The following is a 57,671-nucleotide window of genomic DNA, read 5'->3' as shown; positions in this document are numbered from 1 at the left end:
CAAGTTTTCACTTGCAAGTATTTTATCAAGTGCGGGTGACATTTTATTTTATTTAGCATTAGTGACCTATGCCAGTAAATTAAAAAATTATTCATTGGCATTGTCGTTAATCGCAATTTCTGAGTCTGTTCCTAAATTATTTGCAAGTGTTGGTGGATATTTAGCCGATCAAACTCGCAATAAATTTCAAAAAATAGTTTGGTTGGCTGCGTTTAGGGGTGTGCTATATCTCTTAGTGGGTGTTCTTTTTAGTTTAAACATTGCTGGTTGGAATTTGGTTATGATGGTAATCATTATTAATTTTTTCTCTGATACAGCAGGAATTTATTCGACCGGATTAATGACGCCTATAATTGTTAATTTGGTTAAAGAAGATCAAGTTGCGGAAGCAGAGGGTTTTACTGCAGGTGTTTCACAGATTATTACAATGGTAGCACAATTTGTAGGCTCTGGCATGCTACTATTTATGTCGTATTCAATGCTAGCAATTGTTAACAGTGCAACATTTATTATTGCAGGGATAATTTATTGGAGCGTAGAGCGAGGACAAATAAGTAGCACTATTCAGAATGAAATAGAGAAACGTAGTTTCTTCTCAGTAGTAACAAAATCATTTGGGCAAGTAAAAACAGCTTCAGGCTTGTTGAGTACGGTTTTGGTACTTGCTTTATTAAATGGAGTTCTTAGTACGATTGAGCCCTTAATAGCAATTGTCGTTGCCGGTAATCGTCAGAAAATGATAATTGGTACCTATAGTTTTACAATTGCTTTGGTTGGTGGCGCAGCGGCTGTTGGAATATCTTTAGGTAGTATTTGGGGTGTAAAAATTTTTAAGAAAGTGTCTTTATATAAAATTATCTTGTTAGCAACTATTGCTGCAATAGTTGTTACTAGTGCATTGATTATTAAACAGATATTTTGGGGATTAGCAGCGTATAGTTTATTAGGCTTTTTTGCTGGAATTGCAAGCCCCAAGCTAACTCAGTGGATGGTATCATCAGTTGAGCGCCAAATTTTGGCATCAACGGTTGGACTATTAAATACAATTTTGTTACTTATCAGTCCCATGATGACAACTGTGTTTACCACAATATCCGCTGTTTCAAGGGTAAACTATTCTTTAGGACTACTATTAATAGTAAATGGTATGGTTTTGATTATTACACTCGTTTTAATGAAAAAAGAAGTTAATAAGTGATAAGAGAGTGTAGAAAAAAGAAATTTTTTATCTAAAGATATTTAAATAAAAAACCTCCAAACTGAATTATGATATGAGCCCCGAAGTTAGGACAACTTCGGGGCTCATATCATTTGATCCAATTTAGAAGGTTAATCTCAAGTATTATTGGCTTTTGGTTTATTTTTAGTTTTTCCTAGACTCTATTTAATTCTTTTCTTTTTTTAAGCTAAAGAAAATGATCAAAATAAAGTTAATCGCTAGCATCAATCCTGTTGTCCAAAAGACAGTTGCATAATTGAATACACCGGAAATTGCGGAACCCATTAATGAGCCAAAAACAGAACCGACGGCTTGAAAAGATTGATTATAGCTAAAAATGCGACCAAAGCTCTCAGGTGGCGTATTTAGAGTTAAGACTGTTTGTGCAGCGGGAAGCATTGCTGCACTGGCAATTCCAAGAAGAAAACGCAGTCCTGCTAATATCCACGGTGAGTGCGTGAGCGCCATTGGTACAAAAAGAATGGCACCAACGCTCAAACCAACGCGTAAAATCTTGAGTGGACCAATTTCATCCATCTTGTGTCCGATCTTAGAAGCAGCAAGCAAGGTTCCAAGTCCTGGCGTGGCAGCAACCACACCAGCAACAAAAGCAATATTTTTACTATTAGGCATCATGGACTTAACATACAGCGATACGATTGGATCGATTGACATATTAGCTGCTTGAACCAATAACGTCGTCAGAAACATTGCTACAATTAACTTTACGTGAGGAAGTGTATGCATGATTTCTTTCATCGGTTTCATTGCTTCACGTGAAATTGGTGTAAATTCTTCGTTAACCAGGAATGTAGAACTTAAGAAGACTAGCAACATCAAAAAACCGGTAATAAAAAAGGGAATGCGATAACCCCAAGCTCCACCAAGCCAATTACCAAAAAAGTTGGATAAAAGGCCACCTAAAAGCGGGCCAACTAAGTTGCCAGCAGTACCGGCGGTCATCATCTGACTCATAACCCAACCACTTTTTTGATGTGGGGTTTCTCCCGCAATCAGTGCCGTTGCATTATTGATATAACCTGAAAAGGCACCTTGAATGAATCGCATAACGATGATATAAATTGCATTAGGTGCAAATCCGGTGGCGGTAATCGTTAGAGCCATTACCCCAGAAGCTCGCATACACATTAATTTGCGTCCCTTGCGGTCAGCTAAATTTCCCCAATAAGGTGAAACTATTGCCTGGGCAATAAAAGTCATTGCAAAAGCCAGTCCGGAATAAAGACTAACCTGCAATTGAGAGTAATGCCCAAGGTCTGCAATAAATAATGAAATAAATGGCATCGTCATTGAATAACCCATGCCTGTAATAAAACAACCTAACCATAAAGTATAAAAAGCTTTGTGCCAGCCAGCTGGCAGTGTATTAGAACGTGCCAAAATGTCCTCATCTTTCTTTTTGATTTTCTTAAAAAAACTATCTTTTTTATTTTAGCACAATAAAATTACTAAGAATTTGCTAAAGACAAGAAATTTGCTCAAAAAAAGTGATAGGATAATATTTCTGAAAGAAAGAGGTGTCTTTAAATGGAGCATTCGCACATGACGCGGCGTGAATATCGTAAACAGTATCAGAAGAATACAGCTAGGATAGAAAAAGTATCTGGAACATCTTCTTCACCAGAAATACCTGCTTCACGTAGTAATTATCGACACCTTAAATTGAATTTTTGGGAAATTTTTTCCGATCGACCATACTTAGCCGTAGCAGTTGTTGTTCTTGGAATCTTTTTTATTATGGCTAAACTATGGTGGCTTTTAGGAGTATTACTTGTCCTTGTTATTATTGGCATTTTAGTAATTGGGCGCAGTCATCATCCCAACCGTGTATTAAGTCTTGAATTTAAATTAAAGGCTCAGAGAAAATTAAGTATGCTGCGAGCTCTGCAATTCGGTGGCTCAATTGTTATGTTTTTGGCAACATACATGAAAAAGGTAGTCACCGTTAATTTTTCTACAGCGGGTTCAACCGATGGCTTGCAGATTGTTCAAGGTATCTTATCCAATCGTGGCGGCGTTTATGGGCAACAAGGTTCGTATTTTTTAAGTTTATTAAATACTTTAACCGGTGGCCAATTGTGGGGCAAATACCGTTATGCAACAAATAGTGCCCAAATGATGAGTAGCCATGCGGGACGATTAATTATTATGTGGATACTACTTTTAATGCTAGCACCAGCATTCTGTGTTTTAGCCCAGTTTTTCCGTGAACCTTATGCGAGAAATACTGCTTTGACGGCATCAATTATTGCCACTTTTAGTTTTATATTAACTCCTCATTTAATGCGCAAGTGGATTACTGAATACGCGATGGAAAATCAACTAGCTCATGATCAAGCACGGGCTGCAATCAGTATTGGACCAATGGCATATGTTGCGATATTATGTGCAGTATTAGTTTTAGTAATTTCAATCTATCGCATCGTTAAACAAGATAAATTTAATTGATATTAACCGTTTCTACTATGGATGCGGTTTTATTTTTTTGATACTTAAATATTAATTAAATAAGTTTGTTGAAATCGTTTGCTAATTTGAATATTAAGAAGTATAATATGCAATGTCTAATAATTTACATAAAAGGAAAAAACAAATGAAAAAAGCAAAAATAATTACTTTAATTACGGCCTTGGGGCTGTCCTTAGCAGGAGTAGCTACGGTTGCTGTGCACCCTGAACAAACTATTCAAGCGGCCGCAAAAGGTAATAAATACGGGCTTGTCAAACGCTATACCTTACCGCAAAGTTTACGCGGGACATGGTATACCCAAGTTTCAAATATGTCACCAATGAAGATCACTAAGCATTCTTTTTCAAGACCTGGGACTAATGGAAAAAAGCTTTACGCAGTTGTCTATGTTGTTGGTAAAGTTAAGGGAACAAATAAATATCCTTGGCAAATGCCAGGTAAGTTCGACAAGTATTATGAAAAAGCGATGAGAATTGAAAAAACACGCAAGATGCGGGGATTAAAATGGACCGTGATTGGACCAGTGGATGACCATGCTCCCAAGATGGCAACAGCTTATACCATGCATGAAGAAAACATAGATGGGCAAACCGTTAAAGTCGTCTTTGAAGCAGATTATACAGGTAAAGTAGTAAATCAGTACTTTACAACGCCAGAATTAGCTCAAAAATATAGTAAGCAAAAGTTCACTGATATGACTTATTTTAATTTAGGCGACTTATTGCAATAATAATTCTTAAATAAAAAGTCTAAGTTCTCGAATTTGAGAACTTAGACTTTTTTAGTATATTATTTTTTAGCGCGATAAAAGAGAATTTCACGTGCAGCAACCATTGCACCAGATGAATGATAGATAGTTAGGCGAATTGCTTTAGCCCGAACGTCTCGTAAGCCAATCACTTTATTTTTACTATCGGCTTTCCATTTTAAATGGTCAGCGTAAATAGTATAATTTGCACCATCGGTTGATATAGCAAGGCTAAGATCAGTAGGATCGCCGTCATGATCAATGTTACGAGGTACAAATACCATTCGGCTCAATTTTTCTATTTCTTTAAAAGTAAAAGTTAGTTGTAGTGGGTTATCTTCTAAAACTGATTGATTGCTTTGCCATTCACTGGCTAATTTCAAATCAGTTAAGTAAGCCAACGGATGTTGTGAATTGCTTTCAAAATTACATGTTGTTTGAATATCATGAATAGCGTAAGAAATTGCGGCTGGTTTAGTAATTACACCAAAAAGATCTGACCATTCTGAAACTTTACTACCAGAAACATAACGCATTCTAATAATGTATCGTGTGTTGGGTGAAAGCTCATGGAAAGTAAAACTTTTACCAGTAATTCCTTCGTAAATCAAATGATTAATTTCAACTTGAACACTACTTTGTTGAGACCAAGCTAATTCAAATGAGTGCGCGGTTATTTTACTTGAATCAACTGCTGGTAATTTGGGCGAGGATAAGAGCCCACTGGTAATTGCATGAACCAAAACATGGTCGCCATATATCAAATTCTGGACAATAATTTCAATTTTAGTATTAGAAAGCTCACGACTAGCTAACTTAATTTGTAATGCCGTTTGTCTTTGTTTTTGATATGAAGAAAATTCCGGTAAGACATAATTGGTATTATAGAAAATTCCTTCGTTAGCATGGTTAAAAGCTTCGATAGTTCCATATTCTTGTATGGGAACTATTTGGTCGTTGATTTTAACTGTTACTTGATCAGGATAAGCATCACACATAATTGTTAACTTGGTTTCTTGATTGCTATTGAATCCGGGGTAGTTACCTTTAATAGGGTCAAGTGTCACAATCAGCTTTTCGTCATTATAGGTACTTTGAATATGGGTTTCACAATGATTATGTTTAAAGTCCGTTAGATCAGAATCTGCATAAATTGTTGTTTCGCTACTTCCCTGAGGATAGATAACAAAATCACGTTGTCCTAAATCCAGAATGCTACCGCCGCGAACAAAAACTGGTAAATGCCATAATGGATATGAGAGATTATTGTAAACTCGTCCGCCAGCATATTTTTGGCCAGTAAAAAAATCAATCCATATGGTGCGAGGGCCTGGCAAGTAAAGATTATCCTTGCGAGTATTGCCACGATCATCTTCGCGGCCATTAGTTACTGGGGCAATTAAGAAATTATCGCCGAGCATGAATTCGCTATCAAACTGATCGGTATAGTTAGATCGTTGTTCAGGAAAAGCTAAGAATAAGGGGCGCATAATAGCAAACCCAAACTGTGCTTGTGCGTTTAAAGTATATAAATAATTCTTTAATTTAGCATGTAGCTTTAGATATGACTGATTAATTTCAGTTATTTTTTTATTATAAGTGAATGGAATTTTGCTAAAATTTCCTTGATCATCCAAGTTAAATAGTAGGGGAGTAAAGGTCTTCCATTCGAAGTCACGAACATATATTTGAGCATTGCCTCCACCTTGCGCACCATCAACGGCAGCTCCAACTAACGGCTGGCCCGAAAGATTTGCCCCGAGCATTCCTGCAACCTGTGTGGCAATATTTTCCCAATTACCGCCTATTCCAGCAAAAATTAAAGCAGCTTTTTTTTGCATTCCCATAAAGCCATTATCACTCAAAATTAGTGGACGTTTGCGTTTTAAATGAGTTGCCAATTGTTCATTATCTGAGTTTATTAGTTCGACGTGATTAGTGAAAGTAAAAGTCGTTTTTTCTGGTAGTGCAAGAGGTTCTTTATGCCAGAATCCGGGATGAACATCTTGTCTAAGTGCATAGTCATTAAAGAAGTCTAGCGCTTGGTGATTAGGCATTGGTGCTTCATAGTTGGGAACTAACCAGTTTAAATGAAAGTTAGCCATTTGGTAACGATCAATTAAGCCGCGCGCAGAAAACTGGTAATCTTCTTCTCCATTAAGAGATGCTTTGCCAGCCGCATTTGCATCTGTATTGGTACGAGTATAATAATTGCTTCCAAAACGAGTAGCATTGCGATCCTTGGCTTTGCTTGGTTCCCATAAAGTTGTGCAAAAATTGCCAATATGCCCTAAGCCTAATGCATATTTGGGTAATAATAGTGGTTGTCCTGTCAAAGTATAGTATTTTGCAATAATTTTTTGGGGAGTTTCGCCAAGTAGATAAAAGCTGTCGAAAATCTGGTCATGATGCATAATAGTAGTTAAATTTTGCACATTTTGTCCAAAGTCATATGTTCCTGTTTGAGTGGTATTGCGCAATTCGCCGTAACCAGCGTTTGACCAGAAAAAAGGTACTTGCAAAGGGATGCCACCTTGCCCCGTAATTTGATTACGGCTAATTTCAATTTTGTGGCCCTTATGACTAAAATAGCCATTCTGCAGGCCACCACCAAAGTAAAATTCGCTTTTCTTTTGAACTAAAAGTTCACTTGTTGCATTATTTGCCAATTCAAGTGGCTGGGCTTGAGCCATGCGAGTGCGGTGAATTGTTTCATCGAAAATACTCATTACAGCTGGTTTTTGTCCAAAAATAATTTGATAATTACCTGATTGAATAATTAGCGAATCATTCGTAGCACGAACTTGTGAATTCTCGAAAGCTGTATTATCAAATTGTTCGAGTTCGCCAAGTGGACTCCGTTTTTCATTAAAAGTTTGTTCAGGATCAAGTAAAAAGCGGAAAATACCATCAGCCAGAATGTAAAAATGTGCTACTTCACCAGTATTAAAGTGCAGTTCATAATAGTTTTCACATTTGCTGGCGCCAGTTAATGCTCCTAATTGATGTTTATTTGTTTGATTATTTTGTATCATGATTTTTGCTTTCTTCTTCAATCTTTCTACTACTACATATTATAACTAAAAAACAAAAACTTTCCGTAGTATTTGTGATTGAACTGGTAAAGACCAATTGATTAAGCTAAAATGAAGTCAGAAAATACCAGATTAACTTTTAATGGAAAGGCAAAAAAGATGACCTATTATATTCATGCAGATAAATTTTTTCTTGAAAATGTAACCGAAGATGGTGGTTACTTGGAAGTTCAAGATAATGGTAAGTTTGGCTTCTATTATTCAGAAAATGAAAAACCAGCGGGAAAAATACTTGATTACGGTGGTAAATGGATTGCTCCTGGCTTAGTTGACACTCATGTGCATGGTTCACTGAATGAAGATGTCATGAGAAGTGATTGGGATGGAGTCAATCGGTTGGCAGAAGGATTTTTGCGATCTGGGGTGACTAGTTGGCTGCCAACAACTTATACGGCAGGTGCTGATACTTTAACTAGAATTTGTCAAATGTTTGGAGCACATAAAGGAGAAGAAACTGGTGCCAAGATTCAAGGCCTTCATTTTGAAGGACCGTATTTTACAGCTGAACATGCCGGGGCTGAAAATCCTAAATACTTGCTTGATCCCGATATTAACCAATTTAACCAATGGCGGGACGATTCTCAAGGATTACTCAATAAAATTTCGCTTGCACCGGAAAGAAAAGGAAGTAAGGAATTTATTAGGGCTGCTGTGCAAGAAGGCGTTGTTGTTTCATTGGGACATTCAAGTGCTGACTATACTCAGGCTAAGGCTGGAATTGAAGCGGGTGCTTCAATGTTTACACATACTTTTAACGGTATGCCAGATCCATCACATCATGCCACCTCAATTTCTAATGCAGCTATGGCGTTAAATAATGTAACTGCCGAATTAATTTGTGATGGTCACCATGTGAATAAGGAAATGGTGCGCGCACTGGTTAAGGCAAAGGGATCTGAACATATTTGTCTGATAACGGATTGTATGGAAGCCGGGATGATGCCAGATGGTGATTACATGTTAGGTGAATTACCGGTCTACGTTAAGGATGGCATGGCTCGGTTAAAGGATGGTGACAATCTTGCTGGGAGCATTTTGCAACTTAATACCGCTTTGAAGAATGTAGTTGATTGGAATGTGGCTACTCCAGAAGAAGCTGTGATGATGGCTTCTTATGTGCCAGCCAAAAGTGCCCATATCTTAAATAAATGTGGTTCTATTGCTCCAGATAAAGATGCAGACTTCATAGTGCTGAATCAGGACATGACGTTAAGTGAAACTTACTTAAACGGTGAATCACGTTACAAGGCATAATTTAAAATATAATATTGCGGCCTCACGTATTACAAATTAAATATGTGAGGCTATTTTTATTTAAAAAAGCAAGTCATATATGGTTTGGATTGTACCAAGCCTTAAATGTTGTTGATCTGATGTGAAATTTATTAACGAACTATTGGGGGCTAAACGATGATTATTAATGTGTTGCAACATACTCCTAACGAAAAACCTGGTTTGATTGAAGAAAATATAACTAATTCTCGAATATTTTAGGTCTAAAAAACCGCTTCACAGTTATAGAAGCGGTTTTTGCTAATGGTAATTTTTTAATAAACGCCACCATCGTAGAAATTATAGCGAGGCTTGTTAAAATCAAAGTCTTTTAACTCACTAATTTTAATTGCATTATCGCAAACGCCCCAGCTCATTAAATTAATAGATTTACCAAAGTCTTCGTCGGGAATAACTAAGATAATGAACTTACCTTGAGACATTGCATATCCTAATTCCATACCCAAGCCAACATCTTCTTCATCTGGAAGGTAAACCCCAATCATGATATCACTGCCTTTAATTCCGGTTAAATCACCACGGTAGGTAGCAGTAGCCCATTCGCGATCATGTAAATATTCTGGATGTTCGGCAACATTAATTCCTTTGTATTGGTGGTCTAAAGGAACGTAACTGTTTTCAAGATCAATCGTTGGATTGGCTTTTAAAGCGGTCATTGCATCTTGATAAGCTTTGTTTTGCTTATCATTAAACCATCCGGCACCAAAATAGACAGTTTTTGTTTTACTCATTACTCTACTCCTTCATTTACTCAAGATAATTACGTTGCAACTGATCAATTTCATCATCAGTCAATTTCATTATATTATGTAAGTAGTTATCAACGCTACCATAATTTTTATTTATGGTTTCTATTACGTAGTTAAAATATTCTGGACAAACGGTTTGCAGGTCATGCAAGACGCTTAAAGTAACGTCATTAGCGCCTTCAGCTTTAGCTTTTTGCAGAAATTCAGTGACAAAGTTTTTAGTAGCGATATTAGTAAAGAGATAATCTTCTTTGATTGTTTCAAGAGGTACACCTAAAACAGTCAATATGAGAATTGCAGCAACACCCGTACGATCCTTGCCAGCAGTACAATGAAAAATCACGCTTTTGCCTGGTTCGGTATTTGCAAGCAGAATATCAAAAAATTGGCGGTACGATTTTTGAGCTGCCTCACTCTTAATCATGTCATCGTAAGCAAGAAACATATGATTAAATCCGGCTTTATGGTCATCATTTTTCTGGCTAATGATGTCGTCAATTCCTTTTGAAGCATTAGTTAAGTCTTCACTAAAAACGGGATCGAAATTGTACGTTGCTTCATTAGGCACACGATCTGGTTCGTTTTCGACTTCATCTTTACTTCTGAAGTCAACGATATATTTAACACCATATTCTTGTAGAAGTTTAAGGTCAGCTTCATTAAGTGTTGCTAAGTTTGCTGTTCGCAATAGCTTATGCATTTTAATGGTTCTACCGTCCTTAGTTGTGTAGCCGCCAAGTTCACGGAAGTTTCGACCGCTAGAGATTGGGAGTAAATGTTTTTTTAAATTTTCAGTCATAAATTGTTCCACCTTTTACCGTCTGACATTTAATACTTATTCTAGCAATAATTTATCGTGCAAACAATTATAAAAAAATTACTGTTACCAAAATTGTGTTAAAATGAATGAAACTAAGTGCAAAGTAAGAATGAGGACATGAGTATGAACAAAGTAAAAATTTTAGTTCCGGTTGATGGCTCTGAAGCAGCTGAAAGATCTTTTGATAAAGCAGTAAAAATTGCTATGACAGAAAATGCTCACATTGATATTTTAAATGTAATTGACACCAGACAATTTCTAGGTGAAATGCAGGATACGTTAATTACCGGTGATACGGTCTATCAGATGACACAGGATGCTGAAAAATATATGCAGAGCCTAAAAAAATGGGCACATGATAACTTGAACTTTGATGATATTGACTACCATATTCGCTATGGGAGTCCCAAAGCAGTTATTTCTTATGATTTTATTCAGGATCATCATAATAATTTGATTATCATGGGTGCAACAGGTCTCAATGCGGTTGAAAGAATGTTGATGGGTTCGGTTACGTCTTATGTTAATCAACATGCGTTAGCTGATGTTTTAATTGTCAGAACGGATATTGCTAATAAGCCACTTAAGTAAAGTTTACAAATATAGGTAATAAAAAGGACATGCAAAAAGTTGTATGCCCTTTTTATTATCTAAAACTTATTGTTCGCTTTTTTGCTAATATATATTTATATATATAAAAAATATTATTTATTTGATTGTTTTTGACGAACGATAATGATATTATTTATATAAAATAAACGTAAAACAACTTAAGGCTGCTAATACTTTAAAACTGAATTTTGTTTAAAGTTAGCTTTTAAATTAATTTCTAAATTGTACGTTTATTTTCTAGCAGTTAATCGCATAAGCTAAAACGGATCTGATTTTGCTGGTGTTTTTAAGTCTTTAAAAAGGAGAATGTGATAGATCAAAAAGTATTTAAATTTACGGGCGCTGCCAAGAATGAACTGGTATAAAATCGAGCATGGCAGTTGGTTAATTTTAAAAAATAATTCTATATAGGAGCATAAATAAAATGACTAAAATCAAAAAGTTTATATTAGCTTTTTTGGTACTATTACTGGCAGTGGGTGCAACTGCTTGTTCAAACAAAAAAACAGCTTCAAGTAGTTCGGAACCTAAATCACTTAATGTGCAATTTGTTCCTAGTGTTGGTGCAAATAAGTTGCAAGCACGCGCAAAGCCAATGGAAAAGTTGCTATCAAAGCGCTTAGGCATTCCTGTTCATGTTTCAATGTCGACTGACTATAATGGCTTAGTTGAAGCTATGAAATCCAAAAAAGTTGATGTTGGTTTCTTACCATCCGATGCTTATATTATGGCGCATAAGCAAGGTGCAGCTAATCTGCTTTTAAAAGCAGAACGCTATGGTATTAGGCAGCCAGGTGGAGTAGCAACTAAAGAATTAGTTACGTTTTATCGCGGAGAAATTCTGGTTAAGAAGGGCTCTAAGATTAAGACTTGGAAAGACTTAAAAGGAAAATCAATTTCAGTTCAAGACGTTACCTCGGATTCAGGCTATGTTTTCCCTGTTGCAGAATTAAAACAAAAAGGTCTTGATGTCACTAAGAGTTGTAAAATCGTATCTGTAAAAGGTGCTGATCAAGGTGTTTTAAACGTTTTAAATGGTGATACAGATGCAGCATTCGTTTTTGAAGATGCTCGAAATGTTGTAAAAAACGATGAACCAAAAATTATGGACAAAGTGATTCCAATTTACTTCACTAAGGCGATTCCTAACGATACAATTTCGGTTGTTCCTAATATGCCGAAAGATTTTCAGAAGAAACTTGCCCAAGCCTTTATTGATATTAGTAAGACTGAGCAAGGAAAACACATTATTGAAAGTGTCTATAGTCATGAGGGTTATGTTCATGCCCAAGACAGCGACTACAACATTATTCGTAAATATAATAAAATCATTGCGGCTAATAAGAAATAAGATTGCTACTCCAGAGTAGACGGGCATATAAAGTAAGCTAGACAGCTTAAAGCAAAAAGTTTCCAGCAAATTTACTTTGCTAAATAAGATATTTCTGTTATTATTTGATACGAATAATAATAAGGCAATGAAAGGAGACGTAGACTATGCAGAAGTGTGAACGATTCGCATCATTCACTATCCTTCCTGTAAGAAGGTCTCTTCGTTGCTTTCAAAATGTAGGTATTGTTCGTTTTTTGATTAAAGTTGTCATTGAAAGACTTAGTATAATTCACATTTGTGTTTTTAGCTAAAGTCTTTTTTTATGTCTAGGAGGACATGATGAAAAAATTTAGAAAATTATTAGCTGGTGTTGCTGTTTTGATTGCGGCTACAATGGCAACTGCCTGCTCAAATGGCTCAAGTAAGAAGAGTGCAGGTAGCGATGAACCTAAGTCTTTAAATGTTCAATTTGTACCTAGTCAGGCTGCAACTAAGTTGGAGTCACGGGCTAAGCCATTAGAAAAAATGTTGTCTGATCGGTTAGGTATTCCTGTTCATGTTTCAATGTCAACGGATTACAACACAGTGGTTGAGGCAATGAAATCTAAGAAAGTTGATGTTGGCTTTTTGCCACCAAATGGTTATGTGTTAGCACATAACCAAGGTGCAGCGGATGTCCTTTTACAAGCCCAAAGATATGGTGTAAAGCAACCGGATGGACGCCCAACGAAGAATTTGGTTAATTTCTACCGTTCTGAAATTGTAGTTAAAAAAGGCTCTAATATTAAGTCATGGAAAGATTTAAAGGGTAAGTCAATATCAGTCCAAAGTCCAACTTCTTCAGCTGGCTATGTTTATCCAATTGCCGAATTAAAAGAGAAAGGTTTAGATGTACCTAAGAAATGTAAGCTAGTAACAGTTACCGGTCAAGACCAAGCTGTCTTGAATGTCTTAAATGGTGATACTGATGCTGCATTCGTCTTTGAAGATGCACGAACAATTGTTAAGGATGATAATCCAAAAATTATGCAGCAAGTTGTTCCAATTTACTTCACTAAGCCAATACCAAATGACACAATTTCAGTTGTACCTAGCATGTCTAAGTCATTTCGTAAAAAGCTAGCTACTGCGTTTATAGACATTGGTAAATCTAAGAAGGGTAAAAAGATTATCGAAAGTATTTATACACATGAAGGCTATGTAACTTCTAAGGACAGCGACTTCAATACTGTTCGTAAATATGAAAAAATCATCGAATCAACAAAAAAATAAAGGAAGTATATAATGGCAGATTCTGCAGCTAAACCAATAATTGAGTTGAAAAATGTTAAAAAAGTTTATGGTAAAGATGTTGTTGGTTTAAAAGACGTCAATCTAACTATTAATCAAGGTGAATTTATAGTTATTGTAGGATTATCTGGCGCTGGTAAGTCAACACTGTTGCGTTCTATTAATCGCTTAATTGATATTAGTGCAGGCGATATTTTAATTAATGGTGAATCGATTACAAAAGCCAAGGGGAAAGAACTGCGGACTTTGCGGCGCAACATCGGAATGATTTTCCAAAGCTTTAACTTAGTTAAGCGCTCGAGCGTCTTACGTAATGTGTTAACTGGTCGAGTAGGCTATTATCCAACTTGGAAGAGTACCTTGAATCTCTTTAGTAAAGAAGACAAGCAACGTGCTTATGATGCCTTACAACAAGTTGATTTAGCTGACAAAGTTTATTCACGTGCAGATGAGTTGTCTGGTGGGCAACAACAACGAGTTGCGATTGCTCGTGTATTAACACAAAATCCAGATATTATTTTGGCTGATGAGCCCACTGCTTCTCTTGATCCCCAAACATCACGGCGGGTGATGCAGGATTTGAAAATGCTGAATGAAAAGCATGGAATGACAGTAATAATTAACCTGCATAGCGTTGAGCTTGCCCGCGAATTTGGTAAACGAGTCATTGGTGTCCGAGCTGGCGAGATTATCTATGATGGTAAGATGAGTGAAACTCCAGAGTCAACTTTTGCGCAAATTTATAGTGGTGGTGACCAAGATGACTAATGCTGACGAAGAAAAATTGCTGACATTACCTCGCAAAAAATTTAATTTTTGGAATTTGGTTTGGTTCATTATCTTTATTGGTGGCTTGTTTGTTTCAACTGGTGTTACCAAAACTAGTTTAAATGCTTTTTTTACCAATTTTGATCAATTTTCTGACATTTTTGTTCAAATGTTGCACCCTAATTGGGCATACATGGAGACGGTAATTCCACTATTACTAGAAACAATTAAAATGGCGGTTTTGGGAACAGTCATTGGCTCTGTTCTTGCTTTTGTTTATTCACTGCTAATTGCACGTAACATTGTAAAAAATAAGGCCATAACTGGTATTTTACGGGTCATTATGAATATTATTCGAACAGTTCCTGATTTGTTGCTCGGTGCGGTTTTTGTAGCTATTGTTGGAATAGGTCCTGTTGCAGGTATATTGGCCTTAGCAATTTGTACTTTCGGAATTGTTGTTAAATTATTTTATGAAGCAATTGAAACAATTGACCCTGGTCCCATTGAAGCCCTAACAGCAGTTGGCGCAAATAAATTGCAAATTATTGTTTTTGCTGTGTTGCCACAAGTCATTACTTATTTCATTTCATACTGTCTGTATGCTTTTGAAATTAATGTCAGAGCATCAACTGTGTTAGGTTACATTGGAGCTGGTGGTATTGGGTTATATTTGCAACAAACACTACAGGTCTTTGATTATGCCAAAACAGGAACGATTATTATTGTAATCATATTGGTTGTTGTTTTAATTGACTATGTTTCATCTAAATCACGGGAGGCGTTAATGAAATAATGGATATTACAATGAAAAAATTACCTCCTAAACCAGTTGATTTAAAGAAAAGAATAGTGCACTGGGCATTATCACTAATTACAATTGGAATAATTGTTTGGTCATGTACTGGAATAGATTTTGGTGGTATTAAAGAAACTGCTGGGCAAATTGCGGGTGCGATTTTCTCTGGAATTTTCCATCCCGATTGGTCTTATATCTATAACGGTACCGGTGAAGACCTTGTTTCCCAGTTATGGGAAACCATTTGTATTGCTTTTCTGGGGACTTTCATTTCGGCAATTATTTCCATACCATTTGCCTTTTGGGCTGCACATACTAAACATAAAAGATGGTATGTCTCGCGTGTAGGTAAAGTTGTCTTGGCAATTATCCGTTCTTTTCCAGAGATTGTTTTGGCGTTAATGTTTATTAAAGCAGTAGGACCTGGATCAGCTGCGGGGGTTTTAGCTTTAGGCTTTCATTCTGTTGGAATGTTAGCAAAATTATTTTCAGAAGCAATCGAAAACTTGGATGACGGTCCAAATGAGGCTGTAGTTGCTGCTGGTGGTTCAAAAACAAATGTTGTAATGTTTTCAATTTTACCAAATTTAATGCCTGCCCTAATTTCGAATACGCTCTATCGCTTTGATGTTTCAATTCGTTCAGCGTCCATCCTCGGATTAGTTGGAGCGGGTGGTATTGGTTACCCGTTAATCATTGCATTACAGTACCGGCAATGGAATCGAGTAGGAGTTATTTTACTTGGAATCATCGTAATGGTAATTGTGATTGATGGCATCTCAGGTTGGATTCGTAAAAAGCTAGTATAAATATAATTTAGAAGAGTGAATCACGCTGCGTTGCGCGGTTCATTTTTTGTTAGCCATGATATTTAAATGGACAATTTTCAAGATGATCATTAACTAAGCCGATTCCTTGTAAGTAAGAATAAATAGTAATTGGCCCCACAAAAGTGAAACCGTCTTTTTTCATTTGTTTTGATAATTTGATCGCAAGTGCACTCGTTGTTGGTACTTCGCTAGCTGTCTGCGGATGATGAATGATGGGTGTTTTAATAAAATTTTGTAAGTAATGAGCAAAACTGCCATTTTGGGTTTCAATAGTTAAAATGGCCTTAGCATTTTGAATTGCTGCTGAAATTTTTAGGCGATTGCGAATGATTGACTGATCTTGCATCAGCATTGCAATATCAGTTTCTGTCAGTTGGGCAACATCTTCTAAAACAAAATTCTTAAAAGCACGATGAAAATTCTCCCGTTTGTGCAAAACAATAGCCCAATTGAGGCCAGATTGAAATAATTCAAGTACAAGCATTTCATATAAATATTGCTCATTTAAATTCAATTTACCCCATTCATGATCATGATACTGTTGCATCATGGAATCATTGCTGCATCCCCAGGGGCAACGTAAATTTTGGTACATAATAAATTTCCCTTTCTAAAACACAATTTTTATTACAATTAAATACGAAAAAAAGGTATTATTCATTTAAATAAATAATAAATTTTAATATTTATCATTCTTTTATAAAAAATCGCCTTCAAAAAGTGCATTAGTAGTTTTTTTGGTATAATATAGAATGAACTTTAGGAGGATATCATGGAGAAGTTAGCTATAATGACTTTGGCCGATGATTTGGCCGCAAATCAAGAGAGTATTTTAAATAAAGAGACAGATTTTGATGCAGAGGCTGTTTATCAGGCGATTGATAGTCTGCAAGTATTACATAAGCCAATCAAAGAATACCTTAAAATGACGCAGGAAGAGTATTACGAGACTGAAAGTGATCATAAACTGACTTTGATTAACTTATCTGAACAATTGACTGATTTGCATGATCGTATTTTAACAAATCATGTTGACGGTTTTATTGATCAAAATGAAATCAATTTGACATATAATCATGAAAATCCTTATGAAGATGATTTTTATAATAATATAGTTGATTTTCACGTTGTTACATATAGCTTGAAAGTAATTGGTGCAGTTCAAGCAATTGCGGCTAAGGAATTACAAGCAGTTTTGTCTAAGGATGCGCTTGTGTCAATTGGGTTGGCAACTTATGCTTTGGCAAATGACAAATAGTTTTTGAAGCTGCGGCATAATGCCCAGCTTTTTTCTTTAGTCTGAGGCGAAAAATGAATGTATTTAAATATGTTAGAGGATTGGCTGATCAATTAAGCGGAATAAAAGACCATGCGCTATTTAATAAAAAAAATATTCCACTTGATCCAATGCAGGATTATTTGACAGTGGGCGAGTATCATATTGGTGCTGAGCAGCAAACGCCTCATGGTCAACCGTATACTCTGATCGTATATAAAGATGAAAATGATATTCTGCATCAAGCACTTAGCTCAGAAAGTTCAGATAAATTGGAACCAGAGTATGTGCGAGAATTTAATCCTGAGTTGGAACGCTATCGTGCATTTGTTAATACTAAAACGGGCCGACGGTATATTGTAGAGGACTATCTTGATCAATTTTTGCAGCGCACTCGAAGACATATTCGCCAAGGTAAAAATTCCGTTAATGTGAGCGTAATAACTGATACTCATTTTAAAGATTCTAATAGTATGGACTTCTATGGCTGGAATGGACTAACGCATGTCAAAGAGTTTTCTTATCTTGATCAATCAGGCATACTTGATTTAAAGCTTCATTTAGGCGATTGGATTGATGGCTCTGATACCGGCTTTTTGGGTGAAAGTGAGTTAATTAAGCTGCGAGATTCCTTTAAATCGACAGACGTGCCATATATGATGATCAAGGGTAATCATGACGAAAATGATAAATATGATGAGCACCATGACCTAAAGGCTTCTTTTCCAGAGAATGAATTTGAAAAAATTATGTGGCCGCAGATGTATGCTCAAAAAGATGTGCATTATATTTCTCGCCAACATGGTGTCTGTTATTATGATGTAGACGATGTGCGCTTTATTTGCGTTAATACTTCGGATCTTCCATATCATTTAGATCTTCAAGGACATAAAAAGTATGATGCGAAAATCACTTTAGCAGTTAGAGAAGATCAGATTGAAGAAATTATTGAAATCTTACAGCAATCATCAAATAAACGCATCGTTTTGATGAGTCATGCTAATCCGATTAATCGTAAGGGATCAAATGCGTTAAAGTATAATGGTCGATCGCTGCATGAGTTGCTGGTTGCCTTTAATCAAAGAGAAAAAGGACAAATGCATTCTAGTCGTGGAATTCCGCCCGAGTTTCGTTTGGCAAATGATTTTGATTTTACAAATATAAAAAATGCCCACATCATTGCTTATTTTTGTGGTCATCGCCATACTGAAGACCAGTACCGCATTAATGGTATTCAATATATTCTCTTTAATTGTTCAGCCTTGATGGGTTCTAACCATGTTCTGACTACTAAGTACAACAAGAATTGGAAGCGGCAAATTGATCACGCTACTGAGTTTGCTGGATACGTGGTAAATATTGACTTACGTCGACATTGTATTCAAGTATTTGGTTATGGCGCGGCTAGCAAGAGAAGAATTTTTTATATTTAGTAAAGAAAGTTGGGCAATTTGGTAATTGGCTGCCTTTTAGCCTATAATAGTAAAGTTAGACTAAGGAAAATAGATGTTTGAAATAATTTAAGGAAGATAAACTATGTGCGGAATTGTTGCATTTTATAATCCAGAAATAAACGATAAGCAAGCCGCCATCGGTAAAATGATGGCAACAATTAAGCACCGTGGTCCTAATTCAGATGGGCTTTACACTAACGATAAAGTCGCACTGGGTTTTAGACGGTTATCGATTATTGATTTGCGTGGCGGTAGCCAACCAATTTTTAACGAAGACAAAACGCGGGCAATTATTTTTAACGGAGAAATTTATAATTTTAAGCCGCTAAGAGAAGAGCTAATTGTGGCTGGACATACCTTTACAACTAAATCAGATACTGATGTTTTACTACATGGATATGAAGAATGGGGCATGGATGGTCTTCTCAAGCGGGTTCGGGGAATGTTTGCCTTTATTATTTGGGATGATAATACCCAAACAATGTATGGTGCTCGCGACTTCTTTGGTATCAAGCCATTATATTACAGCAATGACAATGGTCATCTTATTATGGGCTCTGAAATCAAGAGTTTTCTTGCTTTCCCTGGTTTTAAACGTAGACTCAATACTGAGGCAGTTAAGCCATATTTAATGAATCAATACAATGACTTAAGTGAAACGTTCTTCAAAGGGATTCACCGTTTTCCGGCAGGGCATTGGTTCGAATATAAAGCTGGCGAGATGAAAATTCATCAATATTGGGATGCCGAATACAAGGCTAATAGTCTTAGCTTTGAAGAAACGGTTAAGAAAATTGATGAGGATTTGAAAGAAACAGTTGAACTGTACCACAATGCTGATGTTCCGGTAGGGGCCTTTTTATCTGAGGGTGTTGATTCAAGCTACATTACTAGTATTTTAAATCCTGATGATGTGTTCTCAATTTCCTTTGATGATGCCACTTATGATGAGGCGTCTAAAGCAAAAGACTTAGCCGATATTAAGGGGTGGAAGTTTTACTCAGATAAAGTAAATGCTGATGAAGCAATGCATGATTTTGCAGAAATGCAATACCATATGGATGAACCAGATGCTAATCCGTCAATTATCCCTTTATGGTATCTATGTAAAATGGCACGTAAGCACGTCACAGTGGCATTATCTGGTGAAGGTGCTGATGAATTATTTGCCGGCTATGTTAATTATGGCATGCACACCCATAACAGTGTAATTAAGGCTTTTACTTCTCAATGTGTAAAACTACCTAAAAACACCAAAATAAAATTGGCGCGCAAGATAAAGAAAATGCCAAACTTTCCAGGGAAAGTGCATTTATATACTAATTTGGCGCAACCAAGTGAATTTTATGTAGGGCAGTCCGTCATCTATGACATGGATTATCCAACTATTTTTACTTCTAAAGATGCCAATAGTATTTTGCGACCATCTTATCGCAATCAGTTAACGGTTAATGGCATTTATCAAAGTGACTTTAAGAAAGTTAAAGATTTGGATAATGTTCGCCAAATGCAATATATCGATTTGCATCACTTTATGCTAAACGATATTGAACAAAAAGCTGATAAGATTTCAATGGCGCACTCGTTAGAACTACGAGTTCCTTACCTAGATAAGAAAATGGCAGAACGTGCTAATTCAATTCCGACAGATTATTTGGTTAATAGCCATGACACCAAGTATGCTTTACGTAAGGCCTCTGAAAAAGTATTGCCAGATGAATGGGCTAAACGTCCGAAACTAGGTTTTCCAACACCAATTAAACAATGGTTACAGGAACCACGCTTTTATAAGCAAGTAAGGGAATTATTTAGCGAAGACTTTGTCCAAGATATTTTTGAGCAAGATAAGATATTGCAATTATTAGATGATAATTATAAGGGCGATGGGACGCACCGGCGTCAAATTTGGACGATATATACTTTTTTAGTATGGTATAAGTTATTCTTTGTTGATTATGAGGGAACAGTATCCAAGTATCAGCACGTGCAACCAGAAGTAGCTAGCTTGATTGAGCAAGGAAAGTTAGTCTGATAGGAGCAGATTTTTAAAATGAAACAATTTACACCCATCTTACTTGGTAGTGATATTAATGTTTATGGTATGGCTCGTTCATTTAATGAAGCCTATGGCATTAAAGTTAAGGCATTAGCTGATACCCAATTGGCACCAACGCGTTATTCTAAAATTGTAAACGTTGAATTACACCATGGCTTTAGTACAGATCCGACCTTTATGGATGTCATGTATGAACAAATGAAAATTTATCAAGACCACAAGGAACCAGTGATTTTGATTGCTTGTGGGGATGGTTATGCAGAACTGCTTTCTAAGCATAAGACTGAGTTAAGCGATGTTTTTATTGTTCCGTATATTGACTATGATCTTTTAGCAAAATTGATTTCTAAAGAAGGCTTTTATCAAATTGCGGAAGAATATGGCTTACCTTATCCAAAGACAAAAATTGTAACATTGGCTGACTATCAGGAAGAAAATTATTTAGAGCTTCCTTTTGGTTATCCACTGGAATTAAAGCCTGAAGATCCAGTTTCTTGGCTTGATGTTCAATTTGAAGGTCGTAAAAAGGCGTTTACCATTCATAATGAAGCTGAATTAAAAGATATTATCGGCAAGATTTATGGTAATGGCTATAAAGAAGACCTGATTTTGCAGGACTTTATTCCCGGGGATGATTCTAACATGCGTGTTTTAAACGCTTATGTTGACAAGGATCATCACGTCAAGATGATGTGCATGGGGCATCCGCTATTAGAAGATCCGACTCCGCAGTCAATTGGTAATTATATGGCGATTCTACCTGAATATGATGAAAAGCTATATGAGCAAGTTGAAGCATTCTTAGAAAAATTAAATTATACTGGAATGGCTAACTTTGATATTAAATATGATACCCGTGATGGCAAGTATAAGTTCTTTGAAATCAACTTGCGTCAAGGTCGCTCTAGCTTTTATGTCACTTTGAATGATTATAATCTCGCTAAGTGGTACGTAGAAGATTATGTTGAAGATAGTTTAAAAGATAAAGAAACTGTTTATGGGAATAAACTAAAGTCTAAGCATGTTTTGTGGCTGGGGCTACCAGTTAAAGTTTTCCAACGATATGCAGTAGATAATGATGCCAAGCAATTGGCTGAAGAATTAATTCATGAGGGTCGCTATGGTACGACAGTGTTTTATGACAAGGATCGTAACTTTAAGCGCTGGCTGTTAATGAAATATATGTTCCATAATTATAATGGTCGTTATCAAAAGTATTATCAGGAAAATAAAGGACAATTTTTTAATAAATAATATTAGTTAAAAAAGCAGATCAGTTAAAATTAGTTAAAGGCCGTATGTCGATATTCAATCGAGATACGGCCTTTATGTTGGCTTACTTTTTAAAATTATGTTAGTTTCGGCTCACGTTAATATTGTGAACAATTTGATATAAGTAAAATAAAATTTATATCTATTGAGTCTGCTTTTAGTGCCAAAGCTTGATTAACCAGGATCAAATAAAAAACAGCTATTTTATTACATGATTTTTACTTGAAATTTTTTTCACAATAGCTTATATTTAGAAAGTGAAACGTTGTTCCATTTATTTAAAGGAGAATTACATGAATGAATTAAAAAAATATAAATTTAGTGACTTTTGTAATAAAATAATGTCTGCTGTAGCAATGGCTATAGTGGTTGCTGTGACACCAGGAGCGATCATTGCACCATTTATAAGTGGGTTGGCTAACACAAATTCATTTTGGAACACAGTAATCACAGCTACTAACATGGGAATGTATATTGTTCCCGTTGCAGCTGGCATTTTGGCAGCTAATCAATTTGGTTTTAATATGATTGAAAAAGCTAGTGTTTCGATAGCTAGCCTAGTGGGCAGTGGAGCAGTTATATATTTAAAAGGCGAGTGGAAATTAGTTGGAATGGGAGACTTAATTAATACCATTTTGATTATTGCTATTTCTATAGTTGCCATATTTTTAATTAGAAATTATGTTGGAAGTTTTTCAATTATATGGGATCCTATTGTCTGTGGGACAATAGTAGGATCTTTTGGTATGTGGAGCTATACTTACGTTCATTTGATTTCAACGACTGTTGGTTCAATATTAAATTCGTTTACAAGGCTTCAACCGACTTTAATGTGTACATTAATAGCCATGTCTTTTGCAGTTATTATAGCTACTCCACTTTCAACAGTGGGATTGGCTTATGCGATTGGAATTAGTGGATTAGCAGGTGGTGCAGCATCTGTTGGTGTGACATCTTGCTTTATGATAGTTGCCATCGCTACGTATAAAGTTAATGGAAAAGGAGTTTCTTTTGCAATGTTTTGGGGATCTGTGAAAATGATGTTAGCAAACTTTGTTAAGCATCCACGCATGTTACTTCCAATAGCGATAGTCGGGGCAATAATTGGTTTTGTAGATTCATTTTTAGGAATAAAAAATGGTTCAGCTTATGCCGGCTTTGGTCAGCCTGTTGGTCCAATTAATTCATATACGTATATGAATGGACCTGATTTATTAAAGATAGCTATTTTGATATTTATATATTTTGTATTGCCGATCGTTGTGTCAATAATTGTGGTTCACTTTATGGAAAAATTCCCAAAATTGTATAAAAAAAGTGATTGGGTAGTCAACATTGACGAAAAGTAAGAGGAGAAGAAAATGAAAATTATTTGTTATGGAGTTATTGAATTAGAAAAACCATATATTAATAAATGGGCTAAAGAAAATAATGTTGAAATAAAGCTTGTGAAAGAAGAACTAAACGATGATAACGTTGGTTTAGCTGAGGGTTATTCAGGTGTTTCTTCAGAAGGGATTACTCCTGTAAACGAAGTGGTTTATTCTAAACTTGAGAGTTTTGGAATAAAACAATTGGCAATTCGTCAAGTTGGAGTAGATAATCAAGATTTAAATGCTGCCAAACGACATGGTATAAGAATAACTAATGTTGCTGCTTATTCTCCTCGTGCAATTGCTGAAATGGGAGTAACGCAGGCAATGTATCTATTACGTAAAATTGGTATTTATCAAGAACGTATGGAAAAGGGAAATTTCACTTATGATCAATCTACTATTAGTACAGAAATTTTTAATTGTACCGTTGGATTAATTGGTGCTGGCCATATTGGAAGTGCAACTGCTCAAATTTATAATATGCTAGGGGCTAAAGTTATTACCTATGATCCATATTATGATGCATCACTTGAACCATTTACAACTTATGTTGACTTAGATACCATTTATAAGGAATCAGATATTATTTCATTGCATGTACCATTGTTGCCTAACACAAAAAAGATAATTAATGAAAATTCAATTAATAAAATGAAGAAAAAACCAATTTTGCTTAATATGGCTAGGGGTGGACTTGTTGATACCCAAGCATTAATTAAAGCACTTAAAAATGGAAAAATTTCAGCAGCTGGATTAGACACTCTAGAAGATGAAATAGACTTTTTTGGTAAGCAATTAGATGAAGAGTCTTTACCTAAGGACTACCAGATATTGCATAAAATGCCTAATGTTTTGATTACGCCACATATTGCGTTCTTTACAGAATTAGCAATTAAAAATAGTATGGAAATTGCTTTAAATGATGCTAAGACTATAATTAATGGAGGAACTACTAGAAGTATCGTAAATCCATAAAAAGAGGTTACTTTTTTGAACGATGAATTAAATAAAACCGTCATTAACACTTTTAAGATTATTGATGTGATAGCAAATGCAAAAGATAGTGTGGGAATTAGTAATTTAAGTGTAGCTGTATCCTTACCAAAAACTACAGTATTTAGATTAATTAGTACACTAAAATATTTAAATATAATTTTTGAGGATAAAGATAAAAAATATAGCTTAGGTTCAACCTTTTTAAAATATGTTAATAGGGTTAAAAGTAAGAATTCTCTTGTTGAAATTGCACTACCTTTTATGAATCAATTTTCAAAAAAAATAAAAGAAACAATAAATTTGGGAATATTATATAATTCACAGGTAGTCTATCTAAAAAGTATTGAGGGAGAGAACTTTTCTCTTCAAGTTAAATTAATGCCAGTAGCTCCCTTATATTGTAGTAGTATGGGAAAAATATTTTTAGCTACTTTTTCAGAAAAACAGTTAACTCATTACTTCGCTACTTGTAACCTAGATAAAAAAACAGTGAATACAATTAATAATGAGACAGTGTTAAGAAAAGAAGTTTTAGCAATAAAAAAAGAAAAAGTTGCCTATGATAATGAAGAAGCTGAGTATGGATTAAGTTGTATTGCTGTTCCAATAATTAAATGTAATAAAGTGGTAGCTGCAATTAGCGTTTCGGGTCCAACATCTCGAATGCAAGTACGTGGTTTAAAACAAATTAAGATGGAATTAGAAAACACTGCACAAAAAATAATTAAAAGCTTACATGAAGAAAATATTGATGATTTATACATCAATGAAGCAGATTTTTAGTGTTTAACAGTTAATATTATTTTGATTTGCTAAGGTCGTATGTCGATAAAATATCGGTATACGATCTTTTTATATTTATTATAAGTCTTGGGTGCAAGGGTAGTTTATTGAAATAAAATAGAATCAAAATTGTGATATGTATCTGCATTAAGTATGCGTATATTTATTTTTTGCTTTATTATTTTTTTACTTAACTTACAAAAATAAAAACAGCGCAATAATTATATTGGCTTAATTTTTTGCTGATTATGAAGCTGAACTTTTAATTTATTCTATCAATTATTATCTTTTATATATATTTAGTTATACAATTGATTATAAGATACAATTTATTATTTTATAAGAAATAATTGTATTATTAGCTGTAAGTTTTACGGAAGAAGTAAATATGAAAAAACGTAAAAGTTTTAATCAAAAGAATAAAAAGATAATGGTTAGTAGTCTTGCCGCCAGCACGTTATTGATATTAGGAATTACTGAAAATAACACCGTTAAAGCGGCTGACTTGCGACCTGAAGTTTCTGAGCATTTAACTACAACTAGCTTGCCCAAAGCTGCATCAAATAATCATTTGACTAGATCACAACAATTTATGTGGGGCAACACTGTACCATTAGAATACGATGCTAATAATAGAACCCTAACTATTGGAACACCTGGGGAAAAGTATACTATTAATGGTCCTGGTATGCTTGCAATGGTAGCACCAGGAGTGAAACATATAGTTATTGCTGCTGATTTAATAAAAATTAGTGGTTCTGCTGCTGGTATATTTGCCCAGTTAGATCAATTACAAGACATTCAGAATTTGGATAGACTTGATACTTCAGATGTAACTAATATGAGTAGTATGTTTTTTGATGACCGTAATCTAGCTGGAGTGGATGTTTCGCACTTTAACACAGCTAAGGTTACTGATATGAAAAGTATGTTTGGCGCTTGTGAGAAAATAACAGAATTAGACGTTAGTCGTTTTGACACGAGCAATGTTACTGGTAGTGGGCTGATATACATGTTTTCGAACTTGAGGTCCGTTAAAAAGCTCGATATTTCAAACTTTAAAGTTGATAAGGTGACGAATCTGAATGACATGTTTTTTGGCTGTTCGTCATTAGAACAGGTAAAACTCCCTCAATGGAATAGTGAAAAAATCGCTGCTTTGGGAGGTATGTTTGAGTGGTGTGAAAAGTTAAAAGAAATTGACCTCAGTAGTTTTAAAAACTCGACCCCGACCGAGATGGATCAAATGTTTCACGATTGTAAAAGTTTAGAGAAATTAGATCTTAGTGGTTTTAAAATGACCAGTTCAACTCTACGTTCAGATATGTTGACAGACTTACCTAAGTTGAAATGGCTAAAATTAGGCAAGAACAACGTCTTAGATGGGTCTGGCTTAAATACTCCTGTAACGTGGTATAACCAAGGTGATGATCCTTCCTATCTGCCAGCTAATACTCATAAATGGAGTTCAAGCGAGCTAATTAGTAATTATAATCCAAATACGGACGCTGATACCTACGCTGATAAAAAGGCTGTACCAAAACCGCTACCTTCGCCTGTACCACCAACTGATTCAACAAGTCAAACGCCAGCTATTCCCATCACTTCTAATCCTAGTAATCATGTCCCGTCAACTAATGATATGGTTAAAGAAGTTGTGCTTAAACACAATGCTTATCTCTATGATAAAAATTGTAAGCGGGCAAATAAGGTGACGCTTAAGTTTGATTCAGAGTTAGCTGTGCATGGTAAAGAAAAGATTAATGGCAGAACATTTTATGTTTTAGTTGATCAAGGTGCTGACAAGCAGAAATATTATGTAGTCGCTAGTAACGCTGACGCAACTGCGCAGGTGCTAAAGCATAATGCATATGTTTATAATCGGTATGGCAAGCGAATTAAGCACTCAAAAATGTTGCGCAACAAACAAAGAATTGACACCTATGGTGATCCATTAACCATTCGCGGACACAAATATTTTATCATTGCCCGTAATCGTTTCATCAAGGCCAATAACGTTATGCCAATTACAGTACAATCATTAACTACAAGTGGTATGAAAGTAAGCGTAAATGTAAATAATCTCGTTGAAAAGCAAATTATGCACAATGCTTATCTTTATGATGAGCAAGGACAACGTGCCAATAAAGTGATTCTTACCACCACCTCAGTTGTAGATGTCATAGGCAAGAAAGTTTTAAAAGGTACGAATTATTATGAACTTTCTAATGGTTTGGACATTGTTGCTAACAATATCGATGGTACTAATATGAAACTCAAGCATAATGCATATGTTTACAGTCGTTATGGTAATCGGTTAGGCAAAAAAGTGTTCAAAAAGAATCATTTGGTTAGAACTTACGGTAGCAGTGTAACGATTAAGAAAAAGAAGTATTATATTATCGGTCAAGGTACTTATATGAAAGTGGCAAATTTTAAGTAATTAACGTTAATTACAATATAGAAATATAGAACACCCGCAAGTTAAGCACGAATCCAGAAATTAAAGTAAACATTTTGATTCGGTCATTAACACCTTGGGGTGTTCTTTTTTTAAACTTCTTGCTAAACTGGTAAATAGAGTCTAAGTGGAGAGGATTAATTATATGAAACTTGCACATGGATTAAATAATAATGAAATAGAAGTCAAATTGCGCTGGCTGCTGTTAGGAGAATTGGTAACTTGGATTGGGTCAAGCTTTGTTTGGCCATTAACCTCAGTATATCTTAACAAACAGTTACATATCAGTTTATCAGTGATTGGTATTGTTTTATTCTGCAATTGTGCCAGCAATGTGTTGGGATCATTGGTAGCGGGCTGGCTTTATGATCGCTGCAACCCATACCCATTAATTGTTACTGGACTTGGGGTAGATGCATTAATTTTGATTTTGATGGCGTTTTTCCATGGCTGGCCAGAATATTGGTTCTGGTTGGTGCTGACTGGCTTTGCTAGCGGATGGAACGGAACCCTAATCAATTCAATTGCGACCAGCCTGCGCAAGTATCCGGGACGCTATGTTTTCAATCTAATTTACTTTGCCCAGAACGTGGGAACAGTGACAGGCACACTCTTAGTGGGCTACCTATATGATTTTTCGATCGAATTTTTGTTCTTGTTGGCAGCGGCTTTATTTGCAATTGGCTTTATTAATGCCGCAATTCATTATCGTCCAATTAGCAATTTTCATAAGCAAAGACATGCTAAGAAAACACAATTAGGCAAAAAACCTAAGGCTGAACCGATGCCTAAATATAATTTGATGCTGATGGTAGGATTTTTAATTTCACTAGCAGTAACGTGGCTAATGTATATGAACTGGGAATCTAATCTTTCCGTTTATATGGTATCTTTGGGTATTCCGTTTCACTTATATAGTCTATTATGGACTCTTAATGGAGCAATTATTGTGATTGTGCAAGTAATTTTGGCACGGTACCCAAATATTTTTAAGAGCTTGTTCCAACAAATTGTGTTCGGCACTTTGATGTTTGCCATTTCTTTTGCAACCTTGATTGTTGCTCGGGACTTTTTGCATTTTGCCTTATCGATGGTTATCTTAACTTTGGGCGAATCTACAGCTTTTCCAGCTGTTCCGGCTTACATTAATGATTTATCGCCCAATACCAGTAAGGGTAAATATCAGGGGGTAATCAATGTTGCTCGCGGGATAGGTCAAGCCTTTGGTCCCTTATTTGGCGGGATGATAATTGATCGGGCAGGCTATATACCATTTTTCATGGTTGCAGCTGGCGGAATTTTTCTAATGGTTATTCTGCTATTACCGCTTTATGCGAAGTTACGGCATCGGATAAAACTTTACAAATAAAGTTTGTAAAAGCTTTTTAATATTAACCTGATAATTAAAATGATAATATTAATCTAGTTAAATTTTAATCTTAATCCCAAGGGAGGATTTTTAAATGAAAAAAATTTCTACAATTCGTGGCGGAAGCGGCGATGTAATTGAACCTAAAGTGGGTACACGTCCCCAAGACAATATTTATCTAGCGGTTAACTCGGACTGGCTTGAAAAGACTAAGATTCCTAGTGACCGTTCGCGGATGGCATCTTTTGATGGGATTGACGTTAATGTTGAAAAGCATTTAATGCAAGATTTCGCAGATTTTGCCTCTGGTAAAAAAGAGGTGCCCAATGTTCCTAACTTGAAAAAGGCGGTTAAGCTTTACCAATTAGCAAGCGACTTTGATAAACGTAATCGCGAAGGGGCAGAGCCGATAAAATCCGACTTGGCACTTCTTGCTGAACTTAAGGACTTCTCTGATTTTAATTTGAAGGCACCAGACTTAACAACTTTTGCATCAATGCCATTTGGCTTTGATGTGGAACCGGATATGAAAAACACCAAAGTTAATGTACTGAACTTTGCCGGTCCTGGAACCTTTTTGCCAGATACTACAACTTATCAAACTGAAGATGCGGCTAAATTATTAACTATTTTGCAACAGCAATCAGTTAAGTTGCTTGAAATGGCTGGAATAGATCCTGCAGTAGCAGAAAAATATGCGGCAGATGCAATTAAGTTTGATGCCAAACTAGCTAAAGTAGTTAAGTCATCTGAAGAATGGGCTGATTATCCAGCAACTTATAATCCAATGAAAATTGCTGATTTTGAAGCTAAATTTAGTGAATTCAAGATTGATTACTACTTGAAAGAAGTCATTGGGGAAGAGCCTGCCAGAATTATCGTAGCAGAACCACGTTATTTAGATCATATCAATGAACTGGTCAATAAGGATAATTTCGAAGAAATTAAGGGCTGGATGATTGTCAACTTTATTAATGACGTTGCCTCTGAACTATCACAAAGCTTCAGAGAAGCTGCCTTTCCGTTTAGTCAAGCCTTGTCGGGTCAGCCACAATTATCCGATGGTGTTAAACAGGCATATCATATTGCCAATGGTAGTTTTAGTGAAGTCGTTGGTGTTTATTACGGTCAAACGTATTTCGGCTCTGAAGCCAAAAAAGATGTTGAAGATATGATTCGGCGCATGTTGACTGTTTATAAAGAGCGCTTGGCAAAGAATAGTTGGCTATCCGAAGCTACCAAAAAGAAGGCAATTGTAAAACTTGAAGCTTTGGAACTTAAAATTGGTTATCCTGATAAGATTGAAGAAATCTACAATCGATTAGAGGTTATTCCAGCTAACCAAGGCGGCAGTCTTTACTCCAATGAACGCGCTTTTGCAATCGAAGAGCAGAAATACAACATTGAACAATTGCACCGTGAAGTTGACCGAACAATTTGGGCAATGCCAGGCAATTTAGTTAACGCTTGTTATGATCCGCAAAGAAATGACTTAACCTTCCCAGCCGCAATTTTGCAAGCACCATTTTATGATTTAAAGCAAGATCGTGCCACTAACTTTGGCGGGATTGGGACTGTGATTGCTCACGAAGTTTCGCATGCCTTTGACAATAATGGGGCGCAATTCGATGAGTTAGGTAATATGACCAATTGGTGGACTGATGAGGACTATGCCGAATTTAAAAAGCGGACACAAGCTGAAATTGATCTGTTTGATGGTCTTGAATATGGTCCAGTTAAATTGAATGGTAAGCAAATTGTGTCTGAAAACATTGCCGATCAGGGCGGATTGACTGCTGCAGTTGAGGCTGCTAAAAATGAAAATGACGATTTAAAGAAATTGTTTGAAAACTTTGCTAGAATTTGGGCAAATAAGCAGTTGACTGAGTCAATTAAGACTCAAACGGCAGTCGATGTTCATGCCCCAGGTCCATTACGGGCAAATGTCCAAACGCAATGTCAAGATGATTTCTATCAAGCCTTTGATGTGAAGCCAGAAGATGGTATGTGGTTAGAGCCAGATAAACGTGTTCATATTTGGTAATTTAATTATTAAAACAAAAACAGCACTATTCTGATCTGAACCCCGAAATTAAGACAAATTAATTTCGAGGTTTTTATTATGTCTAAATTATCTAAGCAAGACAAAATTGATATCTATAATCTATGGAAAAACTATCAGGTTGGTTCTGGAGAATTAAGTCGCAGATATGATGTAAATATTAGTGTACTTAACTACTTAGTTGCTTTAATCGATCGCCATGGTTTTAGTATCCTCAATAAATCCTACATTACTTATTCTGCAGAATTTAAAGAACAGGCTATTAGACGTGTCATAGTTAATCATGAGTCTTTGTACAGTGTTGCGCTGGACTTAGGTGTAGTGGCATTAAATGCACAAGATGTAAAAGCTGATCAAACAACTGATCAATCGGTTGATACAGCAAAATTAAAGCAAACTGCAGATAATATTGTACCAGTTATAAATATAATTAATGGTGCTGATAATAATTTATCAAAGCAGACAAGTAGTGAAACAAATGATAAAGTTCAACTTCCTGTTAATGATAATAAATGAAAATATCATGGTTTATCCTGAAAGCGTGCTAATCATCGCTTGCTACGTAAGGGCAGATATATTCGAACATATGGTGCACCTTATCAATTTAAAAACGGTAAGTTATATTACCGCATTGGTGGACCGAAGAAACAATACGTCAAAGTAAGAAATTTTAAGTAAGAAAAAAGAATTGTATCAAGTAAAAGATACAATTCTTTTTTTATTCATCATCCTCATTTTTGAGGTGGGAATAATCACGTGGCGCAACGCGCTTAATGTGTAAGTCACGGCTCGGACGACCAAGAATCAGCGGCACACTTTCAACAACCGTGTCCGTATATTCAAGACCAAACCATGAAGCAGGATTTGAAGAAAGGTTTTGTAACCAGACACGAGCAGTCACAATCCACTTTTCAAAGCCCTTGAGCTTGGTTAAGGGGCTGACTACATCGTTAACGATAACAAAGGAGAAGTCTCCCACTTCACGTCCCGGGGTAGTGGTGTATTCCTGTGGCTGCGATTCGATAGTGCCATCTTTAATCAAATCATGAACAACTTGGCGCAAGTATACATTTACGCTGGTTTGCTTTTTAAAGCCTAGGAAAAGCTGCACATTGATGACATTCTTGGTGCCATAGGTGTTAACCGCATATTTAGCGGTAAAGGGTTCATTGGTAATATTAACGGAAACAAACCAATATGCACTAGCCCTTTTTGGACGCTTATCTAAGATTGAGTAGAGAATTTCCCGTTTAATAAACTTGTTGTATTTAACTTTAGCCATATAAACAAGGTTGGTGGCATAAACAGGGTAATCATCATCATGACTAAGGTCGGTAAGCATATCGGTGTAATTATCTAGGCGAACATAGGTATTAGCGCCCTCGTGCTTGTCACGAACCTTATTACCAAAGTACCAGATGAACATAATAATGCCGATGAAGCCTGCAATTAAAACGGTCACATATCCACCATGAGTAAATTTGGTTAAACTAGAAATTAAAAACATGCCCTCAATAAAGGCAAAAGCGACTAAGAAACAAAGTCGCAGGATGAATGGATGGTGTTTAGCCCCGAGATATTCAAATAATAAGACGGTGGTCATAAGCATCGTCACCGTAATTGACAGCCCATAGGCAGCTTCCATATGTTCTGAAGTTTGGAAAAAGACAACGATGGCCATTGTGGCTACGCAAATCATCTTATTGACGGAAGGAATATAAATCTGTCCATGTTCGGTAGTTGGATAGTTAATTTTCATTCGTGGTAAAAATTTTAAACCACTTGCTTCGGAAACGAGTGTGAATGAACCGGTAATCAGGGCTTGCGAAGCAATAATGGCCGCAATCGTTGCCAAAATAATAGCAAACAGGCGTAAGTTGGTCGGAACGGCTTCAAAGAAGGGGTTAAGCTCTGTGCCGTGAGTTTGATAGTTGGGATTCTGTAAAATCCATACTCCTTGACCCAGATAATTTAGTGCCAAGCAAAGAAATACATATGGCCACGACCCTAGAATGTTGCCGCGACCAACGTGACCAACATCGGAATAGAGGGCTTCAGCACCCGTCGTAGCAAGGAAGATTGATCCCAAAATAAAGATGCCGGCTTTATTAGTTGTACTAAATAATACTTTAATAGCAAGAATGGGGTTGAGTGCTTGCAAGATTGACCAATCTTGATTCATATTGTAAATACCAATCAGTCCAAGGAAAGTAAACCAGACAAACATAATTGGACCAAAAGCCTTACCAATACTACTAGTACCAAGCATTTGAATTGAAAAGAGCACCAGTAATATTACCAGTGTAATTATAACCACTGAACTTTGGTTAGGAACAGGAATGCTCGAACCAAAGCGCATATTCTTCAAGCCCTCAATTGAGGTGGTTACCGTAACCGCCGGCGTCAAAGTCCCGTCAGCAAGTAGTGCTGCTCCTCCAATTAATGCTGGCATTACCAGCCATTTGGCACGTTTGCGCACGAGTGCATAGAGAGCAAAGATGCCACCTTCACCGTGGTTGGTTGCGTGCAAGGCAATCATCACGTACTTAACAGTTGTTAATAAGGTCACTGTCCAAAAAATCAAAGAAATTGAGCCCAAAATTAATTCACGGTTCACGTTGGCAATTCCGCCATTACCAGTAACGATTGACTTCATAACGTATAACGGACTAGTACCAATATCGCCATACACAATTCCAATCGTAATCAGCAGACCCGCCGCAGAAATCCGTTTATTTTTTTGATCCATATTATTATGTACTCCAATAAACTAATATCAATATTTTTTAAATAAAAGAGAATGTCAATTTGACATTCTCAGCTAAATATATATTTTGTTCTTTTTTAAGTGATAATACAAGCAAATTATGATAAAGAAGTCGAAAAATTATTGCGACGTTCTTCATACCAATTATCCCAGTCTTCGTATGAAGTCATTGACTCTTGGTCAATGTGATCTTGGTGAACAATCTCATCTACCAATTGGTGGAAATTATTATCGTGGTATTGTAGGGCATGACGCACAAGTTCTTTACGAGTAAAGTGAATGTTATCTACCAGATAATGATTGATGTCAACCATGTTGGAATTAACATCATAAGTACTCATAACTTCTAAATCACGCTGGTTGAATTTGGCAATATAAAAGTTAGTGAAAACCTGCAGATATTCAGGTTGTTCTTTGAACTCCTCTTGCGGCATGGTTGTCCAAGTGGCTTCAGGCATTACGACTTTAATTTCGTCATTTTCTTGTTTATTTTCGTTAGTTGTATCTTTAATATTATTTTCTTTTTCAGTCAAAGCGGACACTCCTTTAATAAAAATAGGAAACGTGAAAGTCAATAGTCATTTTACCGAGTTTAGACTATAAAAGCAACTATTCTAATGCTTCAGCAAAATAACAGCTCTCTTTTTGGGTAAGGTTAATAAAATTATATCATCTTATCTATTGTTATTATAATTGGAGAAATAAAAAATCGCCGCTTGGGCGATTTTTTAATTAAGGTGTTATGGTTTTAAATATTGTTGAACGTCACTCTTAGTGATTTTATTTGGACTAGTGCGCTTGGAGCTGCGGAAAAGATCGATTAAGTCTTGCGGACTCCATGACATGCCGTCAAAGCCTAATTTAGTTACGCGCTTGCGTAATTGGGTAATTTGATCAGTGGTAACAGTCTTGCCGCGCACCTTGTGATTACCCATCGAACCTTCACCAGTTTTACCTGCATTACCGGTTTCGCCCACGTTGTTTTTGACCTTACCAGATTTTACACCATAACCTTGGGTTGAACTATTACCGTCACCAGTCTTGGCAGCTTTTTGAGCATCCTTAAGTCCGTCTTGTGCCTGCTCTTTATACTTAGCATAATATTTGCCATCAATATAAGGTAAATCCAGCACTTTCTGGTACTGGTCGCTAGCCATCTGGTATTGCTTGTTAGTCAGGGCTTGTTTTGCCATGGACAGAATCGGTTTAATCTCGTGTTCATAATTATCTTGAACATTAGCAATTGTTTTCTTCAATTGGCGTCCCTGACTAATTAGCACACTATAACCGCTGCTTTTGGTAATGACACTGTTAGTCTTGGTTAGTGCTCGAGCGTACTTGCCAGCCTTGGCAGCTTTAATTGCACTAAGCATATTATCTGCTTGCTCCTTATAAGCTGCTGCTTGCGCTGTCTTCTTAATGGCTAAAGCGTCAGCAAACTTGCTGCTGGCTTTGGCATAGTCCTTATCTTTGACAGCGGTCTTACCACTAGTGATTGCTTTATTATAAGAAGCATCAACTTGGTTGCTAGTTGATTGCCTGGTTGCGTAGAAGACTCCGCCGCCAATAGCAATGATAATCACTGCTACAATCGTCCCAATCGTCGTTTTTTTCATAATAGGAATATATCCTCCTTGTTAATACTAAGTTAATTATAGATGGTTTTAGCTGATTTGACTACTTATTGAGGACTGCTTGGCTTAATTAGCAAATTTTTGCCAAAAAATTGTTACAAATTGCCGATTCATTTCGTTAATAATAGTGTAAGACATCGGCGCCGAAATCTTACAACTAAAAGATAACCTATAGTAAGGAAGGTATTAAAAATGAATTTCGAATTAATTGACCAATCTGTTCAATACAAATTTTTGAACTCTAAGAAATATGGTGATAAGGGCTTCAAGAACCGCGTCATGCAGAACGTTAAGAAGAATGCCACTGCTAGTGGCTTAGCTCAAGTCGGTAAGGCACTTGCACAACTTCAAAATGATACGCTCGGTGACATTGTCTTGATTCAAAAACAAGCAGTTCCAATGGATCAAATTGGACAATAATATCAGAGATATTTATAGGAAGAGGAAATAATCATGCCAACTACAACTAAATCGTTACAACTAGTATTCTTAAATTCCGAAAACAAAAAGACCAGCATCGTGTTGCCTGATGCCTCAGACAATGTGACTGCAGAAGCTGTTCAAAGTGCAATGACCACAATTGCCCAAGCTGATGCTTTTAATAAGGGTGGAGTTGATCTGTATAAGGTTCCCCAATCTGCTGCATATGTTGAACGCACTGTTACTAGTGTGTTCGATCATTCTGAAAATAAGTCAAACTAGTCTCAAGCTTTTACAGACATTAGTTAACCTAATTAAGGAACTCAAACGTTTCCTAAGCTAACAATAACTATTGCGCTAAAAAGTCACGCTAATTATAAAGGGCGTGACTTTTTTGGGTAGAAAAAGAGTTATTTTTGTTACTATTCTGTAAAATTTAGCGGTAAACAGATAACTAATTAAGTCATGATAAGATGTGAACAAGAGATAATGCTTGTCATATTAGGCTTATTAAAGAATGAAAAAATTTGGTTTTGTAACAAAGTGTAAGCGTTTATTACAAAAGTATGTAAAATAACTGCATTCCTTGCAATTTATACTAAAGGCAGGTACAATATGAAATGTGGTAAGTAATAGCCTATGCTTCAGGTAAATAAGCCTGTACGCATGCGCGTTCTTCAGTTGGAGAGCTACCTCATAAGAGTTATAAACTTATGAATTCGACTCGAAGAGTGTTGTAACAATGTAGGCTCAACTACTGAACCTATAGCCTATTACTATTTTGTATATACACAAGGAGGAAAAGACCACATGAAGAAAAATTTAAGAATTGTTAGCGCAACTGCAGCCGCTTTATTAGCTGTTGCTCCAGTCGCTGCTGCTAGTGTTGCTCCAGTATTTGCTGCTGATTCTAATGTCACTGTTGATGGTGGAACAGGCAATATAAGTGGTAAAACTGCTAGCTTTAGTTTAAATGTAACTAATGCTTATGCTTTAGTAGATGGTGACCCTGCATCTAGCTTAAAGGTTACACTTGCTAACCCAACATTACCAAATGGTGCAACTATCAGTAAAGTATCAAATGCAAAAGTTTATAAAGTTGTTGGTACCGACGGTGTAAAGGTAGATCAAAATAGTAGTACAAAAGCATTTACTGTTACAGGTAATGATAAAGCTAATGAACAATCTAACCTTTATGCAAAGGAGAGCAATGGTAGTGTTATTAACTACCAAGCATTAACTTATATTACTATTGGTGGATTACAAAAGAATACAGACTACACTATCAAGATTGATGACAAAACATATACTGTAACAGCTAATGAAACAGGATTTGTTACAGATATTCCTGTAGTAAGTAAACAATTTAGTCTTGCTGATGCTACTAAAGTTGGAGCACCTTATCTTTTTGATAAGTCAGATACTGATCATACGAAAGCAATAAGTAATGGTTATGTAGCTCTTCAAGCAGGTCAATACAGTGTTGACGGTATCAAGAATGCTATTACAGGCAGTTATGATGTCGGTGTAACAGCCAAGGACAACGCTGCTGACGGTCATTTTACTAACTTAGAACAAGATATTCGTGCTGCTCTTACTGCTGCGGGTATTACGGTTAAAGCCAATGGCACTTTTGATAAGCCAGCTGTTACTTTCCCTGTAACTGTTAACATGTATGCTACTAACGGTAAGACTAACACTGCTGTAATTACTGTTGATCCTAACAGCGATAAAGCGGACACTACTTTCCCACGGATTACTTTCTACACTAAGGGTGCTACTGTAGTTTCAACTAAAACTCCTACCGAAAATGGTAAGAGTGCAACTTATTCAATGACCGATGATGAAGTTGATAAGCTTACTGATGCTTCAAACAATTTAGTCAACATTAATTATGTACCTCTTAATGGTTCAGTTGATGTTAACTCAATTAAGAGAGCTTTCACAGCTACTGTAGATGAAAATAATAAGACTACTTTGGACTTAAACGTTGACGTAAGTAAAGTTAACACTAAGGTTGCTGGTAAGTATCCAGTAGTTGTTTCTGCAACTAATGCTGATAAGAAGACTACTAAAGTTACTTTCATGTTGACTGTTGGTGCTAAGGGTGCTACTTACAAGACTGTTCAATCAAATGGTGATGTCCCAGTTTACAAGATTGACGGTAACACTGTAACTGATACCAAGACTACAGTTAAGAACGGCGACACTATTGCTGTCTTTGGCGACGCAATCAAGATTGGTGACAAGTCATACACTAGAATTAACAGTGCTGACTCCGACCTTTACGTAGAAAGTCAATACGTTGACGGTTCATTCAAGCCAGCTCCTGCAGTTGCTAAGAAGGTTATGCACAATTCATACATCTACGATGCGAACCACAAGCGTGTTGGTACTAAGACTTTAGCTGCTTACACTACTGTAAATGTTTACGGTGACGCAACTAAGTTAGCTGATGGTAGCTTGGTTTACAAGATTGGTGACAACCAATATGTAATGGCTGACAACATTGATGGTACTTCACGTACTTTGACTCATAACGCTTATGTTTACAAGACCAGCACCAAGCGTGCTGACCGTCGTGTATTGAAGAAGGGTGCTAAGGTAACTACTTACGGTGCTCCTTACAAGTTCAAGAACGGCAAGTCATACTACCGTATCGGTGGTCCTGCTAAGCAATACGTTAAAGTTGCTAACTTTTAATTAATTATCCAATTAAATAATTAATTACCAAAACGGAAACGAATGATCGTTTCCGTTTTTTGGTTGCTAAAAAACATCTCATGAAATTATTAAGATAATTTTTGAATACTAGACGCTGCTTTTTCAAAGACATTGGCATTTTAAGTCATAATGAAAGCGCTATAATTATTTATTATGCACTATAAAAAATGAAAGGATGGTTAATTGTGCGTAAAGAAAATAGCCAATGGAATTTACCCTTAAAAGCAGAGTATAGAAAGTGGTCCAAAACACTAATACGTGAGCGTATAGGAAAGGATACGCTTCTTGATCAGTATTTGATTACAGATCCTGACTATTGTATTAACCCCGATACTCTGGTACTTTATCAGTTTCAACATCAGCCTCTTCTTGGTGAATATAAGAGTGTTATTTTTGATCGTCGTAAGGGAATTGTCTTAAGTCGACGTAGCAGCAGTGCTCTTTTTACAGCATTTAGCCGGCGTAATCTGCTTGCGGGGTTAGAATTTCAAAGATATTTAGCTCGCAGATTTAATTTTCGGGGCAGCAATGTTATTGCGACTGGGCGTTTAGCTTATTTTTCAACACGCAGTTATAATCGGGGCAATATCGACTGGATAGCGTTACACCGAATGGTGGATGCGAGCGATTTAAGTATTTCCAGTCTGGCTTTCAAAACAATAGATTACAATTATTGCTTTATCTTCGACCAATGCAGTCGCTATATCGGTACACAATTATCACGCAGCTTAACCTACAACCACGTTCTCTTTAAGTTGATCCATACTCATTTACAAGATTCCCTTGGCTGGCAGGTTAAGCAACCCAAAGGTCAATCATTAATTGATCAAGCAGATTATTTTTTCCCCAGTCCTGTCACCGATGATCATCAGTTGAAGGATGCGGTCATGGAATTGTTGCAACAAAAACAGTTACGGTATATTAACGAATTAAGTGACTACTACGAATTACCCTTTTTAAGACAGGCAGATTATCCCATCTTTCATTTTAGTTGCCGCCTTGATACATTATATTGATTGCATTAGCAACTTTTTTCATCTTTTTTTCCCCAGAATTGACTTAGGATGGCGCAATAATTAGCAGTATTTTTATTTTTTTGCTATTTTACAATTATTATATTACTAAGTAATTGCAAGTGATTAACGCCGGTTTTGGTTTTAACGCTAAGACTGATAATCTCAAGGTGCACAAGCGCTTGTGACAAAATTACGAAAAGGAATGTCACAACTAATGATTAGTAAAGAAAGTTTTATGCTCGCTTGGAGTAACCAGAAATTAGTCCGTGGAGCATTGAAAAAAGCCCATGTTCGCCTAGATTACAGTAATTATGATGATCTCTTTCAGGAAGGAATTATCGTTTATGCGTCAATATTGCAACAAGAAAAGAATTTGGTACGTGCAGAAATTGATCGCAAAGCTTTTGGCAAGATTATTTGGCATACGCTTGACCGGTTGCGTCAAGAGCAGGTGCATTGTGCTCGTGAGGTACCTCTTCTTTTGGAAGCAGGAATTGGGCAAATAAGCAATCTAAATAATTGGTTAGAACTTGAAAATGAGGTAAAACAGATGTCAGAAGAAGAAATTATGTTATTTTATCGTCATCTGATAGAAAATAACACGATTACTTCTTTAGCTCAAGAAACTGGTATCAGCAGAGGACAGCTTCAGCGAATTAAACGCCACCTACTTACTAAGCTTCAACATAGTTTAGAAATATAGATTACTATTTGTAATATAAGCTAGACAATATTACTTTTTGACTACAATTAAAAGTAAGCTATTGTTTATCCACAGCTAGCTCGATACAATGAAAGTGTCGATTAAGGAGGAAAATACATTTATGAAGAAGAGACTAATCACTGGTTTATCTACGGCTGTTTTAGCAGCTGCAGCCGTAATACCGGTTACCAACAACTTAATTGTCAACTCGCCAGCGCGAGTTCAACAAGTATCCGCAGCGCAGGGAAATGAAACTGCATTCTTAGACACGGCTGCTTGTCAGGCACAGAAAGTAGCCAAGAAGTATGGTTTATATCCATCTGTCATGATTGCGCAAGCAATTGTTGAATCTAATTGGGGGCAATCTGGCTTGGCGGTAAATGCCAATAACTTATTTGGTATGAAGGCTGATGACAGCTGGCCGGGTCAGACATATTCGGCTAAGACGCGCGAAGAAGATAAGAACGGTAAGAGCTACTATGTAGTTGCCAAGTTTAGAAAATATAATACTTATCAAGAATCTTTTGATGATAATGGTAAGAAATTACGCCAAGGTGTTACTTGGCAACCAGATCGCTATCAAGGTGCATGGTTAGAAAATGCGGCTTCTTATACTGATGCGACGAAGGCCTTAACTGGAACCTACGCAACGGCGAATAATTACGACAGCATTTTAAATAATCGGATTACCAGTTACAATTTAACGCAATATGACCCGCAGATTTCTAATGATAGTAAATCTTATGTTGTCAAAAAGAATGCGGCAACCTATGCTTGGCCAACGGATCATTCACTATCGGCTAAGACGGATAGTGTCAATGCAGGTGATTCGATTACAGTTACCAAGACAATTACTTACTATAACGGTAGTAAGCGGATGTATATTGCCGGCAAAGGCTGGGTTAATGGCACAGTTTTAGATACTGGCAGTGCACTACCACCAGCTGCCCAAGCGCCGCGAGACGATAAGAAGGTCAATAAGACTTTAATGCATACTGCTTATGTTTATAACAATAAAGGCGAACGGGTTAATGGCATGAAAGCCATAAAGGTTAATAGTAATGGCAAGATCATTGCAACTTATGGTACCAAGACTATTAATGGTAAGAAGTATTACCGCATTGGTGAAAACCACTATATTGCTAGTGGCAATATTGATGGGACGATGAAACTGTTAAAGCGAAACTCTTATGTTTATAATGACTACGGCAATCGTGATAATCAAAGCATAATGAAGAAAGGTAAGTCAGTTGCTACCTTTGGCTCGGCAATTACAATTTACGGTAATAAATATTATCGTATCGGAGTTAACCAGTATATTAGGCAAGCAAACTTTTAGCTTGCATTAAGGCTGCTAAGCAGAAATGAGGAATGAACGGTTAGAATGAAGCTCAAAAAACTAATAACTACTATTGCTATCGGGGTAGGTTTAGTTGCTCCTATTTATCAAACAAATCAAAGTCAAGCGGTAGAAGCCGCATCAATTAATTCAATAGCTAAGCAAAACAGTTATGTTGGTGTAACTTTTTTGAATAAAATGTTGCAAACACAGAACATTCAATACAATAAGTTTTATGCCAATGGTAATAAGATATATTATCGCAAAGGTAAACCTGAAGGAATTGTTATTCATGAAACGGCTACACCGGGTGCATCAGCCTATAATGAGGCGATTTATTTCAACCGTGAGTGGATGAACATGTATTCCTACGTTCACGCCTTTGTTGACAGTCAACAAGTTATTCAGATGATGACGCCCAACTATGGTGTTTGGGGTGCTGGTGCCAATGCCAATAATCGATTTATTCAAATTGAACTTTGCCAAGAAAACACTAGGGATAACTTTGCTAAGAGTGTCAACAATGACGCAATCTATGCGGCTAAGCTCTTGCATCGCTATAATCTTGTGCCATCTAATGCCTGCAACACAGGCAGCGGCACAATCTGGTCGCACCATGCCGTTTCGCGCTTTTTAGGCGGAACGAATCATACTGACCCTGATGGTTACTTTAACAAGTGGGGCTATTCGATGGATCAATTTTATTCTTTGGTCAAGTATTACTACGACTTGCAAGGAGCTGATACTGGCGCTAAGCCAGATGCTGGCAATAACAATTCGGCTACTGATACTGGGCAAAGTGATGTTGGTGCCGGAAAAGATACTACTTCTAAACTGCCAGCTGGTAATAAGACCTTGATGCATGATGCTTATACTTATGATGCAACTGGTCAACGTACCAATTCAGGACTAAAAACCGCTGGCACAACTGTCACGGTGACAGCTGCGAAGTTGATTAAAGGTAAGCAGTATTTGCAAATAGGAGATAATGAATATATTGTCGCAAGTAACATTGTTGGCAAGAAGCGTATACTAACTCGGAATGCTTATACTTACGATACTGCGGGTCGGCGTACGACTGATCCGAAATTATTACGCAACCACAGCATTCGGACTTACGGTGGTCAAGTCACAATTGCTGGCAAGCGCTACTACGCCATTAGTCCAACACAATTTGTGAAGGCAGTTAATTTTAGATAAAAATGCGATCCTTAATCTGAACCCTATAATTAGGCAATGTCATTAAGTTAGGCCAAAAAGCTCAGTTAATTAACTATAACTGGGCTTTTTGCTTGCATTCTTTTCCCTATCTAAGCAATCATAATTCTAATAGTTTATAATAATGGAGCTATGATATGACTTTTGCCGTTGATTTGAGTTCTAAATTCCTAAACGCTATTCAATTTTTGGTAATATCTACCTAGCTTTAACCAGCATCACCTAAAAAAGAACTACAATTTAAAAAAATTGCAGTTCTTAAATAAAGAGTATTGCTTAACTTAATGACATTGCCTAATTTTAGTGGTCACATCATTTCTGTTAGGCTGTTTGTGTTGCTAATGCTAATTATGATAATCCAAATCCGTCATCATCTAACGTGTCTCTAAAGTGTTTAAATTCCGAAAGATTCTTTGCTTGTTCATCTGGAGAAATTTCTTTACCAACATTTTGTGAACGAGCACGTAAATTAGGCTCCATGCCTTGAATACCATGTTTATATGTCCAATCTTTCAATTTTGTCATATCATTGGAAAAGTAATAATCGGCTAACATCTTCTGCCAAGTGGTCCAATAATCTAGCGGTACATTAATTAGCCCTGCTCCGTTATCAATCATTATCTTATTAGCAGCAATTGTGGCTGTCCGTTTATTACCATCGTAAAACATCTGCTCACGCATATTGTGATACATAATGGTCAATGCCTTATCGGTAGTGGTGCGCTTACTTGCTAAAATTGAATTCAAATAATGCTCTTGCTCTTGTTCGTCAATTATTGGCGGTTCAAAATCACCTCGATAGGTACTTACACCGCCAGTTCCGTTTCGTAAGTAACCAGGGAAAGCGGCACTATCACGAGCAACAATTGCATTAATTTTTTTTTCTGTTGCTAAAGTTAAAGGCTCTTTATTATTAATTATAAATTGCCAACCTCTTTTTAGCTGCACAATCGTATTAATATCGTCAATCGATACACCGTCAACTCCCAAACCGTCAATAATTGTTTGAGTTTGCGGCATAGTCGTAGTTAAACCTTCAAAACGTGAATTGGTAAAAACGAGCTTGGTTAGATTCGTTTTAGCAAATCGTCTATTTTCTTCTGCTGTTAAGTGAAACTTATCTTCGTAATCCAATATTCTTTACCTCACTATCAATAATTATAGCCCAAACTGTCTTGATAAGGTCAGACAGTTCTTGCTGTTGTTTGAGTATTAATTGTTTGAAGGCTACTGCTCGATCAAGAGTGTCTTCAAACAATTAATTAATTTAGCAATTCGATCACTCATTATCTTTACCCCAAATTTCATCAATCCTTTTAAGCTATTGAGGATTAGGATTAATTACATAATCTAAGATGTATTCAATATCACTTTTTCAGAATTACCACTCTAAATGACTTGCTTTTATTACTCCCCTTATTTGTTGATACATAAATTTATCTGGGATAACCACTATTCCTTGAATAGATTTATTTTTATCATTAATGTCTAAAGTATAAGCCTTTGGTTGTAACATGTTTAATAATCGCCCCAGTCTTTCTGATAAATAATGACTGATGTGACCTTTAGCAGTACAGTGCTGATAAGCAGAATCTTGAATATTTAAAAGTTGCCTAAGATATAACTCTTAGCCCGCTTTAAATTCTAAGGCTATGCGGTTATATTGGGTAAAGTCTAAGGCGTGATCAAGCCAAAAGAATAATGGTGAGCTTTTGTTTATCTTGGTAAAGCGAGAATTGCTGAAAAGGCTAATGTTGCTAAATCAACAATCTCCAAAATTGAAACTGGTCAAAGGAAGCAAACTTACAAGTTAATGATTGACGGAGGCTTTTGCTTGGGCCAAGACATCCATTACATTAATGCTGTGATGATATAGCATATTGGCAGTCTGAACATCATGTTGGTCAATAATTTTAACAAAGTCAGTAAATTCGCTAGCCATCCGGTGCAGAAACTTATTATAATTGTAACGCTGAGTGTCACCATTACGCAGTTCGATTGTAAAGGAATTAAGGACTCCGGTAGAACCATCAAAATGGATTGTTCCTTTCTCTCCTTCAATAAAGGAACGTGGAGTAGTGTAGCAGTCCTTAGATGCTACTAATACAGCCTGTTTATCTGGGTAGGTTAGATTCAGAATGCCAGAAGTATCAATCTTTTTTTGCATAACAGGGTAGTATTGAACGGATTGGGGCTTACCAAAAAGACCAACAGCCAAGTGAATATTATAAATATTTAAATCCATCAGAGTTCCCCCGTCTTTTTTAGGGTCAAAGACAGGTGCAATCTTATCTGCTAAAAAATCATCATAGCGGCTAGAGTATTGGGTGTAGTTAAGAGAAATAATGTGAATTGGAGCAATTTGGGCTAGTGCCGTTTTAATTGCTTGATAGTTGGGCAAATGTAAATTGGTGATTGCTTCAACGATGATTACATTATGCTGATCAGCAAGTTGCTTAAGTTCTTCAGCCTCGGCTACCGTTTCAACATATGGCTTTTCACAGATGACGTTTTTGTTTGCCATAATTGCCTGCTTAACAATTTCATAATGTAATGAATTAGGTACGGCAACATAGACAGTATCAACATTATTATCACTACATAATTGCGCATTATCGTCAAAGACATCACGAATACCGTATCTTTGTGCCAAGTCCTGTGCAATCGCTTGACTGCGTTTGGTTGTTGAAATTGCGGTCAATTCTAAATTAGTGATTTTATCTGCGGTTTGTAAAAAATCATGCACAATTTTGCCACTACCAATAATTCCTAGTTTCATAATTAAACCTCCATTAAGAAATTTACTATCTCACACTTACAATCATAACCGTTTCCGCTTTCAACAACAATCTTATTGTCAAGATAACTTGAAAGAGCCCAAATTGATTGTGTGGACGCCTTTGTTGATGCTACGAGTGAGGCAACATATTGGTTTGTTGCCCCAGATAGAAATGTTTTCGATGTCACGAAGAAAAATCCTTTTACTTGAATTGCCTACAAATTTTACATAAAACTAACTTTTAACAATTTACCAAAAGTGTGCATTACATAATATGTAAGGAGGTGATGAAATGAAAAAGAAAAAAAGCCAAAGAAAAAAGCTACAGTAAAGCTAACCATCAAAATTAACTAAATATTCTAAAATAGTCCCCAATTACAACATGCTTTTGCGTTGGATAAAAAAGGCACTAACAATACAAGAGTAGCAAAATTAACAGGTATTAGCCGAATAACAGTTAAACGATATAGAGAAAAATATGCAATAACGCAGTCAAGTTCTTGCATAAAATAAAGCCAAACGTGCTACAATATGATTGTAAGAAAAAGAAGCCTTGAACAAACAAGACTTCTCTTCTGAATTTCAAGCAGCCGCTTTAAAGGCGGTTGGCAAATTATAAGTTAATCAAAAAGACCAATCCCATAACCTGCCAAAGTTTTGCTGGGACGGTCTTTTTGTTTACTTGTGCTTGTCGATATAAGTCAACAAGACGAGAATAAACGTAGCGAATGCTAGCACTAATTCTAGCGCATGATAAACGCTCAATGACTGTCAACCTTTCTGAAGAATTTCGCACCATAAGCACTGTCTCCTTTCTTAGGAAAAACAGCTAACCGCCCTCAAAACAATTTGCTCTCAATTCAAATATAATTATAGCAAAAAAACATTACCTTGAGTTTCAAGGTAATGTTTTTTTAATGAAGCCAGATTCACTTTGATTAATAATAAAAAGAAGACAGTCAAAGATGTTAACCCTTTGGATTAGACCAAAAATCAATTTCGGGGTTAACTTTATAACTTAGGCGTTTTTTGATAGTTATTTTTTTTGCTTTGGCAGTGGTTTTGCCGTTAAAACATTATTCGGTATCTTGAGAAAATCTTGACTACGCATATTAGCATAACTCTGTCCAATATTCATTTGGAACATTTTGCCTATTTGTAAATTAACTTTGTAATTAAATGTTGCTAATTTTTGGTTTTTAATTACGAGTTTGACGTCCATTTTCTTATATTTGCCGGCTTTGACTAACTTGTGGTAGGTGGGATATTGCCGCTGACTTTGAGTATTAGTAAGTAAAATCGGTTCGGCTGCCTCGCGCATAATTTTAGGGTCGGTAATTGTGGCCGTCAATGTATAGGTGTTGCCGGAGCGTTTCATTTTATAAGCGTTAACTAATTTTTGCGGCGGGTTCATTAGCAAATTATTATTCATGATTGCGTCAAGTAAATCGGCGTATGAATGACCGCTCATTTGCTTAAGGTCCGAGTAATACCAATTACTTTGCCCATTAATATAAGTTTTGTTAGTATTACTGATCCATTCTTCGATATTATTGTTTTTGTCCTTAACTTGAGTTTGGTAATTAAGGTGAAAAACAGTGGGATTGCCACCAAAGGTATAAGAACTTGTAATAACCTGACTAGCTGTATCAGTACTAAGATCAATTAATTGCTTGGCTTGACCACTTTTGAAAGTCTGTTGGGCTTTTTTGATTGCGGCAGTTTTTGTTAAAACCGGTTCCGATTGCTTTTTTGCTTGTGAACAACCACCGGTAAATAGTGCGGTCATTGTTGCAAGACCGAGAAATAATTTTTTGAACTTCATCATGATGAACTTTTCTCTTTCTGATAATCATTACTTTCTCTATTGTAGCTTAAATTAGGCAATTAAAACATTATTTTTGGTTCTAAACTCTATGAAAACAAAATGTAAATGTGTAAAATAATAAGTGAAACTTTTAATTTGCAAAGGAGATATTTCATGTCAAAATTAGTTTTGATTCGTCACGGTCAAAGTGAATGGAACCTTGAAAACAAGTTTACTGGTTGGGTTGATGTTGACCTATCCGATAAAGGTGTTGAAGAAGCCAAGAACGCAGGTAAATTGCTTAAAAAGCATGGCTTAAAGTTTGACCAAGCTTATACTTCTGTTTTAACTCGTGCCATTAAGACATTGCATTATGCATTAGCCGAAAGTGATCAACTTTGGGTACCAGAAACGAAATCATGGAGATTAAATGAACGTCATTACGGTGGTTTGCAAGGCTTAAACAAGAAGGCAACTGCAGACAAGTATGGTGACGAGCAAGTTCACATTTGGCGTCGTTCATACGATGTTTTACCACCTAAATTGGAAGATGATTCAGAATTTAGTCAAGTACATGACCGCCGCTATGCTGATCTTGACCCCAACATCATTCCACGGACTGAAAACCTCAAGGTTTGTTTAGGACGGGTAATGCCATTCTGGGAAGATCACATTGCACCAGACTTATTAGCTGGTAAGAATGTCATTATTGCTGCTCATGGTAATTCACTTCGCGCATTAACCAAGTACATCGAAAATATTTCTGATGAAGATATTATGAACTTGGAAATGAAGACTGGTGAACCAGTAGTTTACACATTTGATGATAAATTAAATGTAGTTAATAAAGAAAAATTGGATGATTAACCTGATTTTCTAATAATTTTTAATACCCAAAAGACCACTATAATAAATTTTTAGGTGGTCTTTTTTGTATTGAAACATTCTGTAAAAACAAAGCTAGATTAAATTATAGATATAAGCTTGAAATCAGTCCTACTATACTAGGAATTTAACGATTTAAAAATAGAATATAATATTTTGTTATAAAAGCATAAGATTATTTAAACTTATTATATGGTTGTATAAATATAATTCTTAATTAAAGACTGACACCTAATATTTATTGGGGTTAATCCTTTTAATTTTTTCTTTTTTTATAAAAGCACTTGACTTAAAGTGTACTTTAAGGGCTATCTTAATAATGTAAGAGGTGAAGCTAATGAAGACGGCAGCAAGATATCATATTGGACAATTCAGTCAATTGACACACTTACCACCAGCAACTTTACGCTATTATGAACAAGAAGGTCTATTAGCCCCCGAGCGTGATGCATCTGGTCAACGTTTTTACACCGATGCTGATCGGTCATGGCTTGAATTTATCTTACATTTGAAGGGCACAGGAATGACAATTACCGAATTAAAGGAATATGTTGCTTTGCGTGCTCAAGGTGATGGGACGATTCCAAGCAGGCTAGCGTTATTAAAAGAAGTGCAGAAAAATGCAATGCGCCAGCTAGAGGAATTAACTGACAATATTAAGTTATTAAATCAAAAAATTGACTGGTACGAAGAAAAGCAAAACCGGACAATTTCAGATGATGAAACCTTTGCGGCATATTTGAAGCGAATTAAGGAGAAAAATCAAAATGAATAATCATGAAGATGAGGTAAAAAATGGTCTTTTTGCTTTAGGCGATAAAAACGAAGCATATCAAAAATATTTTATTGGTCAAAGCTATCTACAAAGTTTGGTTGCTGATCCTAAAGTTAATGTTGGTGTGGCAAATGTTAGTTTTGAACCGGGATGCCGTAATAACTGGCACAAGCACAATGGTGGTTTTCAAATTTTATTAGCAACTGCTGGTGAAGGGTGGTACCAAGAAGAAGGTCGACCTGCCCGTAAGCTTCATCCCGGTGATGTTGTTGTGGTTCATGATGGTGTTAAACATTGGCATGGAGCAACTAAAGATAGTTGGTTTTCACATTTGGCAATCACTGCCGGTACGCCTGAATGGCTTGAGCCAGTAACTGATGAAGATTATCAACAATTGGAGGATTAATAATGAAAAAACAAACTGCTGGGCGTGATAACTTAGGTGAATTTGCTCCTAAGTTTGCCGAATTAAATGATGATGTCTTATTTGGTGAAGTTTGGTCACGCAAAAAAGAAATGCCAGCACGTGATCGCAGCTTAATTACTTGTGCCGCTTTGATGGCACAAGGTGCTTTTCCACAATTAAAAGCTCATATGGGAATGGCGAAAACAAATGGCGTCACCAAAGAAGAAATGGTTGAATTAATCACCCACCTAGCCTTTTATTGTGGATGGCCGAAGGCATGGTCTGCTTTTGATCTTGCTAAAGAAGTATATGGCGAATAAAGCTGACTGTTTTTATGTTGTTTAAGAATCATAATCAGTTATAATACGAGTAATAAATACATGGTTTATTTCTAAGTAGGAGTATTATTATGTCTAAGAAAATTCTTGTATTACACACCGGTGGTACGATTTCAATGTCAGAAGATGAGTCAGGCAATATCAAACCGAACAAGCAAAATCCACTTGCAGAGTTGTCTTTAAATAATCAAGGTGAAGTGGAATTAGTGACAGAGAAAATTTTCAATGTGCCATCTCCCCACATGGATCCTAAACATATGTTACAACTTTCATTAAGAATTCGGCGAGCAGAAGAAGAGGGTTTTTTTGGTGCGGTAGTTACGCACGGAACGGACACTTTAGAAGAGACAGCAATTTTTCTAGATTTAACAATTTCGAGTAAAATACCTGTTGTTTTAACTGGTGCAATGCGCTCTTCAAATGAAATTGGGACTGATGGTTTATATAATTTTCGTACTGCAGTGATTGTCGCTAGTTCACCGGAATCGGTAGGTAAAGGTGTTGTTGTTGTGATGAACGATGAAATTCATTCGGCACGCTATGTAACCAAGACACATACGACTAATGTGGCAACATTTCGTACGCCAACATTTGGGCCGATTGGAATCGTCTCTGATGGTCACGTTAATTATGTGCAAACGATTAAACCGTTGCCGCATTTGCCAATTGATCATGTTGTCGATCGGGTCTTTTTGGTTAAGGCATATGCAGGGATGGGGTCAGAGCTTTTACAAGCTTTAAATAATTCATCGACTAATGGAATTGTGATTGAAGCGCTAGGTGCGGGTAATATGCCACCACAAACATTGCCAGTCTTGCAGTCACTTCTTGATAATCATATCCCGTTAGTGTTAGTTTCACGTTGCTTTAATGGAATAGCCGAACCGGTTTATGACTATGAGGGTGGCGGCGTCAACTTAGCAAAAATGGGTATTATTTTTTGTCGCGGACTAACGGGTCCTAAGGCTCGAATCAAGTTGTTGGTTGGACTTAGTGCTGGATTAAAGGGTAAAAAACTGGCTAAATATCTTAATAACTGATTGAAAATCGCTCATCATTGTTGGTGAGCGATTATTTGCTTCGAGGGCTATATAAAGTAAGTAGTTAACAACTTATTCATAGTTTTTATGCTATATTATTAAAATAATAGACTTATTAATATTCATAATTGCTTATTGAAATCTTTATTACATATTTGTGATATGCTTAACATAATTACAATTGAAGAAGTTATAGGAGGTTTACCATGACTTATCAAAATAGCATTATTTGGAAAGCTAATTACGATGTAGTTGTATTGGGATTTGGCGGTGCTGGTGCAACTGCGGCTCGATTTGCAGCAGATAACGGTGCTAAAGTATTGTTAGTGGATGCGGCACCGGAGGGTCATGAAGGTGGTAATACTCGCTATTCAGCTCAAGCAATTGGAACCAGTAAAGACTTTAATAAAACTAAAAAGTATTATCAAAAATTAACAAGACCAATGTCACTTGATGAAGATATGATTGATACCTTTGTTAAGGGGATGGTTGATATGCCTAATTATGTATCTAACTACTTAGGTGTAAAACCTTGGAGCGTTCGTGAATATGCTCCAGAACTTAGAGATTCATTTGAAGAGTATCCAGAATATACTGGAGTAGAATCTTATGATTTTACAACTGTCAACAAAGGATTATTTGATGCATCATTGTGGCATATCTTAAAAAAACAGGTAGTCAAAAGACACAATAAAATTGATGTTTTATATGAAACTCCAGCTCTTGAATTGATTCAAGATCCTGCAAATCAACAAATTACTGGTGTAGTAATTAAACATGATGGGAAAAAGCTTAATATCCAAGCTAAAAATGGTGTAGTTGTAGCTACAGGTGGTTTTGAAAATAATCAAAGAATGATTGAAGATTTTTTGGGTGCAACCAAACTAGCTCCGTTAGGTACACTATATAATAAAGGCGATGGCATTAGAATGGTGCAAGAGATTGGCGGAGATCTTTGGCATATGCATAATTTTGAATCTGGTGGCGTACTTCATGGAATGACTTTTGCTGTTCCAAGAGGTGAGCGCGGGCGAGTAATGCCTGCCAAGCAAAAAGAAATCATAGATCATGGTGCTACGTTTGTTGTTGGTGATGATGGTACTAGGTACTTTAATGAAACTGAAATACATCGACATGGTCATATTAAAAATCATGGTCAATGGAAAGTGCCAATGAATCAAGACCATCCATATTTGATTTTTGATGAAAATAAGAAGCAAGAATTGGATAACGATCCAATTATTGGTGAGTACAAACCATATTGTGATCATGTAATTATGGCCGAATCAGTTAGTGAATTAGCTGAAAAAATTGGGCTTGATTCTACGATTTTGCAAACTACAGTTGATCGCTTTAATAAGGCAGCAAATGAACAAAATGATCCCGAATTTCACCGTGATCCGCACTCTATGCGTGCCTTTGTTGGCAGTAAAATTTTTGCAGTTAAAATGGAACAAACCATGCTTAATACCCAAGGTGGTCCAAGAAGAAATACTAAAGCAGAAGTTTTGGATACTAAAGGTAATCCAATACCAAATTTGTACTCTGCAGGTGAATTGGGCGGAATTTGTGCTAATCAATATCAAGGTGGTGGAAACTTGGCAGAATGTTTGATTTGGGGTAAAATTGCTGGCGAAAATGCAGCAAAGCCAAAATCACACAATAAAACTGATGTAGCAAGCGGTGCATCAGAACAAGCAAGTTATTTAACTTCAGATATACAAACAGAAAATTATCCAACGGGTGAAAACCAATATATTGGTCGTTCAAGCCGTGGAATGGGTGATGAAATTGTTGTACGAGTTACCGCTGATAAACAGAAAAATCTGAAACAAATTGAGGTATTAAAACAAGCTGAATCAGCGGATTATGGGCAAAAAGCGATTAATATTTTACCTCAGGAAATGGTTGAACATAATAGTGTTGATGTTGATGCAGTCTCAGGTGCTTCTAGTACAAGTCGAGGATTACGGGATGCAGTTTTAGATGCATTAAACCAAATTAACTAGTAATTAGTTTAAAAAAGACCGTTGGCAACAATGGTCTTTTTGAATGGTTAAAGTTTATAATTAAGGTGAAATAATTTTATGTTAGTCAATTGGCAATTGCGGAGAATAAAAGAATGAATTTTACCCAGTTACGCTGTTTTATCAAGGCAGTAGATAATTCTAGCTTTACGATTGCGGCAGAGCGAATGAACTTTTCTCAATCGGCTGTTTCCAAAAATATTAAAGATTTAGAGAATACAATTGGTGTAACGCTAATTAATCGTGCCCATCACCGTATCTCTCTTACCGATGCTGGAAAGTATTTTTATCGTGTTGCTCGCAACATTGTCGATGATATGGATTATACAGTGGCATATTTACAAAGTAAGAAGAATGATCCAGAAACACTTTTACGAATTGGGGTGTGCGATACGCCATTAGAACAAAAGGTTTTGCCCATTTTTTTGAAAAAATTGCGAGCAGCACAAAGTAACCTTAATATCCAATTTGTCTTTGTGTTAAATAATTCAATTGGTGAATTACTCAATCACCATGTTGATCTATGTGCGATTGCCCGAGATGATGTTAATGTTGTGGATGATGTTCATTTTTCACCTTTAATTCAAGGCAGGGTGGTTTTGGCTTGTCCACCTAATTCGCGTTTAGCTCAAAGGTCACGGCTTCTTTTAGATGACTTGGAAAAAGAAGAACTTTTCTTACTTGATCCTAATAGTTCTTTGAATGTTCAAATGAATTTTCAAAACGAACTAATTAATCGCATGGGTATGGAACATATTAAGTTTGTCCAGGACTTTTTGGCAATGAACATTTATGTTAAAGCTGGCTGGGGTTATGGGATTATCCCAAACTTTATTGCTGATAACCGTGCCGATGATATTACTTATGTACCGATTGATTATCATGAGATTTCCCCATATGGTATTGTTTATATGGAATCTTTTACCAATGATTCTGTTTTAAAAGAAGTAATTACAACATTAAAGTTAGCAATTAATGAGTATTTAAATCAAAATAATAAATAATACACAAATTAATAGTAAACTGAAATAAGCTTGTGAAAGGCGCTAAAACGTTGATTCACAAGCTTATTTATGTTGGTTGGTAAAGATAGCTAATCGTCAGCATTCCATTTAGTAATCTTCAATTCTAAATTTAGTGCAAAGATTCACTTAATCCATAGTATTATGAAAGCGATAAAAAAAGTTACATTAAAAGTGAGGGATAAATATGGTAAGTACTTATGATGTGATTATTGCCGGCGCCAGCAACGCTGGTGCAATGGCAGCATGTGCTGCTGCTGAAAAGGGTGCCAAAGTTTTGTTAATTGATAAATCTGGCAGCTCCCAGTTCTTATTCCGTTCTTTCTTTGCGGCACTTAACAGTAACGCTCAACAAAGAGCAGGCATCAAGGTAGATAAAGCTAAATTAATGAATTTTTTAACGCTTTTCTTCCAAGATAATGTTGATGAAAGATTGCTTTGGACTTGGGCCAATCATGCTGATGAAACAGCTAATTGGCTAGAAGATAATATTTTAAAACCAAATGGTGGAATTTTACGTCCGCAAGAAGATGCTTATTACGAAACAATAGTTAATACGGCTTTCAATACCGAATTAGCGATTGCTACTCCCGATAATGGCTGGGCTCATTATGGTGAATGGGTACTCAATAAAGCGCAAGAATTAGGCGTAACCATTAAATATAATACCAAGATGGAGGAATTAGTCACTGATGATAATGGTAGCGTAACTGGTGTCATTACGAGTGATCGTGCTAGTGGTGAAAAAACTCAGTTTAATGCTAATAAAGGTGTCATTATTTGTACTGGCGGCTATGGCGGCAATGTTGATTTAATGAAGAAATGGAATCCGCTTGGTTACAAGAAGAATGTCTACTCTGATGGACCACGAGATGATGGTTCAGGAATTCTAGCCGGCTTAAAAGTTGGTGCTGCACGTGATGAAGAACCAGCTGAAATTATTTTTGATCGTGGTGCAGTTCCGGTTGGTACAAAGGCTGAAGATCATTATGAAATTGACTTTAAGGGACCAGGATATTTCTGGATGGGAGCATATCCACTACTTAAGGTTAATTTGAAAGGTGAACGTTTTGGTAACGAAAGTGTCCCTTATCAATTTGATATTAATGCAATGTCGAAGCAGCCGGGCTATCTTGAGGCTCAGATTTGGTCAGAAGATACCATGGATCACTTAGCACAATTTGATACACAGGGCTGCTCACGTTTAGGCTGGCCTGGTATTTATAATACTAAAGAAAATAAAGCCGAAATTCAACGGCGAATTGATGATGGAATGGTGCAAAAAGCCGATACGATTGAAGAACTGGCTGAAAAATTAGCTTTACCAAAAGACAAGTTGGTCGCAACAGTTAAACGGTATAACCAGATGTGTAAGCAAGGTGTAGATACCGATTTTGGCAAAGAAAAATTCAGATTATACCCAGTCGAACATGGCCCATATTATGGTGTCATAATGGGGGGACGTCTTCTTGCAACGCTTGATGGCTTACGGATCAATTCTAAGATGGAAGTGATTGATAAAGATGGTAACACAATTCCGCATCTTTATGCAGCGGGTAATGCTAGTGGCGGCTTTTTCTGGGGTTCATATCCAGACCGTGTTCCGGGCTTAACTTGCAGTCACGCCCAAACTTTCGGTAGGTTAGCCGGTCAATTCGCAGCAGAAAATTAGTTTAATTTAAAAAGGAGTTTTAAAAATGATGGATGAAAGACAAATGCCCAAGCTTTCAAATTATCGCTGGATAATTTTAGCCATTGCCGCATTATTAGATGCAATCAGTAGCTACATTCAATTTCAAATTTCAGCGTTGGCAACTCAAATTATGCCAGAATTACATATTTCACCAGCACAATTTTCAAGTTTATTGATGGCACCAATGCTTATTGCCGTATTCTTAAGCATTCCGGCTGGTTCTTTGGCTGATAAATTTGGAGCCAAAAAGATTGTTGCGATAGGCTGTGTTATTTCAGTTCTTGGTGCATACGGTCGTTTAATTGCACATAACTTTGTAACGATGATGATTATGTTATTACTTTTTGGAGTATACATGGCATTATTAAATGCTAATACATTAAAACTTTTTGGTACATGGTTTAAGCAGGATACTAATTTGGCGATGGGAGTTTTCTTTGCTTCTGCCAGCATTGGAATTATGTTGTCACAAGTTACCAGTCCAATGTTTCCAAGTGTTGAAGCGGCATATATTTTTTCATCAAGCGTCCTTTTGGTATTAACTATTTGCTGGGTCTTATTTGTTAAGGATATGCCAGCAGGTGAAGAACTTCCTCCAGAGGCAGTTAAACAAGATAGAGCAGAATCTTCAATGGAATTTTTCAAGACTGCTGCACGTAGTAAAAAGACTTGGCTAGTTGCTTTATCAGTTGGCTGCGGGATGGGTGCTAGTGAAGCCTTCTCAGGAATTCTGCCACAAGCATTTGTTGCCCGGGGAATGACTCCAGCCGGCGCCGGAATGGCTGCAGCGGTAGGTACAATTGGTAGTTTATGTGGCTCACTTTTTGGTCCAGCCTTAATTAATAAAGCGAGAAAAGCTAAGCCAGTGATGATGTTAGTTACGCTCTTAGGTGGATTATTAATTGCCATGACCTGGTATATTCCAATCGGCATGCCACTAACAATTGCCTTAATTTTAGGCGGGTTATTTGGTGCCATTACAGGTCCAATTATGCAGTCACTGCCAATTACTTTTCCAGAAATTGGACCTAAGTATGCTGGTTCTGCAGGTGGTTTAGTTGGGACTGTGTCACTGCTTCTATCATATTGTATTCCGGTTATCGTTTCAGCAATTGCTGGTAGAAATTATGCTTTAACCTTTATGATTCAGGGGCTTGTCTTTGTTATTACTATCATCTTTATGGCTATTTTGCCAGACGCAAATGATGCACGTCGTCGTAAATAAGTTATTTGATTAGTTAAGAAGGATTTTAATTATGGTAAAAATCACTACTAAGCCCGGTAAATACACTGGTTCCGGTCAAGGCAAGGAAAGTCAAATTAACCTTGAGGTCGAAGTGGGCTCAGATCAAATTATTAGCGTTAAGGCACTTGATCAATATGCACCCGGAAGTTTGGCCGATAATGCCTTCAAGAAGATGGCGCAAAAAATTGTTGCGCATCAGGATGTTGATGTGGATGTCGTTTCTGGAGCTTCCGAAACATCACGTGGAATAATCGAGGGAGTTAAAAATGCTTTAACAAAAGCTGATGTTGACTTTGAAGCACTAAAAGCTAATGGTGCTAAGACCAATATAAGTGCTAAGAAAACCATTAATGTTGATGTTGCGGTTGTTGGTGCTGGTGGAGCCGGTGTAGCTGCCGCACTTGCTGCTAGACAACATGGCGTTAGTGTTGCTCTTTTAGAAAAGACAATTTCGCCATTAGGTGCCAGTACCTTTGCCGGCGGGATGTTTGCCGGTGATAGTCAGCAACAAAAAGATCAAGACCAAGTCGTTTCTAAAAAGTGGCTTTATGATGAATATATGGATGCGTCACAAGGCTATATGAATTCAATTTTAGTACGCAGAATTATTGATGAATCTGGCAAAACAGTTGACTGGCTCAATGAAAATGGTGCAATTATGAAGTTGGTTGATGCCGGAAC

53 protein-coding genes and 1 pseudogene (2 of these 54 cut by a window edge) are annotated in these 57,671 nt (G+C 36.5%); 41 read left to right on the top strand and 13 right to left on the bottom strand.

Annotated elements, in window-relative coordinates:
• Positions 1 to 1,198 carry the 3' portion of an MFS transporter gene (locus F5ESL0228_RS07625; RefSeq protein ID WP_122023373.1) on the top strand. It extends 32 nt beyond the left edge of the window, so 1,198 of the gene's 1,230 nt are visible here — the last part of the coding sequence; its start codon lies off the left edge, out of view; the stop codon is at positions 1,196 to 1,198.
• A 186-nt stretch (positions 1,199 to 1,384) separates the two neighbouring features.
• Here F5ESL0228_RS07625 and F5ESL0228_RS07620 read toward each other — a convergent pair whose 3' ends face one another.
• Positions 1,385 to 2,620 carry an MFS transporter gene (locus F5ESL0228_RS07620; RefSeq protein ID WP_122023372.1) on the bottom strand — a complete coding sequence of 412 codons (1,236 nt, stop codon included), beginning with the start codon at positions 2,618 to 2,620 and terminating at the stop codon, positions 1,385 to 1,387.
• A gap of 147 nt (positions 2,621 to 2,767) precedes the next feature.
• On the opposite strand from F5ESL0228_RS07620, the gene F5ESL0228_RS07615 reads away from it, so the two are divergent.
• Together F5ESL0228_RS07615 and F5ESL0228_RS07610 are read left to right on the top strand one after the other, a co-directional pair.
• A complete protein-coding gene (locus tag F5ESL0228_RS07615) occupies positions 2,768 to 3,688 on the top strand; it encodes a cytochrome C5 (RefSeq protein ID WP_122019203.1) in 921 nt (306 codons plus the stop codon).
• Positions 3,689 to 3,833: 145 nt separating this feature from the next.
• Positions 3,834 to 4,439, top strand: a complete 606-nt coding sequence (locus F5ESL0228_RS07610; protein WP_122019201.1) for a hypothetical protein — start codon at positions 3,834 to 3,836, stop codon at positions 4,437 to 4,439.
• Between the two features lie 59 nt (positions 4,440 to 4,498).
• Here the strand turns inward: F5ESL0228_RS07610 and F5ESL0228_RS07605 are convergent, their stop codons facing one another.
• Positions 4,499 to 7,492 carry a TIM-barrel domain-containing protein gene (locus F5ESL0228_RS07605; protein WP_122023371.1) on the bottom strand — a complete coding sequence of 998 codons (2,994 nt, stop codon included), beginning with the start codon at positions 7,490 to 7,492 and terminating at the stop codon, positions 4,499 to 4,501.
• Between the two features lie 159 nt (positions 7,493 to 7,651).
• Between F5ESL0228_RS07605 and nagA the strand changes: the two genes are divergently transcribed.
• On the top strand, positions 7,652 to 8,806 hold the full coding sequence (gene nagA, locus F5ESL0228_RS07600; protein ID WP_122023370.1) for an N-acetylglucosamine-6-phosphate deacetylase: 1,155 nt from the start codon (positions 7,652 to 7,654) through the stop codon (positions 8,804 to 8,806).
• Positions 8,807 to 9,099: 293 nt separating this feature from the next.
• Here the strand turns inward: nagA and F5ESL0228_RS07595 are convergent, their stop codons facing one another.
• Together F5ESL0228_RS07595 and F5ESL0228_RS07590 are read right to left on the bottom strand one after the other, a co-directional pair.
• Positions 9,100 to 9,576 (bottom strand): nucleoside 2-deoxyribosyltransferase, encoded by a 477-nt coding sequence (locus F5ESL0228_RS07595; protein WP_122019189.1) that lies wholly within the window; start codon positions 9,574 to 9,576, stop codon positions 9,100 to 9,102.
• A gap of 16 nt (positions 9,577 to 9,592) precedes the next feature.
• Positions 9,593 to 10,393 carry a tyrosine-protein phosphatase gene (locus F5ESL0228_RS07590; RefSeq protein ID WP_122023369.1) on the bottom strand — a complete coding sequence of 267 codons (801 nt, stop codon included), beginning with the start codon at positions 10,391 to 10,393 and terminating at the stop codon, positions 9,593 to 9,595.
• Positions 10,394 to 10,531: 138 nt separating this feature from the next.
• Between F5ESL0228_RS07590 and F5ESL0228_RS07585 the strand changes: the two genes are divergently transcribed.
• From F5ESL0228_RS07585 to phnE (F5ESL0228_RS07560), 6 genes are all read left to right on the top strand, one after another.
• Positions 10,532 to 11,005 (top strand): universal stress protein, encoded by a 474-nt coding sequence (locus F5ESL0228_RS07585; protein ID WP_199688589.1) that lies wholly within the window; start codon positions 10,532 to 10,534, stop codon positions 11,003 to 11,005.
• Positions 11,006 to 11,450: 445 nt separating this feature from the next.
• Positions 11,451 to 12,377, top strand: coding sequence for a phosphate/phosphite/phosphonate ABC transporter substrate-binding protein (locus F5ESL0228_RS07580; RefSeq protein WP_122019181.1), 927 nt, complete (start codon positions 11,451 to 11,453; stop codon positions 12,375 to 12,377).
• Between the two features lie 321 nt (positions 12,378 to 12,698).
• Positions 12,699 to 13,631 (top strand): phosphate/phosphite/phosphonate ABC transporter substrate-binding protein, encoded by a 933-nt coding sequence (phnD, locus tag F5ESL0228_RS07575; protein WP_122023368.1) that lies wholly within the window; start codon positions 12,699 to 12,701, stop codon positions 13,629 to 13,631.
• Positions 13,632 to 13,643: 12 nt separating this feature from the next.
• Complete coding sequence (phnC, locus tag F5ESL0228_RS07570) at positions 13,644 to 14,417, top strand: phosphonate ABC transporter ATP-binding protein (RefSeq protein ID WP_122019177.1); 774 nt, start codon at positions 13,644 to 13,646, stop codon at positions 14,415 to 14,417.
• On the top strand, positions 14,410 to 15,213 hold the full coding sequence (phnE, locus tag F5ESL0228_RS07565; protein WP_122023367.1) for a phosphonate ABC transporter, permease protein PhnE: 804 nt from the start codon (positions 14,410 to 14,412) through the stop codon (positions 15,211 to 15,213). Before phnC ends, phnE (F5ESL0228_RS07565) begins: the two co-directional genes overlap by 8 nt.
• Entirely contained in the window at positions 15,213 to 16,025 is an 813-nt protein-coding gene (phnE, locus tag F5ESL0228_RS07560) for a phosphonate ABC transporter, permease protein PhnE (RefSeq protein WP_122019173.1), read from the top strand. The genes phnE (F5ESL0228_RS07565) and phnE (F5ESL0228_RS07560) overlap by 1 nt, the downstream gene beginning before the upstream one ends.
• Before the next feature lie 49 nt (positions 16,026 to 16,074).
• Here phnE (F5ESL0228_RS07560) and F5ESL0228_RS07555 read toward each other — a convergent pair whose 3' ends face one another.
• Positions 16,075 to 16,641, bottom strand: coding sequence for a DNA-3-methyladenine glycosylase I (locus F5ESL0228_RS07555; protein ID WP_122019172.1), 567 nt, complete (start codon positions 16,639 to 16,641; stop codon positions 16,075 to 16,077).
• Between the two features lie 177 nt (positions 16,642 to 16,818).
• On the opposite strand from F5ESL0228_RS07555, the gene F5ESL0228_RS07550 reads away from it, so the two are divergent.
• From F5ESL0228_RS07550 to F5ESL0228_RS07495, 12 genes are all read left to right on the top strand, one after another.
• On the top strand, positions 16,819 to 17,304 hold the full coding sequence (locus F5ESL0228_RS07550; RefSeq protein WP_122019170.1) for a hypothetical protein: 486 nt from the start codon (positions 16,819 to 16,821) through the stop codon (positions 17,302 to 17,304).
• A gap of 53 nt (positions 17,305 to 17,357) precedes the next feature.
• Positions 17,358 to 18,755: a metallophosphoesterase gene (locus F5ESL0228_RS07545; protein WP_122019168.1), complete on the top strand. Its 1,398-nt coding sequence runs from the start codon at positions 17,358 to 17,360 to the stop codon at positions 18,753 to 18,755.
• 103 nt (positions 18,756 to 18,858) lie between these two features.
• Positions 18,859 to 20,808 (top strand): asparagine synthase (glutamine-hydrolyzing), encoded by a 1,950-nt coding sequence (gene asnB, locus F5ESL0228_RS07540; RefSeq protein WP_122023366.1) that lies wholly within the window; start codon positions 18,859 to 18,861, stop codon positions 20,806 to 20,808.
• 18 nt (positions 20,809 to 20,826) lie between these two features.
• Positions 20,827 to 22,086: a carboxylate--amine ligase gene (locus F5ESL0228_RS07535; RefSeq protein WP_122019164.1), complete on the top strand. Its 1,260-nt coding sequence runs from the start codon at positions 20,827 to 20,829 to the stop codon at positions 22,084 to 22,086.
• 311 nt (positions 22,087 to 22,397) lie between these two features.
• Positions 22,398 to 23,453, top strand: a complete 1,056-nt coding sequence (locus F5ESL0228_RS07530; RefSeq protein WP_122023365.1) for a PTS sugar transporter subunit IIC — start codon at positions 22,398 to 22,400, stop codon at positions 23,451 to 23,453.
• A gap of 12 nt (positions 23,454 to 23,465) precedes the next feature.
• Positions 23,466 to 24,455: a D-2-hydroxyacid dehydrogenase gene (locus tag F5ESL0228_RS07525; protein ID WP_122019159.1), complete on the top strand. Its 990-nt coding sequence runs from the start codon at positions 23,466 to 23,468 to the stop codon at positions 24,453 to 24,455.
• Positions 24,456 to 24,470: 15 nt separating this feature from the next.
• Entirely contained in the window at positions 24,471 to 25,259 is a 789-nt protein-coding gene (locus F5ESL0228_RS07520; RefSeq protein WP_122023364.1) for an IclR family transcriptional regulator, read from the top strand.
• Between the two features lie 388 nt (positions 25,260 to 25,647).
• Positions 25,648 to 27,702 (top strand): SLAP domain-containing protein, encoded by a 2,055-nt coding sequence (locus F5ESL0228_RS07515; protein ID WP_122023363.1) that lies wholly within the window; start codon positions 25,648 to 25,650, stop codon positions 27,700 to 27,702.
• A gap of 163 nt (positions 27,703 to 27,865) precedes the next feature.
• A complete protein-coding gene (locus F5ESL0228_RS07510) occupies positions 27,866 to 29,089 on the top strand; it encodes an MFS transporter (protein ID WP_122019150.1) in 1,224 nt (407 codons plus the stop codon).
• A gap of 94 nt (positions 29,090 to 29,183) precedes the next feature.
• Positions 29,184 to 31,133: a M13 family metallopeptidase gene (locus tag F5ESL0228_RS07505; protein ID WP_122023362.1), complete on the top strand. Its 1,950-nt coding sequence runs from the start codon at positions 29,184 to 29,186 to the stop codon at positions 31,131 to 31,133.
• 78 nt (positions 31,134 to 31,211) lie between these two features.
• A complete protein-coding gene (locus F5ESL0228_RS07500) occupies positions 31,212 to 31,667 on the top strand; it encodes a transposase (RefSeq protein ID WP_122023361.1) in 456 nt (151 codons plus the stop codon).
• A gap of 39 nt (positions 31,668 to 31,706) precedes the next feature.
• Complete coding sequence (locus F5ESL0228_RS07495; protein WP_122023360.1) at positions 31,707 to 31,829, top strand: SLAP domain-containing protein; 123 nt, start codon at positions 31,707 to 31,709, stop codon at positions 31,827 to 31,829.
• A 40-nt stretch (positions 31,830 to 31,869) separates the two neighbouring features.
• Here F5ESL0228_RS07495 and F5ESL0228_RS07490 read toward each other — a convergent pair whose 3' ends face one another.
• The 3 genes from F5ESL0228_RS07490 to F5ESL0228_RS07480 all read right to left on the bottom strand — a co-directional run bounded on the left by F5ESL0228_RS07490 (position 31,870) and on the right by F5ESL0228_RS07480 (position 35,534).
• On the bottom strand, positions 31,870 to 33,900 hold the full coding sequence (locus F5ESL0228_RS07490; RefSeq protein WP_122023359.1) for a KUP/HAK/KT family potassium transporter: 2,031 nt from the start codon (positions 33,898 to 33,900) through the stop codon (positions 31,870 to 31,872).
• A 116-nt stretch (positions 33,901 to 34,016) separates the two neighbouring features.
• On the bottom strand, positions 34,017 to 34,451 hold the full coding sequence (locus F5ESL0228_RS07485; RefSeq protein WP_122023358.1) for a hypothetical protein: 435 nt from the start codon (positions 34,449 to 34,451) through the stop codon (positions 34,017 to 34,019).
• A 207-nt stretch (positions 34,452 to 34,658) separates the two neighbouring features.
• Complete coding sequence (locus F5ESL0228_RS07480; protein ID WP_122023357.1) at positions 34,659 to 35,534, bottom strand: hypothetical protein; 876 nt, start codon at positions 35,532 to 35,534, stop codon at positions 34,659 to 34,661.
• A 210-nt stretch (positions 35,535 to 35,744) separates the two neighbouring features.
• Here F5ESL0228_RS07480 and F5ESL0228_RS07475 point away from each other — a divergent pair, with 210 nt between their 5' ends.
• The 7 genes from F5ESL0228_RS07475 to F5ESL0228_RS07445 all read left to right on the top strand — a co-directional run bounded on the left by F5ESL0228_RS07475 (position 35,745) and on the right by F5ESL0228_RS07445 (position 42,954).
• A complete protein-coding gene (locus tag F5ESL0228_RS07475; RefSeq protein ID WP_122023356.1) occupies positions 35,745 to 35,972 on the top strand; it encodes a DUF1659 domain-containing protein in 228 nt (75 codons plus the stop codon).
• Between the two features lie 33 nt (positions 35,973 to 36,005).
• Positions 36,006 to 36,254 carry a DUF2922 domain-containing protein gene (locus F5ESL0228_RS07470; protein ID WP_122023355.1) on the top strand — a complete coding sequence of 83 codons (249 nt, stop codon included), beginning with the start codon at positions 36,006 to 36,008 and terminating at the stop codon, positions 36,252 to 36,254.
• A gap of 528 nt (positions 36,255 to 36,782) precedes the next feature.
• Positions 36,783 to 38,675: an SLAP domain-containing protein gene (locus F5ESL0228_RS07465; protein ID WP_122023354.1), complete on the top strand. Its 1,893-nt coding sequence runs from the start codon at positions 36,783 to 36,785 to the stop codon at positions 38,673 to 38,675.
• A gap of 206 nt (positions 38,676 to 38,881) precedes the next feature.
• Positions 38,882 to 39,712, top strand: a complete 831-nt coding sequence (locus F5ESL0228_RS07460; RefSeq protein WP_122023353.1) for a hypothetical protein — start codon at positions 38,882 to 38,884, stop codon at positions 39,710 to 39,712.
• 181 nt (positions 39,713 to 39,893) lie between these two features.
• Positions 39,894 to 40,415, top strand: coding sequence for a sigma-70 family RNA polymerase sigma factor (locus tag F5ESL0228_RS07455; RefSeq protein WP_147441429.1), 522 nt, complete (start codon positions 39,894 to 39,896; stop codon positions 40,413 to 40,415).
• Positions 40,416 to 40,536: 121 nt separating this feature from the next.
• On the top strand, positions 40,537 to 41,754 hold the full coding sequence (locus F5ESL0228_RS07450) for a glucosaminidase domain-containing protein (RefSeq protein ID WP_122023351.1): 1,218 nt from the start codon (positions 40,537 to 40,539) through the stop codon (positions 41,752 to 41,754).
• A gap of 45 nt (positions 41,755 to 41,799) precedes the next feature.
• Positions 41,800 to 42,954, top strand: coding sequence for an SLAP domain-containing protein (locus F5ESL0228_RS07445; protein ID WP_122023350.1), 1,155 nt, complete (start codon positions 41,800 to 41,802; stop codon positions 42,952 to 42,954).
• A 366-nt stretch (positions 42,955 to 43,320) separates the two neighbouring features.
• On the opposite strand, the gene F5ESL0228_RS07440 is transcribed toward F5ESL0228_RS07445, so the two are convergent.
• Together F5ESL0228_RS07440 and F5ESL0228_RS08560 are read right to left on the bottom strand one after the other, a co-directional pair.
• The gene (locus tag F5ESL0228_RS07440) at positions 43,321 to 44,106 is read right to left on the bottom strand and encodes a Fic family protein (RefSeq protein WP_369916872.1); all 786 of its coding nucleotides are present in this window, start codon (positions 44,104 to 44,106) and stop codon (positions 43,321 to 43,323) included.
• 247 nt (positions 44,107 to 44,353) lie between these two features.
• Positions 44,354 to 44,488, bottom strand: coding sequence for a hypothetical protein (locus tag F5ESL0228_RS08560; protein WP_255409568.1), 135 nt, complete (start codon positions 44,486 to 44,488; stop codon positions 44,354 to 44,356).
• A 219-nt stretch (positions 44,489 to 44,707) separates the two neighbouring features.
• On the opposite strand from F5ESL0228_RS08560, the gene F5ESL0228_RS08645 reads away from it, so the two are divergent.
• Complete coding sequence (locus F5ESL0228_RS08645) at positions 44,708 to 44,848, top strand: hypothetical protein (protein WP_369916879.1); 141 nt, start codon at positions 44,708 to 44,710, stop codon at positions 44,846 to 44,848.
• Here F5ESL0228_RS08645 and F5ESL0228_RS07435 read toward each other — a convergent pair.
• Positions 44,783 to 45,751: a Gfo/Idh/MocA family protein gene (locus tag F5ESL0228_RS07435; RefSeq protein ID WP_122023349.1), complete on the bottom strand. Its 969-nt coding sequence runs from the start codon at positions 45,749 to 45,751 to the stop codon at positions 44,783 to 44,785. The two genes, F5ESL0228_RS08645 and F5ESL0228_RS07435, sit on opposite strands and share 66 nt — an antisense overlap.
• Positions 45,752 to 46,135: 384 nt before the next feature.
• Between F5ESL0228_RS07435 and F5ESL0228_RS08640 the strand changes: the two are divergent.
• Positions 46,136 to 46,264, top strand: a pseudogene (locus tag F5ESL0228_RS08640) (recombinase family protein); the annotation flags it as partial.
• Between the two features lie 165 nt (positions 46,265 to 46,429).
• Here F5ESL0228_RS08640 and F5ESL0228_RS08635 read toward each other — a convergent pair.
• Together F5ESL0228_RS08635 and F5ESL0228_RS07425 are read right to left on the bottom strand one after the other, a co-directional pair.
• Positions 46,430 to 46,489: a putative holin-like toxin gene (locus tag F5ESL0228_RS08635; protein WP_369916878.1), complete on the bottom strand. Its 60-nt coding sequence runs from the start codon at positions 46,487 to 46,489 to the stop codon at positions 46,430 to 46,432.
• Positions 46,490 to 46,787: 298 nt separating this feature from the next.
• The gene (locus F5ESL0228_RS07425) at positions 46,788 to 47,579 is read right to left on the bottom strand and encodes a DUF6612 family protein (RefSeq protein ID WP_233553579.1); all 792 of its coding nucleotides are present in this window, start codon (positions 47,577 to 47,579) and stop codon (positions 46,788 to 46,790) included.
• Between the two features lie 153 nt (positions 47,580 to 47,732).
• On the opposite strand from F5ESL0228_RS07425, the gene F5ESL0228_RS07420 reads away from it, so the two are divergent.
• The 10 genes from F5ESL0228_RS07420 to F5ESL0228_RS07375 all read left to right on the top strand — a co-directional run.
• Complete coding sequence (locus tag F5ESL0228_RS07420) at positions 47,733 to 48,425, top strand: 2,3-diphosphoglycerate-dependent phosphoglycerate mutase (protein ID WP_122019095.1); 693 nt, start codon at positions 47,733 to 47,735, stop codon at positions 48,423 to 48,425.
• 355 nt (positions 48,426 to 48,780) lie between these two features.
• The gene (locus F5ESL0228_RS07415; protein WP_122023346.1) at positions 48,781 to 49,218 is read left to right on the top strand and encodes a MerR family transcriptional regulator; all 438 of its coding nucleotides are present in this window, start codon (positions 48,781 to 48,783) and stop codon (positions 49,216 to 49,218) included.
• Positions 49,211 to 49,624: a cupin domain-containing protein gene (locus F5ESL0228_RS07410; protein ID WP_122023345.1), complete on the top strand. Its 414-nt coding sequence runs from the start codon at positions 49,211 to 49,213 to the stop codon at positions 49,622 to 49,624. The genes F5ESL0228_RS07415 and F5ESL0228_RS07410 overlap by 8 nt, the downstream gene beginning before the upstream one ends.
• Complete coding sequence (locus F5ESL0228_RS07405) at positions 49,624 to 49,944, top strand: carboxymuconolactone decarboxylase family protein (RefSeq protein ID WP_122023344.1); 321 nt, start codon at positions 49,624 to 49,626, stop codon at positions 49,942 to 49,944. The genes F5ESL0228_RS07410 and F5ESL0228_RS07405 overlap by 1 nt, the downstream gene beginning before the upstream one ends.
• Before the next feature lie 89 nt (positions 49,945 to 50,033).
• Complete coding sequence (locus tag F5ESL0228_RS07400; protein WP_122023343.1) at positions 50,034 to 51,002, top strand: asparaginase; 969 nt, start codon at positions 50,034 to 50,036, stop codon at positions 51,000 to 51,002.
• Positions 51,003 to 51,208: 206 nt separating this feature from the next.
• Complete coding sequence (locus tag F5ESL0228_RS07395) at positions 51,209 to 53,011, top strand: FAD-binding protein (protein WP_122023342.1); 1,803 nt, start codon at positions 51,209 to 51,211, stop codon at positions 53,009 to 53,011.
• 113 nt (positions 53,012 to 53,124) lie between these two features.
• Positions 53,125 to 54,033, top strand: coding sequence for a LysR family transcriptional regulator (locus tag F5ESL0228_RS07390; protein WP_122023341.1), 909 nt, complete (start codon positions 53,125 to 53,127; stop codon positions 54,031 to 54,033).
• A 205-nt stretch (positions 54,034 to 54,238) separates the two neighbouring features.
• The gene (locus F5ESL0228_RS07385; protein ID WP_122023340.1) at positions 54,239 to 55,723 is read left to right on the top strand and encodes an FAD-dependent oxidoreductase; all 1,485 of its coding nucleotides are present in this window, start codon (positions 54,239 to 54,241) and stop codon (positions 55,721 to 55,723) included.
• 25 nt (positions 55,724 to 55,748) lie between these two features.
• The gene (locus F5ESL0228_RS07380; protein ID WP_122023339.1) at positions 55,749 to 56,969 is read left to right on the top strand and encodes a nitrate/nitrite transporter; all 1,221 of its coding nucleotides are present in this window, start codon (positions 55,749 to 55,751) and stop codon (positions 56,967 to 56,969) included.
• A gap of 31 nt (positions 56,970 to 57,000) precedes the next feature.
• Positions 57,001 to 57,671 carry the beginning of an FAD-dependent oxidoreductase gene (locus tag F5ESL0228_RS07375; protein ID WP_122023338.1) on the top strand. Its footprint extends 1,192 nt past the window's final position, so only the first 671 of its 1,863 coding nucleotides appear in the window; it begins with the start codon at positions 57,001 to 57,003; its stop codon lies beyond the right edge, outside the window.

The organism is Lactobacillus sp. ESL0228 (assembly GCF_003692825.1).
Taxonomy (GTDB): Bacteria; Bacillota; Bacilli; order Lactobacillales; family Lactobacillaceae; genus Lactobacillus.
This window is presented reverse-complemented; position numbering and strand designations above follow the sequence as displayed.

Bases quoted from the DNA above. Each gene is read 5' to 3' on its own strand.
- F5ESL0228_RS07475 (WP_122023356.1), top strand. From the start codon at position 35,745: ATGAATTTCGAATTAATTGACCAATCTGTTCAATACAAATTTTTGAAC.
- F5ESL0228_RS07545 (WP_122019168.1), top strand. From the start codon at position 17,358: ATGAATGTATTTAAATATGTTAGAGGATTGGCTGATCAATTAAGCGGA.
- F5ESL0228_RS07450 (WP_122023351.1), top strand. From the start codon at position 40,537: ATGAAGAAGAGACTAATCACTGGTTTATCTACGGCTGTTTTAGCAGCT.
- F5ESL0228_RS07535 (WP_122019164.1), top strand. From the start codon at position 20,827: ATGAAACAATTTACACCCATCTTACTTGGTAGTGATATTAATGTTTAT.
- F5ESL0228_RS07585 (WP_199688589.1), top strand. From the start codon at position 10,532: ATGAGTATGAACAAAGTAAAAATTTTAGTTCCGGTTGATGGCTCTGAA.
- F5ESL0228_RS07515 (WP_122023363.1), top strand. From the start codon at position 25,648: ATGAAAAAACGTAAAAGTTTTAATCAAAAGAATAAAAAGATAATGGTT.
- F5ESL0228_RS07530 (WP_122023365.1), top strand. From the start codon at position 22,398: ATGAATGAATTAAAAAAATATAAATTTAGTGACTTTTGTAATAAAATA.
- phnE (WP_122023367.1), top strand. From the start codon at position 14,410: ATGACTAATGCTGACGAAGAAAAATTGCTGACATTACCTCGCAAAAAA.
- phnC (WP_122019177.1), top strand. From the start codon at position 13,644: ATGGCAGATTCTGCAGCTAAACCAATAATTGAGTTGAAAAATGTTAAA.
- F5ESL0228_RS07390 (WP_122023341.1), top strand. From the start codon at position 53,125: ATGAATTTTACCCAGTTACGCTGTTTTATCAAGGCAGTAGATAATTCT.
- F5ESL0228_RS07500 (WP_122023361.1), top strand. From the start codon at position 31,212: ATGTCTAAATTATCTAAGCAAGACAAAATTGATATCTATAATCTATGG.
- F5ESL0228_RS07435 (WP_122023349.1), bottom strand. From the start codon at position 45,751: ATGAAACTAGGAATTATTGGTAGTGGCAAAATTGTGCATGATTTTTTA.
- F5ESL0228_RS07510 (WP_122019150.1), top strand. From the start codon at position 27,866: ATGAAACTTGCACATGGATTAAATAATAATGAAATAGAAGTCAAATTG.
- F5ESL0228_RS07480 (WP_122023357.1), bottom strand. From the start codon at position 35,534: ATGAAAAAAACGACGATTGGGACGATTGTAGCAGTGATTATCATTGCT.
- F5ESL0228_RS07415 (WP_122023346.1), top strand. From the start codon at position 48,781: ATGAAGACGGCAGCAAGATATCATATTGGACAATTCAGTCAATTGACA.
- asnB (WP_122023366.1), top strand. From the start codon at position 18,859: ATGTGCGGAATTGTTGCATTTTATAATCCAGAAATAAACGATAAGCAA.
- F5ESL0228_RS07420 (WP_122019095.1), top strand. From the start codon at position 47,733: ATGTCAAAATTAGTTTTGATTCGTCACGGTCAAAGTGAATGGAACCTT.
- F5ESL0228_RS07490 (WP_122023359.1), bottom strand. From the start codon at position 33,900: ATGGATCAAAAAAATAAACGGATTTCTGCGGCGGGTCTGCTGATTACG.
- F5ESL0228_RS07555 (WP_122019172.1), bottom strand. From the start codon at position 16,641: ATGTACCAAAATTTACGTTGCCCCTGGGGATGCAGCAATGATTCCATG.
- F5ESL0228_RS07550 (WP_122019170.1), top strand. From the start codon at position 16,819: ATGGAGAAGTTAGCTATAATGACTTTGGCCGATGATTTGGCCGCAAAT.
- F5ESL0228_RS07610 (WP_122019201.1), top strand. From the start codon at position 3,834: ATGAAAAAAGCAAAAATAATTACTTTAATTACGGCCTTGGGGCTGTCC.
- F5ESL0228_RS07615 (WP_122019203.1), top strand. From the start codon at position 2,768: ATGGAGCATTCGCACATGACGCGGCGTGAATATCGTAAACAGTATCAG.
- F5ESL0228_RS07400 (WP_122023343.1), top strand. From the start codon at position 50,034: ATGTCTAAGAAAATTCTTGTATTACACACCGGTGGTACGATTTCAATG.
- F5ESL0228_RS08560 (WP_255409568.1), bottom strand. From the start codon at position 44,488: ATGTTACAACCAAAGGCTTATACTTTAGACATTAATGATAAAAATAAA.
- F5ESL0228_RS07410 (WP_122023345.1), top strand. From the start codon at position 49,211: ATGAATAATCATGAAGATGAGGTAAAAAATGGTCTTTTTGCTTTAGGC.
- phnE (WP_122019173.1), top strand. From the start codon at position 15,213: ATGGATATTACAATGAAAAAATTACCTCCTAAACCAGTTGATTTAAAG.
- F5ESL0228_RS07380 (WP_122023339.1), top strand. From the start codon at position 55,749: ATGATGGATGAAAGACAAATGCCCAAGCTTTCAAATTATCGCTGGATA.
- F5ESL0228_RS07505 (WP_122023362.1), top strand. From the start codon at position 29,184: ATGAAAAAAATTTCTACAATTCGTGGCGGAAGCGGCGATGTAATTGAA.
- F5ESL0228_RS07525 (WP_122019159.1), top strand. From the start codon at position 23,466: ATGAAAATTATTTGTTATGGAGTTATTGAATTAGAAAAACCATATATT.
- F5ESL0228_RS07425 (WP_233553579.1), bottom strand. From the start codon at position 47,579: ATGATGAAGTTCAAAAAATTATTTCTCGGTCTTGCAACAATGACCGCA.
- F5ESL0228_RS07595 (WP_122019189.1), bottom strand. From the start codon at position 9,576: ATGAGTAAAACAAAAACTGTCTATTTTGGTGCCGGATGGTTTAATGAT.
- F5ESL0228_RS07470 (WP_122023355.1), top strand. From the start codon at position 36,006: ATGCCAACTACAACTAAATCGTTACAACTAGTATTCTTAAATTCCGAA.
- F5ESL0228_RS07605 (WP_122023371.1), bottom strand. From the start codon at position 7,492: ATGATACAAAATAATCAAACAAATAAACATCAATTAGGAGCATTAACT.
- F5ESL0228_RS07395 (WP_122023342.1), top strand. From the start codon at position 51,209: ATGACTTATCAAAATAGCATTATTTGGAAAGCTAATTACGATGTAGTT.
- nagA (WP_122023370.1), top strand. From the start codon at position 7,652: ATGACCTATTATATTCATGCAGATAAATTTTTTCTTGAAAATGTAACC.
- F5ESL0228_RS07385 (WP_122023340.1), top strand. From the start codon at position 54,239: ATGGTAAGTACTTATGATGTGATTATTGCCGGCGCCAGCAACGCTGGT.
- F5ESL0228_RS07580 (WP_122019181.1), top strand. From the start codon at position 11,451: ATGACTAAAATCAAAAAGTTTATATTAGCTTTTTTGGTACTATTACTG.
- F5ESL0228_RS07445 (WP_122023350.1), top strand. From the start codon at position 41,800: ATGAAGCTCAAAAAACTAATAACTACTATTGCTATCGGGGTAGGTTTA.
- F5ESL0228_RS07465 (WP_122023354.1), top strand. From the start codon at position 36,783: ATGAAGAAAAATTTAAGAATTGTTAGCGCAACTGCAGCCGCTTTATTA.
- F5ESL0228_RS07590 (WP_122023369.1), bottom strand. From the start codon at position 10,393: ATGACTGAAAATTTAAAAAAACATTTACTCCCAATCTCTAGCGGTCGA.
- phnD (WP_122023368.1), top strand. From the start codon at position 12,699: ATGAAAAAATTTAGAAAATTATTAGCTGGTGTTGCTGTTTTGATTGCG.